50 protein-coding genes and 2 pseudogenes are annotated in these 49324 nt (G+C 72.5%); 25 read left to right on the top strand and 27 right to left on the bottom strand.

The window, feature by feature from the left end:
- Nucleotides 1-183 precede the first annotated feature (183 nt).
- Complete coding sequence (locus AB0C15_RS12890; protein WP_357351362.1) at nucleotides 184-711, bottom strand: GNAT family protein; 528 nt, start codon at nucleotides 709-711, stop codon at nucleotides 184-186.
- A gap of 173 nt (nucleotides 712-884) precedes the next feature.
- Nucleotides 885-1607: a VOC family protein gene (locus AB0C15_RS12885; protein ID WP_357351361.1), complete on the bottom strand. Its 723-nt coding sequence runs from the start codon at nucleotides 1605-1607 to the stop codon at nucleotides 885-887.
- A 135-nt stretch (nucleotides 1608-1742) separates the two neighbouring features.
- On the opposite strand from AB0C15_RS12885, the gene AB0C15_RS12880 reads away from it, so the two are divergent.
- Entirely contained in the window at nucleotides 1743-2150 is a 408-nt protein-coding gene (locus tag AB0C15_RS12880; protein WP_357351360.1) for a pyridoxamine 5'-phosphate oxidase family protein, read from the top strand.
- Between the two features lie 21 nt (nucleotides 2151-2171).
- On the opposite strand, the gene AB0C15_RS12875 is transcribed toward AB0C15_RS12880, so the two are convergent.
- The 5 genes from AB0C15_RS12875 to AB0C15_RS12855 all read right to left on the bottom strand — a co-directional run bounded on the left by AB0C15_RS12875 (nucleotide 2172) and on the right by AB0C15_RS12855 (nucleotide 5592).
- Entirely contained in the window at nucleotides 2172-2465 is a 294-nt protein-coding gene (locus AB0C15_RS12875) for a DUF6510 family protein (protein WP_357351359.1), read from the bottom strand.
- Nucleotides 2466-2491: 26 nt separating this feature from the next.
- On the bottom strand, nucleotides 2492-3256 hold the full coding sequence (locus tag AB0C15_RS12870) for a ferredoxin reductase (protein ID WP_357351371.1): 765 nt from the start codon (nucleotides 3254-3256) through the stop codon (nucleotides 2492-2494).
- Nucleotides 3257-3263: 7 nt separating this feature from the next.
- Complete coding sequence (locus AB0C15_RS12865; protein WP_357351358.1) at nucleotides 3264-3863, bottom strand: sulfite oxidase-like oxidoreductase; 600 nt, start codon at nucleotides 3861-3863, stop codon at nucleotides 3264-3266.
- A gap of 96 nt (nucleotides 3864-3959) precedes the next feature.
- Nucleotides 3960-4964 carry a TerC/Alx family metal homeostasis membrane protein gene (locus AB0C15_RS12860; protein WP_357351357.1) on the bottom strand — a complete coding sequence of 335 codons (1005 nt, stop codon included), beginning with the start codon at nucleotides 4962-4964 and terminating at the stop codon, nucleotides 3960-3962.
- A 217-nt stretch (nucleotides 4965-5181) separates the two neighbouring features.
- Complete coding sequence (locus AB0C15_RS12855; RefSeq protein ID WP_279516351.1) at nucleotides 5182-5592, bottom strand: DUF2267 domain-containing protein; 411 nt, start codon at nucleotides 5590-5592, stop codon at nucleotides 5182-5184.
- A gap of 158 nt (nucleotides 5593-5750) precedes the next feature.
- On the opposite strand from AB0C15_RS12855, the gene AB0C15_RS12850 reads away from it, so the two are divergent.
- Both AB0C15_RS12850 and AB0C15_RS12845 read left to right on the top strand, forming a co-directional pair.
- A complete protein-coding gene (locus AB0C15_RS12850) occupies nucleotides 5751-6023 on the top strand; it encodes a DUF2795 domain-containing protein (protein ID WP_030332551.1) in 273 nt (90 codons plus the stop codon).
- A gap of 42 nt (nucleotides 6024-6065) precedes the next feature.
- Complete coding sequence (locus AB0C15_RS12845) at nucleotides 6066-6734, top strand: DUF1345 domain-containing protein (protein ID WP_357351356.1); 669 nt, start codon at nucleotides 6066-6068, stop codon at nucleotides 6732-6734.
- A 283-nt stretch (nucleotides 6735-7017) separates the two neighbouring features.
- Here the strand turns inward: AB0C15_RS12845 and AB0C15_RS12840 are convergent, their stop codons facing one another.
- The 3 genes from AB0C15_RS12840 to AB0C15_RS12830 all read right to left on the bottom strand — a co-directional run bounded on the left by AB0C15_RS12840 (nucleotide 7018) and on the right by AB0C15_RS12830 (nucleotide 9304).
- Nucleotides 7018-7992 carry a pirin family protein gene (locus tag AB0C15_RS12840; protein WP_357351355.1) on the bottom strand — a complete coding sequence of 325 codons (975 nt, stop codon included), beginning with the start codon at nucleotides 7990-7992 and terminating at the stop codon, nucleotides 7018-7020.
- A gap of 144 nt (nucleotides 7993-8136) precedes the next feature.
- Complete coding sequence (locus AB0C15_RS12835; RefSeq protein ID WP_357351354.1) at nucleotides 8137-8721, bottom strand: hypothetical protein; 585 nt, start codon at nucleotides 8719-8721, stop codon at nucleotides 8137-8139.
- A 259-nt stretch (nucleotides 8722-8980) separates the two neighbouring features.
- Entirely contained in the window at nucleotides 8981-9304 is a 324-nt protein-coding gene (locus AB0C15_RS12830; RefSeq protein ID WP_357351353.1) for a MazG-like family protein, read from the bottom strand.
- A 188-nt stretch (nucleotides 9305-9492) separates the two neighbouring features.
- Between AB0C15_RS12830 and AB0C15_RS12825 the strand changes: the two genes are divergently transcribed.
- On the top strand, nucleotides 9493-10863 hold the full coding sequence (locus tag AB0C15_RS12825; protein WP_357351352.1) for a DUF6351 family protein: 1371 nt from the start codon (nucleotides 9493-9495) through the stop codon (nucleotides 10861-10863).
- Nucleotides 10864-10923: 60 nt separating this feature from the next.
- Here AB0C15_RS12825 and AB0C15_RS12820 read toward each other — a convergent pair whose 3' ends face one another.
- The 4 genes from AB0C15_RS12820 to AB0C15_RS12805 form a co-directional block, all read right to left on the bottom strand.
- On the bottom strand, nucleotides 10924-11637 hold the full coding sequence (locus AB0C15_RS12820) for a hypothetical protein (protein ID WP_357351351.1): 714 nt from the start codon (nucleotides 11635-11637) through the stop codon (nucleotides 10924-10926).
- 503 nt (nucleotides 11638-12140) lie between these two features.
- Complete coding sequence (locus AB0C15_RS12815; RefSeq protein WP_357351350.1) at nucleotides 12141-12611, bottom strand: VOC family protein; 471 nt, start codon at nucleotides 12609-12611, stop codon at nucleotides 12141-12143.
- A 31-nt stretch (nucleotides 12612-12642) separates the two neighbouring features.
- Nucleotides 12643-13272 (bottom strand): MBL fold metallo-hydrolase, encoded by a 630-nt coding sequence (locus AB0C15_RS12810; RefSeq protein WP_357351349.1) that lies wholly within the window; start codon nucleotides 13270-13272, stop codon nucleotides 12643-12645.
- Nucleotides 13272-14357, bottom strand: coding sequence for an S-(hydroxymethyl)mycothiol dehydrogenase (locus AB0C15_RS12805; RefSeq protein ID WP_357351348.1), 1086 nt, complete (start codon nucleotides 14355-14357; stop codon nucleotides 13272-13274). The genes AB0C15_RS12810 and AB0C15_RS12805 overlap by 1 nt, the downstream gene beginning before the upstream one ends.
- Nucleotides 14358-14492: 135 nt before the next feature.
- On the opposite strand from AB0C15_RS12805, the gene AB0C15_RS12800 reads away from it, so the two are divergent.
- The gene (locus AB0C15_RS12800) at nucleotides 14493-14915 is read left to right on the top strand and encodes a hypothetical protein (protein ID WP_357351347.1); all 423 of its coding nucleotides are present in this window, start codon (nucleotides 14493-14495) and stop codon (nucleotides 14913-14915) included.
- A gap of 20 nt (nucleotides 14916-14935) precedes the next feature.
- The gene (locus AB0C15_RS12795) at nucleotides 14936-16117 is read left to right on the top strand and encodes a low temperature requirement protein A (RefSeq protein ID WP_357351346.1); all 1182 of its coding nucleotides are present in this window, start codon (nucleotides 14936-14938) and stop codon (nucleotides 16115-16117) included.
- A 6-nt stretch (nucleotides 16118-16123) separates the two neighbouring features.
- On the opposite strand, the gene AB0C15_RS12790 is transcribed toward AB0C15_RS12795, so the two are convergent.
- The 3 genes from AB0C15_RS12790 to AB0C15_RS12780 form a co-directional block, all read right to left on the bottom strand.
- On the bottom strand, nucleotides 16124-16969 hold the full coding sequence (locus tag AB0C15_RS12790) for an SDR family NAD(P)-dependent oxidoreductase (protein ID WP_357351345.1): 846 nt from the start codon (nucleotides 16967-16969) through the stop codon (nucleotides 16124-16126).
- Nucleotides 16970-16992: 23 nt separating this feature from the next.
- On the bottom strand, nucleotides 16993-18501 hold the full coding sequence (locus AB0C15_RS12785; RefSeq protein WP_357351344.1) for an NAD(P)/FAD-dependent oxidoreductase: 1509 nt from the start codon (nucleotides 18499-18501) through the stop codon (nucleotides 16993-16995).
- 64 nt (nucleotides 18502-18565) lie between these two features.
- Nucleotides 18566-19021, bottom strand: coding sequence for a hypothetical protein (locus AB0C15_RS12780; RefSeq protein WP_357351343.1), 456 nt, complete (start codon nucleotides 19019-19021; stop codon nucleotides 18566-18568).
- A 79-nt stretch (nucleotides 19022-19100) separates the two neighbouring features.
- Here AB0C15_RS12780 and AB0C15_RS12775 point away from each other — a divergent pair, with 79 nt between their 5' ends.
- The 7 genes from AB0C15_RS12775 to AB0C15_RS12745 all read left to right on the top strand — a co-directional run bounded on the left by AB0C15_RS12775 (nucleotide 19101) and on the right by AB0C15_RS12745 (nucleotide 28301).
- Nucleotides 19101-20078, top strand: a complete 978-nt coding sequence (locus AB0C15_RS12775; RefSeq protein ID WP_357351342.1) for a WYL domain-containing protein — start codon at nucleotides 19101-19103, stop codon at nucleotides 20076-20078.
- Between the two features lie 93 nt (nucleotides 20079-20171).
- Nucleotides 20172-20801 carry an ATP-binding cassette domain-containing protein gene (locus AB0C15_RS12770; protein WP_357351341.1) on the top strand — a complete coding sequence of 210 codons (630 nt, stop codon included), beginning with the start codon at nucleotides 20172-20174 and terminating at the stop codon, nucleotides 20799-20801.
- Nucleotides 20798-22075: an extracellular solute-binding protein gene (locus tag AB0C15_RS12765; RefSeq protein ID WP_357351340.1), complete on the top strand. Its 1278-nt coding sequence runs from the start codon at nucleotides 20798-20800 to the stop codon at nucleotides 22073-22075. Before AB0C15_RS12770 ends, AB0C15_RS12765 begins: the two co-directional genes overlap by 4 nt.
- Nucleotides 22072-23838, top strand: coding sequence for an ABC transporter permease subunit (locus AB0C15_RS12760; protein ID WP_357351339.1), 1767 nt, complete (start codon nucleotides 22072-22074; stop codon nucleotides 23836-23838). The genes AB0C15_RS12765 and AB0C15_RS12760 overlap by 4 nt, the downstream gene beginning before the upstream one ends.
- Nucleotides 23835-26219, top strand: coding sequence for a hypothetical protein (locus AB0C15_RS12755; RefSeq protein ID WP_357351338.1), 2385 nt, complete (start codon nucleotides 23835-23837; stop codon nucleotides 26217-26219). Before AB0C15_RS12760 ends, AB0C15_RS12755 begins: the two co-directional genes overlap by 4 nt.
- A 46-nt stretch (nucleotides 26220-26265) precedes the next feature.
- Entirely contained in the window at nucleotides 26266-26883 is a 618-nt protein-coding gene (locus tag AB0C15_RS12750; protein ID WP_357351337.1) for an ABC transporter ATP-binding protein, read from the top strand.
- Nucleotides 26880-28301, top strand: a complete 1422-nt coding sequence (locus AB0C15_RS12745; protein ID WP_357351336.1) for a DUF6297 family protein — start codon at nucleotides 26880-26882, stop codon at nucleotides 28299-28301. Before AB0C15_RS12750 ends, AB0C15_RS12745 begins: the two co-directional genes overlap by 4 nt.
- Here AB0C15_RS12745 and AB0C15_RS12740 read toward each other — a convergent pair.
- Nucleotides 28198-29799, bottom strand: a complete 1602-nt coding sequence (locus AB0C15_RS12740; protein ID WP_357351335.1) for a PLP-dependent aminotransferase family protein — start codon at nucleotides 29797-29799, stop codon at nucleotides 28198-28200. The two genes, AB0C15_RS12745 and AB0C15_RS12740, sit on opposite strands and share 104 nt — an antisense overlap.
- Before the next feature lie 63 nt (nucleotides 29800-29862).
- On the opposite strand from AB0C15_RS12740, the gene AB0C15_RS12735 reads away from it, so the two are divergent.
- Nucleotides 29863-30474, top strand: coding sequence for a LysE family translocator (locus AB0C15_RS12735; RefSeq protein ID WP_357351334.1), 612 nt, complete (start codon nucleotides 29863-29865; stop codon nucleotides 30472-30474).
- 17 nt (nucleotides 30475-30491) lie between these two features.
- Here AB0C15_RS12735 and AB0C15_RS12730 read toward each other — a convergent pair whose 3' ends face one another.
- Nucleotides 30492-31094 carry an MBL fold metallo-hydrolase gene (locus tag AB0C15_RS12730; RefSeq protein WP_357351333.1) on the bottom strand — a complete coding sequence of 201 codons (603 nt, stop codon included), beginning with the start codon at nucleotides 31092-31094 and terminating at the stop codon, nucleotides 30492-30494.
- Between the two features lie 31 nt (nucleotides 31095-31125).
- Nucleotides 31126-31734: a hypothetical protein gene (locus tag AB0C15_RS12725; RefSeq protein ID WP_357351332.1), complete on the bottom strand. Its 609-nt coding sequence runs from the start codon at nucleotides 31732-31734 to the stop codon at nucleotides 31126-31128.
- 43 nt (nucleotides 31735-31777) lie between these two features.
- Here AB0C15_RS12725 and AB0C15_RS12720 point away from each other — a divergent pair, with 43 nt between their 5' ends.
- The 3 genes from AB0C15_RS12720 to AB0C15_RS12710 all read left to right on the top strand — a co-directional run bounded on the left by AB0C15_RS12720 (nucleotide 31778) and on the right by AB0C15_RS12710 (nucleotide 34174).
- Entirely contained in the window at nucleotides 31778-32905 is a 1128-nt protein-coding gene (locus AB0C15_RS12720) for a DUF5919 domain-containing protein (RefSeq protein ID WP_357351331.1), read from the top strand.
- A 72-nt stretch (nucleotides 32906-32977) separates the two neighbouring features.
- The gene (locus AB0C15_RS12715; protein ID WP_357351330.1) at nucleotides 32978-33865 is read left to right on the top strand and encodes a pentapeptide repeat-containing protein; all 888 of its coding nucleotides are present in this window, start codon (nucleotides 32978-32980) and stop codon (nucleotides 33863-33865) included.
- A gap of 72 nt (nucleotides 33866-33937) precedes the next feature.
- The gene (locus AB0C15_RS12710; protein ID WP_357351329.1) at nucleotides 33938-34174 is read left to right on the top strand and encodes a preprotein translocase YidC; all 237 of its coding nucleotides are present in this window, start codon (nucleotides 33938-33940) and stop codon (nucleotides 34172-34174) included.
- A 90-nt stretch (nucleotides 34175-34264) separates the two neighbouring features.
- Here AB0C15_RS12710 and rnhA read toward each other — a convergent pair whose 3' ends face one another.
- Both rnhA and AB0C15_RS12700 read right to left on the bottom strand, forming a co-directional pair.
- Nucleotides 34265-34738, bottom strand: a complete 474-nt coding sequence (rnhA, locus tag AB0C15_RS12705; RefSeq protein WP_357351370.1) for a ribonuclease HI — start codon at nucleotides 34736-34738, stop codon at nucleotides 34265-34267.
- 10 nt (nucleotides 34739-34748) lie between these two features.
- Entirely contained in the window at nucleotides 34749-36041 is a 1293-nt protein-coding gene (locus AB0C15_RS12700; RefSeq protein WP_357351369.1) for a lycopene cyclase family protein, read from the bottom strand.
- A 388-nt stretch (nucleotides 36042-36429) separates the two neighbouring features.
- On the opposite strand from AB0C15_RS12700, the gene AB0C15_RS12695 reads away from it, so the two are divergent.
- The 6 genes from AB0C15_RS12695 (at nucleotide 36430) to AB0C15_RS12670 (ending at nucleotide 40816) form a co-directional block, all read left to right on the top strand.
- On the top strand, nucleotides 36430-36915 hold the full coding sequence (locus AB0C15_RS12695) for a hypothetical protein (RefSeq protein WP_357351328.1): 486 nt from the start codon (nucleotides 36430-36432) through the stop codon (nucleotides 36913-36915).
- 113 nt (nucleotides 36916-37028) lie between these two features.
- Complete coding sequence (locus AB0C15_RS12690) at nucleotides 37029-37613, top strand: class F sortase (protein WP_357351327.1); 585 nt, start codon at nucleotides 37029-37031, stop codon at nucleotides 37611-37613.
- Nucleotides 37614-37712: 99 nt separating this feature from the next.
- Nucleotides 37713-38813, top strand: a complete 1101-nt coding sequence (locus tag AB0C15_RS12685; RefSeq protein WP_357351326.1) for a magnesium and cobalt transport protein CorA — start codon at nucleotides 37713-37715, stop codon at nucleotides 38811-38813.
- Nucleotides 38814-39024: 211 nt separating this feature from the next.
- Nucleotides 39025-39441 (top strand): YchJ family metal-binding protein, encoded by a 417-nt coding sequence (locus tag AB0C15_RS12680; RefSeq protein WP_357351325.1) that lies wholly within the window; start codon nucleotides 39025-39027, stop codon nucleotides 39439-39441.
- 188 nt (nucleotides 39442-39629) lie between these two features.
- Nucleotides 39630-40433: a hypothetical protein gene (locus AB0C15_RS12675; RefSeq protein WP_357351324.1), complete on the top strand. Its 804-nt coding sequence runs from the start codon at nucleotides 39630-39632 to the stop codon at nucleotides 40431-40433.
- Nucleotides 40430-40816, top strand: coding sequence for a VOC family protein (locus AB0C15_RS12670; RefSeq protein ID WP_357351323.1), 387 nt, complete (start codon nucleotides 40430-40432; stop codon nucleotides 40814-40816). Before AB0C15_RS12675 ends, AB0C15_RS12670 begins: the two co-directional genes overlap by 4 nt.
- A 60-nt stretch (nucleotides 40817-40876) precedes the next feature.
- Here the strand turns inward: AB0C15_RS12670 and AB0C15_RS12665 are convergent, their stop codons facing one another.
- The 5 genes and pseudogenes from AB0C15_RS12665 to AB0C15_RS12645 all read right to left on the bottom strand — a co-directional run bounded on the left by AB0C15_RS12665 (nucleotide 40877) and on the right by AB0C15_RS12645 (nucleotide 46225).
- The gene (locus AB0C15_RS12665; RefSeq protein ID WP_357351368.1) at nucleotides 40877-41302 is read right to left on the bottom strand and encodes an SRPBCC domain-containing protein; all 426 of its coding nucleotides are present in this window, start codon (nucleotides 41300-41302) and stop codon (nucleotides 40877-40879) included.
- 48 nt (nucleotides 41303-41350) lie between these two features.
- Nucleotides 41351-42619, bottom strand: a pseudogene (locus tag AB0C15_RS12660) (MFS transporter); the annotation flags it as partial.
- Between the two features lie 643 nt (nucleotides 42620-43262).
- Nucleotides 43263-44021 (bottom strand): annotated as a pseudogene (locus AB0C15_RS12655) (hypothetical protein); the annotation flags it as partial.
- 249 nt (nucleotides 44022-44270) lie between these two features.
- Entirely contained in the window at nucleotides 44271-45650 is a 1380-nt protein-coding gene (gene tnpB, locus AB0C15_RS12650) for an IS607 family element RNA-guided endonuclease TnpB (RefSeq protein ID WP_357351322.1), read from the bottom strand.
- A complete protein-coding gene (locus AB0C15_RS12645) occupies nucleotides 45647-46225 on the bottom strand; it encodes an IS607 family transposase (protein ID WP_357351321.1) in 579 nt (192 codons plus the stop codon). Before AB0C15_RS12645 ends, tnpB begins: the two co-directional genes overlap by 4 nt.
- 260 nt (nucleotides 46226-46485) lie before the next feature.
- On the opposite strand from AB0C15_RS12645, the gene AB0C15_RS12640 reads away from it, so the two are divergent.
- Nucleotides 46486-47595: an N-acetylmuramoyl-L-alanine amidase gene (locus AB0C15_RS12640; RefSeq protein ID WP_357351320.1), complete on the top strand. Its 1110-nt coding sequence runs from the start codon at nucleotides 46486-46488 to the stop codon at nucleotides 47593-47595.
- Nucleotides 47596-47686: 91 nt separating this feature from the next.
- Complete coding sequence (locus AB0C15_RS12635) at nucleotides 47687-49261, top strand: FMN-binding glutamate synthase family protein (RefSeq protein ID WP_357351319.1); 1575 nt, start codon at nucleotides 47687-47689, stop codon at nucleotides 49259-49261.
- Nucleotides 49262-49324 lie beyond the last annotated feature (63 nt).

Raw genomic sequence — 49324 nt, 5'->3', positions numbered from 1 at the left:
CAACCCGAAGATCACCGATGGTTGACCTGCCCCATCTCCACCACCGCCAGGCCGTCAAGACCCCCTGACCAGCCAACTCAGGATGGAACTACCCCAGGGATCCTGCTGTCTCGACAGTTCGTGAGGCAGCACTTCCCCCCGATCCTGCGCGGATCTTGGGGTTGGACGCCGACGTCCGACGCGTCAGGCGGGGGTTGGCGCGGTGATCGCCCAGCGCTCGTGGTCGCGCCAGGCCCCGTCGATGAACAGGTAGTCCGGCGAGAAACCCTCCAACCGGAAACCGAGCTTGCGGGCCACCCGCCGTGACGGCTCGTTACCCGGCTGGATGTTCGCCTCCAGCCGGTGCAACCCGGCCGAGGTGAACGCGTGGTCGATCACCAGGCCGACGCCCGCCGAGGCGTGCCCGGTCCCGCTGTACGGCAGGAACGCCGCGTACCCGAGGAAGCCACCCCGCAGCGCACCCTGCACGATCCCGCTGATGTTCACGTAGCCGGCGATCTCCCCGCTGGCCCGGTCGCAGATCAGGTAACCGGCGCTGTCGCGGCGACGGATCCGACGCAGGTAGAGGTCGTACTCCTCCGGGGTGGCCGGCGCGGCCAACCAAGGGTGGTGCAGGTCCCGACTGCGCCGCGCGGCGGCGACGAACTCGTCGGAGTCGGTGGGCCGGGGCCGCCGGATCGCGGCGGGACCGCCGGTACGCAGGTATCTCACGGCGAATCACTCTGACCGACGAGCACCGTCGGTGTCCAACCAGACGCCGCGTGCACGGTACGAAGGCGGCGGCGTCACGTTCGTGATCGCGCTCGAACAGTGATGGCGTGGCATCCGGCAGCGCGGGTAACCACTCGATCGGTGATCGAGCGCGATCCGGCGGGTACGGGCCGCTAGCGGGGCGTCCGCAGACTGAACTCCTGACCATCGGGGTCGGCGAGCACCAGTCGGCCCGTCTCGTCCAGGTCGGCGCCGATCCGGGTCGCCCCGAGCGAGAGCAGACGGTCGACCTCGACCTGCCAGTCGACGCCAACCGCCGGGGCGAGGTCGAAACGCACCCGGTCCCTGCCGCCGTTCGACATGTACGGCGGACCACCCCAGCTGATCTTCGTGCCGCCCAGCGGTGACTGGATCGCGGTCTCCTCGTCCTGGTCCCAGACCAGCGGCCACCCGAGCGCCGCGCTCCAGAAGTAGCCGACCGCCTGCGAACCGTCGCAGGCCAGCGCGCCGACGGGGCCGCAGCCGGCAAGGAAGTTGTTGCCCGGCCCGATGACGTCGAACTCGTTGCCCTCGGGGTCGGCGAGCACCACATGGTCGTCGTCCGGGTCCTGCCCGATGTCGATGTGCCGCGCGCCGAGCTCCAACGCCCTGGCCACCTTCTGCTGCTGGTCGCCCAGGGAACTGCTCGTCAGGTCGAAGTGCATCCGGTTCTGCACGACCTTCGGCTTGTCGAACGGCACGAAGCGCACCCGGATCTCGGGGTCTGCCCCCGGCAGGACCAGGACGCCGTCCCGCGGGTCCTCCACCATGCTCCGACCCAGGAACTCGGACCAGAACCGTCCGAGGCGTACGGGTTGTGCGGCGTCGTAACTGATGGCGAACAGGTGAGACGTCATCGCGCGGGTCATCTCCGATCCGACCGGATGCTCTGCGGTCCTCGGGGCGGAAGCCTAGGGACGGGTCGAACCGTTCGCACCCGATTATCCGACGGGCCGCCGTCGGCACGTGCGGGCCTGTGATCAACTGGCCTGATGAACCGATCCACCACGCCCCTTGCCGCCATCGTCGAGGAGCGACTCTCCCGGGAGCTGAACATCTGGCTCTGCACGCTGCGGCGCGACGGGTCTCCACACCTCACGCCGGTCTGGTTCGTCTACCTCTCCGCGACGTTCTGGGTCGGCTGTGGGAGCAGCAGCGTGAAGGCCCGCAACGTCGCGAACGACCCCCGGGTGTCCCTGGCCCTCGAGGGTGGCGACGCGCCGGTGGTGGCGGAGGGCGCCGCCCACGTGCACCGGGGCGACTTTCCGAGTCGCGTCGTTGAGGCGTTCACGCGCAAGTACGACGGCTGGGACGTCGGCCGCCAGGTCGGCCCGGACGGTGAGCGGGTGCTGTTGGAGATCCCCGTGCGGCGGTGGCTGCTCGCGGGCACCGCCCAGTGAGTCGTCGGGGCAAGCGTCGGGTCAGAGCGGCCCGGGGAAGGTCTGCTCCATCGGCATCGGCACCTGCAGGTAGGTGGTGCCGCGCATGTCCAGCCAGGCCCGGTCCGGTCCACGGACCAGGCGCACCATCACCGCCTCACACGACGGGCACCGCGCGACCAACCCCGGGGCGTGCGAGTAGACGTGCAGGCTGGCCATCGAGCCGGTCATCCCGCAGTTCTCGCAGCGGCCCATCGCGCTGCTCAGATCGACGGTGAACAGCTCACGCATCGGGCCGTCGAGCATGTTGCCGTCCACGTACGACATCTCGGTCATCGGAATCTCCTCGACAGGGCGGGTGGTCAGCCGGTGGGGCCGAAGCGTTCGGTCTTGACCTGACGCGACGGGTGACCCAGCCCCACCAGCAGGTCGGCCACGGTCTCCACGAACGCGGTCGGGCCACAGACGTAGGTGAGCGGCTCCAGGTCCGGTGGCCACCCGTGCGTGTTGACGTCCGCCAGCCCGATCCGGTGCGGCTCACCGCGCCAGCCCTCGGGCGCCTCGCGGGTGTAGACGTACGCGACGTCCAGCCCGAAGTCGTCGCGGCCCCGGCGGCGCAGCTCGTCGGCGTAGATCACGTCGCCGGGGGTGCGCACCGAGTAGATCAGCCGGAACGGCGCCTTGCTGCCGACCGCCCGTCGGGCCCGGATCATCGCCATCAGCGGCACGACGCCGGAGCCACCGGCGACGAGCTGCACCGGCGCGGTCTCCTCGGGCCGCCAGATGAACCAGCCACCGAGCGGCCCGCGGACCTCGATCGGGTCGCCCGCCCCGAAGACATCGATGAGGTACGGGGACACCTCCCCGTCGTGCACCCGCTGCACGGTCACTTCGATGCGCGGGCCCCCGGGGCCGTCCACCGCCGGCCCGGCGATCGAGTACGACCGGGCCGCCTGGTAGCCGTCCGACGCGGTGAGCCGCAGGTCCACGTGTTGCCCGGGCAGGTGACCGGGCCAGTCCGGCACCTCCAGCACCAGGGTCTGCGCGGTCGGTGTCTCGACCCGGCGCTCCACCAGCCGGCCGACCTGCCACCGATTGGGCGTCCGGCGCTGGGTGCTGGTCGCCACGGCGCGCTCAGTCACCCTGGTACCGCTGTTCGCGCCACGGGTCGCCGTAGTCGTGGTAACCGGCGGTCTCCCAGAACCCCGGCTCGTCCATCGTCTTGAGCCGGATGCCGCGGACCCACTTGGCGGACTTCCAGAAGTACAGGTGCGGCACCAGCAGTCGCGCCGGCCCGCCGTGCTCGGCCGGGAGCGGGGCGCCGTCGAAGGTGTGCACCACCCAGGCCTGGCCGCCGCGCAGGTCGTCGAGCGGCAGGTTCGTGGTGTACCCGCCGTAGGAGTGCGCGAGCGCGTAGTGCGCCCCGGTGTCGACGTCGGCGAGCAGCGTGTCGAGTGAGACACCCTGCCAGGTGGTGCCGAACTTGGACCAGCGGGTGACGCAGTGGATGTCCACCGTCGGCGTCTCCTGTGGCAGGGCCATCAACTCCTGCCACGACCAGCGGTGGTCGCTGCCGTTCTCGGCGGAGATGACGAACTCCCAGGTGTCCAGTGACACCCGGGGCGTCGGGCCGGCCGAGAGCACCGGAAAGTCCTCGGTCAGATACTGACCGGGCGGCAGGGCCGGCTCCTGCGTTCGGGGCCGACCCTGGAAGCCCGGTGACACGATTCCCATTGCACAGTCGTACCACCCGCGCCGGTGGGGGCGGGAGGTTTCCCGCGTACCCCGTCGTCAGCCGGTGCGGCGCGGTCAGTGCCGGTCCGCGACGACCTAGCGGTCCTCGGGCAGGTCACCGCCGCGGGTGGCGCGCAGGCTGGTCAGGGTGACCACCACGAGCACACCGATGATCACGCCGAGCGAGGCCAGGGTGGGGATCTGCGGCACGCTGTCCCAGATGCCGTGCGCCCAGTGCAGACCCAGCTTGAGACCGATGAACGCCAGGATGATGGCCAGGCCGTAGCTGAGGTGCACCAGCCGGCTCAGCGCCGCGTGCAGGACGAAGTAGAGCGCCCGCAGGCCGAGCAGCGCGAACGCGTTGGTGGCGAAGACCAGGTACGGGTCCTCGGTGATGCCGTAGACCGCAGGCACCGAGTCGACGGCGAAGACGATGTCGGTGGCCAGCACCGCGACCACCACCAGGGCGAACGGCGTGAGTGCCCGCTTCGCGCCCTGCCGCACGGTCATCCTGGTGCCGTGGTAGTCGTCGACCACCGGCATGACCTTGCGCAGCAGCTTCACCGACCGCATCTTGTTGATGTCGACTTCCTGCTGGTGCCCGGACAGGGCGTCGCGCAGCAGCTTCACCGCGGTGGCGATGAGGATGATCGCGAAGAGCAGGAAGGCGAAGTCGAGGGTCTGCAACGCCGCCGCGCCGAGGGCGATGAAGACGGCCCGCAGCACCAGAGCGCCGGCGATGCCGTAGAGCAGCACCCGCTGGGCGAGCACCGCAGGCACCGCGAACGCCGCCAACAGCAGCATGAAGACGAAGAGGTTGTCGACCGAGAGGGACTTCTCCACCAGGTAACCGGTCAGGTACTCCACGCCCTGCTGGGAGCCGAAGCGGGACCAGATCCAGGCGCCGAACGCCAGCGGCAGCGCGATGTAGAACGCCGACCAGCCGACAGCCTCCCGCATGGACACCTCGTGCGGGCGACGGGTGACCAGGAAGTCCAGCACCAACAGCAGGACGACCCCGATGATGGTGACCGCCCACAGCGTGGGTGTGCCCACCGACGACAGGTCACTCGCGGCGGACAGGTACGACACGTGGCTCATGTGGGGTCTCCTCGAACACCGTCATGTTCGAGGTCTCCTTCACCCACCACCTGGTGGGCAACCACCCGAGGCACGCCCGGCGTGCCGTACTGACCGGAATGGTTCGTGGGAAGTACTCCCCTCGCACGACTAGGTTAGGCCAGGCTGAATGGCCACACCAAGCGGGACATTGATGGTTGCCCTGGTAAACCGCTGTGTGGACCCGGGCCAAGCGCCGTCAGCCACGGCGCAGCGTGGCGCCGGGTGCCATCGCCTGCTCGACCAGGCCCCGGTAGTCACGCGGCAGTTGCGTCGCCACGTCGTCGAACTCGCCACCGGTGATCGCCTCGCGAAGCGTGGTGAAGACCGCCCGGATGGCGTCCCGGGCGGCGGGCTCCTGCACACCGGCGCGCAGCGCGACCCGGGCGACGAACTCGGCGGCGCCGAAACGGTCCGCCTGCTCGGTGCTCGGACTCGGCTTCAGCACCAGTTGCAGGGGTTGGGGCAACTGGGCGGCCAGGTCCAGCACCTCGCCGCCGGTCAACCGCTCGGCGAACGTCTCCAGGACCGCCCGGGTCAGCTCCACCGCCCGCTCGGACGAGGTGGCGGTGCGCTGGGAAACCTGGTCGATGAAGGTGTCGTAGTTCATCGCGTACTCCCTTGGGCTCACGGCGGCGCCTGCGGGTACCCGCGGCGGCGGCGGGGAAACGGCGCCGGCTTTCCGCTGCCCGGCGGGCGTGACCGGCCGGCGGACGGGTAACCGCCGCCGGTCCTCACCACATCCGATGCCGCGAGGGAGCCCACGCCATGGCGAGCTACGCCGACGTCCTGCAGTACCTGTCGAGCCTGGACTACCCGGCCGAGAAGGACGACGTGGTCCGCGAGGCCGAACGGGAGGGTGCCCCGCCGGACGTGCTGAAGGCGCTGCGCGCCCTGCCGCCCGTCGACTACGCCAACGGGACCGAGGTGGCCCGGTCGGCGGGTATCGAGGCGGCCCCCGAGGTCGGCCCCGCCCAACGGGCCGAGCAGGCCCGGGACAAGAAGCACAACCGGGTCTCGCAGCACCTGCGCGGCATCTGACCCAGCGGTGACGCCCACAACCCGGCGAAGGGATCGTCACCGATGACCTACACCGGTGGCCCGTCCCGGCCGGTGGATGTGCGCTTCCCAGCCGCGCGGCAGCTCGCCGTGGTGGCTGTCGTCGGGGTCGTCGCCGGCTGCGCCTTCGCGTTCGTGCTACCGCTGCCACTCGCCGCGCTGGCCGGCTGGGACGTGGGCGCGCTGAGCTGGCTCGTGCTGGTCTGGCACAAGATCTGGCCGATGGACGCCGAGCGGACCGCCCAACTGGCCGTCCACGAGGACCCGAACCGGGCGATCCGGGACGCCCTGCTCCTCGTCGCCTGCCTGGCCAGCCTGCTGGCCGTGGGGTTGGTCGTGGCCAGCGCCCAGAGCGCACCACCCGGGCTGACCCGGGAGCTGCACAGCAGCCTGGGCGTGCTCAGCGTGGTGCTCTCCTGGTTCGTGGTGCACACCGTGTTCGCCGCCCGGTACGCCCGGATCTACTACACCGGCCCGGACGGCGGGGTGAACTTCAACCAGCCCGAACCGCCCCGCTACTCCGACTTCGCGTACGTCGCGTTCACCATCGGGACGACGTTCCAGATCTCCGACACCAACCTGACCAGCAACGAGATGCGTCGTACGGTGTTGCGGCACTCGATGGTGTCGTACCTGTTCGGCGCGTTCATCATCGCGGTGACCGTGAACCTGCTGGCGGGCCTGGCCAAGTGAAGCCTGGCGGGGCAACCACGCTGGCCCCGGAGAGCAACACGGGGCGGAGTCGATCGAAGGGCCGGGACAGGCGGGCGCCCTGGTCACGAACCGCGACCCAGGGCGCCACGCAAGCCTGCCCAGGCGGTGAACCGCATCCGAACCGGTCGCGGTCACCAGGCGGTGGAGGCCCGCCCGAACCGAGCGGCCAGCACTGCCGGGACCAACCATACGACAGAACATCCTCCGTTTGGTCAGAAATTGAGGAAATGTGGGCCAGGGCACGTCGGCGAGGTGTGGGGCGTCAGCCGTGCAGGCCGCCGGTGCGGTCGCGGGCCTTCAGTCGGGTGGTCGGCAACGCGGGCGCCGGCAGCGGCGGCGCCGAATCGTCGGCAACCACACCGAAGCGTCCGTCGCCGGCCATCCAGTCCTCCCGGGCGGCGGCGATCTCCTCGTGCGACCGGCCGACGAAGTTCCACCACATCACCAACGGCTCCTCGAACGGCGTACCGCCCAGCAGCAGCAACCGGGCACCCGCCCCGCCCCGCACGGTCAGCTCCCGGCGGCCCGAGCCCAGATACAGCAGCGCCCCCGGCTCGAACCCGACCCCGGCCGCCTCCGCGGACCCGGACATCGCCAGCACGGCGTACTCGAAATCGGGCCGCAACGACATCGTCGCCGGCGCCCCGCCGCCCAACTCCATCTGCACCCCGACCAGTGGGGTGTGCACCACCGCCGGCGACCGCTCCCCGGCGAACTCGCCCACCAGCAGGGTGACGTCCACGTCGCCGTCCCGCCAGCGCGGCAGGTCGGCGTGGTGTGCGAAGTCGGCGGACCCGGCCCGCGCCGGGTCCGGCAGCGCCACCCAGAGCTGCACGCCGTGCATCACCGGCGGGTGGGTGGCCGGCGAACGCTCCGAGTGGGCGATGCCGTTGCCGGAGGTCATCACGTTCAGTTGGCCAGGCACGATCGGCTGCACGTTGCCGAGGCTGTCCCGGTGCAGAATCTCACCGTCGAGCAGCCAGGTCACCGTCTGCAACCCGGTGTGCGGGTGCGGTGGCACCTCCATGCCGGGGCGCTGCGCCACGTCGTCCGGCCCGAAATGGTCCACGAAACACCACGCGCCAACCATCCGGCGGGCCCGCTGCGGAAGCAGCCGCCGCACCGTGGTGTACCGACCCAACGGCACGTCGTGGCCGGGCAACAACACACTGCCGGGATCGACGTCGGCCACGCCAGGCGGTCGGGTCTGCGCCAGCATCGATTCAGTACGCTCCACCGCCCGACTGTACGCGCACACCCACCCGCGACCCCGGCGCTTCCACGCAGCAGAAAGACCGCTGGCCGGCACCCCGGGTAGCGGGTGCCGGCCAGCGGTGGTGATTGTGGTGCGGTGGTGCTCGTCGTGCGGTGCTACGGCGGGTCAGCTGTTCCAGTACTGGCCGACCAGGTCGGCGGCCTGCTGCTCCCACTGGGCGTAGGCGTCCGGGTAAGCCGAGACCTGCACGGTCTGCGCGGCGTCGGTCAACGCCATGTCCTGCCACCCGTCGACCTGCTTGAGACCCTTGAGGAACGCCGTCGTCGAGTACTCCGGGTCGGTGATCTGCTCCGGGGTACCCCAACCACTGGACGGGCGCTGCTGGAACAGGCCCAGCGAGTCGTGGTCGTTCATGTCACCCAGGTGGCCCAGGTTCTCCAGCTTCGACTCCTGCAGGGACGTCGCGATCGAGATGACCGCGGCCCGCTCGGGCAGGCCGGCCTTCTTCGTCGCGGCGATGATCGCCTTGACGTTGCCAGTCTGCTCGTCGTTCAAGGTGATGTGCGACTGGTCGCCCTGGGTACCGTGCGGGATCAGCTTGCTGACGTCGGGCTTGTCGGCCTGCACGGCCACCGCGACGGGCCTGGCGTCGACCGGGTTGGCCACGTGCGCGATCGGACCGGCGAACACACCGCCGACGAACGCGAGACCAGCAACAGACAGCACGCTCTTACGCATGATCGTGTTCATGGGGGTAGCTCCTTCGGGGGTAAGGACACCCGCACACGTACGACGGGTGTGAGCACCTCGTCCGGCGCTGCATGTTCAAGGGGGAAAGTCTTCGGGGTCGGCGATCTCACGGGCGGGGCTCGTGGCGCCGGGACCATGTGTAACGACCCCGGCCCGGCCATCATTCCGGCCCCCGGGTGCGCCCCGACTCATCGCGAATCGCCACAAAGCCGGCATAACGGTCAAGCGGTCCACCCCGACATCGAGGAAACCGTCGCGATCAGGGGCGGTCTCGGGCTGGCAGGCGGGAGCGCACCTTTGCGGCGCAGGCGTCCAGGGCCGCCTGTGCGTCCAGTCCCAGGCTCTCGATGGCCACCAACGCGGTGAAGGCAACGTCGGCCAACTCCGCCGCGACGTCCTCGCGGGTGTGGGTGACGCCTTTGCGCGGGTTCTGCCCGAGCAGACCGATCCAGGCGGCCGAGGCCTCCCCCGCCTCCTCGGTGAGCTTGAGGATGCGGCAGGTCAGTTCCGTCTGCCCGGTGCCGTTCGCCGCGTCCAGCCAGCCGCGCGACGCTCGGGCCGCCTCCCAGATCGACTCGTCCACGGCTGTCAGTCAACCCGATCGGCCCACCGGGCCGAACGTCCGGGTGGTGGTGGACAGCCTGTTGACCGGCTGATCAGCGTACCCATTGACACTCGTCGACGGCAGTTCTAGGTTCAGGACGCTACCGGCCGGTAGGCATCCGTCCCGCTGGTCGCCCCCGGGCGACATCCGTCCGATGGGGAGCATCGATGCTGTCCACACCCGTTCGTGCCCTGCGCCGGCTCCTCGCCGCCACCGTGCCGATGACCCTCGCGCTCGGTCTGCTCGGCGCCGCGCCGGCCACCGCCACCGACCGCGACGCGAGCGGCGGTGAGCCACTACCCGGCTACACCATCGAGAATCCCCCGGTGGCCCCGCTGGTCGTGGGCGGCAGGCCGACGACGGTACGACAGGGCGTGCACCGGCACGCCGGGTACATCATCGAGGTCCCCGCCCGGTGGAACGGCGACCTGGTGTTGTGGGCGCATGGTTACCGCGGCCAGGGCACGGTGCTCTCACCGGAACCGCCAGGGTTCGGGCTTCGCCAGCGCCTCCTGGAGCAGGGGTACGCCTGGGCGTCATCGTCGTACGACCGGAACGGCTTCCACATCCGCTCCGGGGTCTCGGGTACGAAGGATCTCGCCGACCACTTCGCGCGGACGGTCCGCCAGCCGCAGCACACCTACATCGCCGGGGTGTCGATGGGCGGGTACGTCATCGGGCGTTCGCTGGAGCAGTACCCCGGCTTCTACGACGGCGGGTTGCCGATGTGCGGGGTGCTCGGCGATCAGACGCTGTTGGACTTCTACCTGGACTACAACCTGGTGGCGCAGGCGCTCGCCGGGGTGCCGGCCCATCCCACGCCGGCTGACTACCTGACGAACGCGGTGCCCCGCATCCAGGTGGCGCTCGGCCTGGCCGGGCTGACCCCCACCGGGCCGGACACCACCACGGACCGGGGCAGGCAACTGCGGGCGATCACGGTGAACCGTTCCGGCGGGCCTCGCCCGGGTGCGGACGCCGCGTTCGCGCTCTGGAAGGACTTCCTCTTCTCGATAAGCGTGCCCACCGGGACCGGCGACTCCCCCGCGCAGCGACCCGGCCAGCTCTCCACCAACCTGCTCACCCGCTACGCCCCGAACAGCCCGGTCAACGTCAACGCGACGGTGCAGCGGGTCGCCCCGGAGAACGTCTGGCAGCGGCTCCTGCCGACGCTGACCGAGGTGCCGCAGATCGCCGGCCGTCCGAGTGCGCCGGTGCTCAGTCTGCACGGTCTCGGTGACCTGTTCGTACCGTTCAGCATGGAGCAGGCGTACGCCACAGATGTGGCGCGGCACGGTCGCAGCAGGTCGGTGGTGCAGCGGGCGATCAGAACGACGCAGCACTGCGAGTTCACCGCGGCCGAGGCCGGCGCCGCCTGGGACGACCTGGTGTCCTGGGTACGCGCCGGCAGGCGCCCGGCCGGCGACACCGTGACCGACCCGGCGGTGGTGGCCCGACCCGACTACGGCTGCCGGTTCAGCGACCGGGACGCGTACGCGGCCGGGGTCGGCACTCGCCGCCTCTACCCGGCCTGCTGAGAGCACGACGACGCCGGCCGGCCCCGAAGCGGGACCGGCCGGCGCCGGGTCGTGCGGGTGTCACCAGAGCTGCTGGACGATGTCCGCCGCCTGCTCCTCCCACTGCGCGTACGCGTACGGGAAGGCGGAGACCTGCACGGTCTGCGCGGCGGCGGTCAGCGGCAGGTCCTGCCAGCCGCCGACGTTCTTGAGTGCGCTGAAGAACGCCGTGGCGGCGTACTCCGGGTCGGTGATCTGGTCGGGCGTGCCCCAACCGGACGACGGACGCTGTTGGAACAGGCCCTGCGAGTCGTGGTCGTTGTACGCGCCGAGGTGGCCGAGGTTGTACAGCTTCGACTCCTGCAACGAGGTGGCGACGCCGATCACCGCACCCCGGTCCCCGACGCCGGTCTTCTTGGCGGCGTCGACGATGGCCCGGGCGTTGGCCAACTGCGCGTCGTCGAGGGGTACGCGCGACTGGGCGCCCTCGATGCCGTGCGGGATCAGCTGGGCGCGGCTCGGCTTGCCCGCCGGCGGCTTGCCGGTGGCGGAGCCGGTGGTGAGACCCGACTCGACTGGCTGTTCGTCCGGGTTCGCCGAGGTGGCGGCCTTGCCGGTAGCGAGGTCGATGGCGGCGACGGCGCCCTGATGCGGTCCGGAGGTGACCGGGGCGGCGGTTGCGGTCGGCGCGAGCGCCAGACCGCCGAGGGCGGCCACACCCGCCACACTCAGCGCGGTCTTGCGGTACGAGTCCTTAGCGATGGCGGGGAGCCATCGAGTGAAGTCGGCCTTCACGATGGTTGCCCTTTCGATCGTGCGGAGCGCTCCGGGGTGAACGCGCCTCGGGAGGTGACCGCGGAAAGGGTTTGAGCTCCGGCGGTACGGGGGACATAACCGGGTTCACGTGTCGGGCATTCCGGAAATGCCGGAGGGGCGGCCGGGTGCGGTCCCGATCACGGCGCACCTTCGGACATCGCGGCTCTCGGCGGAGCAGACGGTGCGGGCCGTGACGGAGGGTGTTTTCGGCGCGGGGGTCAATCGGCGAGCGACAAGCCTTTGCTCTGCTTACCTATACGCGCCAGGTACGGACCGTGACGATGCGAAGGAACACCCCTGGCCGGCGGAAAGCGCCCATCCGCAGCTCAGGAGACATGGTGCGGATAGGTAAGCAGAGCAAAGGAAACGTGTGAGGTTGATGGGGGTCGGGACGGGGCGGTTTGTCATCACTGTCGGTCAGAGCCCGCAAGAAGCACGGTGCGTGCGGTTACCGCGCCGCGCGCAGCCGCGAAGCTGCCCACTCAGCCGTCGCCGTCACGTCCAGGCTCGGCGACGTGCGTCCCGGCCTGCTCATCGGGCCTGACGAGTTCCTCAAAGATGGTGATGTGCAGGCCGGCGGGAGCGTCGAGGCGGGCGTTGAGCGACTGCCACGGCGTGCGGGTCGGCGGCGCGACCTCGCTCGCCCCGGCAGCCACCAGGCGGGCGGTCGTCGCCTCCGCGTCGTCCACCTCGAAGGCCACCCGCAGGCGCGGCGCGACCTGCCGACCCACCTCGACCTCGTCGATCAGGCGTTTCTGTGCCGGATTGGCGATCTCCAGGGTGGCGCGGCCGGCGTCCAGGATCACCACCTGGGCGTCCCCCTCGCTGGTGAACGCCGCCTCCTGCGGCAGGCCCAGCGCGTCGCGGAAGAACGCTACGGCGGCCTCGTGGTCGGCGGCCTCCACCACGAGACGCAGCTGACGGACGACTGGCCTGGGCGGGTCGGCGGTCATGAGCGCGATCCTAGCGCCGCCGCGGGTCGGGTCAGTGGCCCCGCGCCAGCCACTCCTGCAGGTGCGGGGCCTCCGCGCCGATCGTCGTGTCGTCGCCGTGGCCGGTGTGCACGACCGTCTCCGCCGCAAGGGTCAGCAGGCGGGTACGGATCGACTTGACGATGGTGTCGAAGTCGCTGTACGAGCGGCCCGTCGCGCCCGGCCCACCGGCGAAGAGCGTGTCGCCGGTGAAGACCGCACCCAGCTCCGGTGCGTGGAAACTGCATGCGCCGGGGCTGTGCCCGGGGGTGTGCAGCACCCGCAGCGTGGTGCCTGCCACCTCGATGACCTGCCCGTCGTGCAGCTCACCGTGGGGTGGCAGGTGCGGGTGGACCATGTCCCAGAGAACCCGGTCAGCGGCGTGCAGCAGCACCGGCGCGCCGGTGGCCTCGGCCAACTCGGGGGCCACCCGCACGTGATCGTCGTGGGCGTGGGTGGCCAGGATCGCCCGGACCCGCCGGTCGCCCACCAGGGCGCGGATCGCCGCCACGTCGTGCGGCGCGTCAAGGACGACGCACTCGCGGTCGTCACCGATCACCCAGACGTTGTTGTCCACGTCGAACGTCTGCCCGTCGAGGGAGAACGTGCCCGAGGTGACCGCCCGGTCCACGCGGGCGGTCATCAGAACACCACCACCGAGCGGAGCACGTCGCCGTGGTGCATCCGCTCGAACGCGGTCTCGACCTGGTCGAGCGCGATCTCCTCGGTGACGAACGCGTCGAGGTCGAGCCGCCCCTGCAGGTACAGCTCGGTGAGCATCGGGAAGTCCCGGCTGGGCAGGCAGTCGCCGTACCAACTGGACTTGAGGGCACCGCCGCGACCGAAGACGTCCAACAGCGGCAACTCGATCTGCATCTGCGGGGTCGGTACGCCGACAAGCACCACGGTGCCGGCCAGGTCGCGGGCGTAGAACGCCTGCTTCCACGTCTCCGGGCGGCCCACCGCGTCGATCACCACGTCGGCGCCGAAGCCGCCGGTGGCGGCACGGATCGCCTCGACCGGGTCGGTCTCGGAGGCGTTCACGGTGTGCGTGGCGCCGAACGTGCGGGCCCAGTCGAGCTTACGACCGTCGGTGTCCACCGCGACGATCGTGGTGGCGCCGGCGAGGACCGCACCGGCGATCGCCGCGTCCCCGACGCCGCCGCAGCCGATCACCGCGACCGAGTCGCCCCGGGTGACGTTTCCGGTGTTCATCGCCGCGCCCAGCCCGGCCATCACCCCACAGCCGAGCAGACCCACGGCGGCGGGCCGGGCCGCCGGGTCCACCTTGGTGCACTGCCCGGCGTGCACGAGCGTCTTCTCGGCGAACGCGCCGATGCCCAGCGCCGGGGCGAGTTCGGTGCCGTCGGTGAGGGTCATCCGCTGCTTCGCGTTGTGGGTGTTGAAGCAGTACCAGGGCCGGCCCCGACGACAGGCGCGGCACACCCCGCAGACCGCCCGCCAGTTGAGCACCACGAAATCGCCCGGGGCGACGTCGGTGACGCCCTCACCGACCTGCTCGACGATGCCCGCCGCCTCGTGCCCGAGCAGGAACGGGTACTCGTCGTTGATGCCGCCCTCGCGGTAGTGCAGGTCGGTGTGGCAGACACCGCACGACTGGATCCGGACGATCGCCTCACCGGGCCCGGGATCGGGCACCTCGATGGTGGTGACCTCGACCGGCGCTCCCTTGCTGCGGGAGATGACTCCCCGGACTTCCTGGCTCACTTCGCCTCCTGCTGGTGGTCTGGGCCCCGGGCGAACCTACCGCGACGACCACGGCCAGCCCAGCCGGCCCGGCGGGTTATCGCGGGCGGTCCGGGGTACGCGGGCCGCATTCGACAACGGCCAACGGGAGTGACAATGAAACTCGCGCACCTGCCGCTGCGGCTCAGCATCGGCGCGTACTTCCTGAACTCGGGGCTGGGCAAGCGCAACCTGGAGGGCGTCGCCGCGGAGGGCATGCACGGGATGGCGGTCGCCGCCATGCCGCAGCTGGGCCAGTTCGAGCCGGCGCGTTTCGCGAAGCTGCTGTCGTACTCGGAGATCGCCCTGGGGGCCGCGCTGATCGCGCCGTTCGTCCCGGCGCCGCTGGTCGGGCTCGGCCTGACCGCGTTCGGGACGGGCCTGGTGCAGCTGTACCTGAAGACGCCGGGGATGCGGGAACCCGGCAGCGTCCGGCCGACCCAGAACGGCGCGGGGCTCGCCAAGGACGTCTGGCTGGTCGGCGCGGGGCTGACCCTCGTCCTGGAGGGGCTGACCCACGGGCGTCGGCGACGCGGCTGAGCCCGGCCTGAGGACCTCAGGTGACCGTCTCCCGTTCGGTGCGGCCGTTCTACCGGCCGATGCGACCTCGTCGCCGCGACGAGCCGCACCGTGTGGCCACCCCACTGGAACTCTTCTTCGACCTGTGTTTCGTGGTGGCGGTCGCCCAGGCGGCGAGCAGTCTGCACCACGACGTCGCCGAGGGTCACCTCCGACACGCGGTGGTCAGCTACCTGATGGTGTTCTTCGCGATCTGGTGGTCGTGGGTGAACTTCACCTGGTTCGCCTCCGCGTACGACACCGACGACGACGTCTACCGCATCACCACGTTGGTGCAGATCAGCGGAGCGCTGATCCTCGCGGCCGGGGTGCCGCGGGCGTTCACCGACGGCGACTTCGCCGTCATCACCTACGGGTACGTGGTGATGCGGCTGGCCGCCGTCGTGCAGTGGAGCCGCGCGGCGGCCGGCGATCCCGCACACCGCCCGGCGGCGCGCCGCTACGCGATCGGCGTGAGCGTGGTGCAGCTCGGCTGGCTGCTGCGGCTGCTGCTGCCCGCCGAGTGGGCCCCGGCGGCGTTCCTGCTGTTGGTGCTGGCCGAACTGCTGGTGCCGGCGGTGGCCGAACGTCCCGGGATGACCCCCTGGCATCCCCGACACATCACCGAACGGTACGGGCTGTTCACCCTCATCGTGCTCGGTGAGACGGTCCTGGCCATCTCGATGGCGATCCAGACCGGGCTCGACGCCGGAGAACACCGGCTGTGGTCGCTCGCGGCGGCCGGCGCGGTCATCGTGTTCGCGCTCTGGTGGCTCTACTTCGACCGGCCGATCGAGGCACCCGACCGGCTGCCGTACTCCCTGATCTGGGGTTATGGCCACTATCTGGTGTTCGGGGCGATCGCGGCGGTCGGTGCCGGTCTGGGCGCGACGGTGGACGTCGAACGGCACCTCGCGCACATCTCCGAGGTCACCGCCGGGTACGCGGTGGCCATCCCGATCGCGGTCTTCCTGCTCACGGTGTGGGTGCTGCACGTACGCCCGTGCCAGCACGGCGTGGTGGTCGTCGCCTTTCCGGTCGTCGCGCTGCTGGCGCTGCTCGTGCCACTCGGCCCGACCCCGGTGTACGTGCTCGCGGCGCTGCTCGTCGCTCTGGTGACGGTGACCGTGCTGGTGCGCCGCCGCGACGTCGGACGCCGCGCCGCGGTTACCGGCCCGGCCTGAGCACGGTCACGCCACCTCGCGGGCCACACCCCGGTTCAGGCCGGTGACCAGGAGCCTGTTGTACGAGGCCGGCATGATCCGGGCCAGCAGGTCGGGCAGCTTCGCCGACCAGCCGATCAACACGCGGCCACGACGCCGTTCGACGCCGCGCAGGATCACCTCGGCGGCCCGCTCCGGCGCGATGGTCAGCAGCTTCTCGAACTGCGCCCGCCCGGCCGCGTACTCGTCGTGCGGGACGCCGCTGCCGATCCGGGCGTTCTCGGTGATCCGGGTGCGGATGCCGCCGGGGTGCACCGAGGTGACCCCGATGCCGTCGTCGACCAGCTCGTGGCGCAGCGCTTCGGTGAAGCCGCGCACGGCGAACTTGCTCGCCGCGTAGGCGGTCTGCCCGGCGGGCGCGATCAGCCCGAACAGGCTGGAGATGTTGACCAGGTGCGCCCCCGGCTCGGCGCGGAGGGCGGGCAGCAGCGCGTGGGTCAACTGCACCACCGCGCGGAAGTTGACGTCGATGACCCAGCTGAACTCGTCGAACGTCACCTGGTCGAACCGGCCGCCGAGGCCCACCCCGGCGTTGTTGACGAGCAGGCGGACCCGGGGGTGCCGCTGGCTGATCTCCGCGACCACCTGGGCGGTGGCGGTCTGGTCGGCGAGGTCCACGAGGTACGTGGCGAGCTGGCGGTCCGGGTGGTCGGCGCGGATCGCGGCGGTGACCGCGTCCAACCGCTCGGCGTCGCGGTCGAGCAGGACAAGGTCGCTGCCGCGGCGGGCCAGCGCGTGGGCCAGCGCCGCGCCGATGCCGCTTGCCGCCCCGGTGACGACGGCGGTCGCGCCGGCGAAGTCGAACCTCTGCACGCTCCTGCTCCTCTGCTGACGGGTCACCGACGCTCGGACGCGACGGGACGCGGGGGGCTGTGGGGGGCGGTCACCTCGCCGGCGCGGGAGAACCGCACCCCCTCGTCGGTCAGCCGGCCGTGCCGCATCAGCAACACGTCGCGGGCGTAGTTCTGGTGCAACCGCCAGGGCGCTGTCGCACCCTGCTTCGGCAGCGTGTCGACGGCGCGCAGCACGTAGCCGGCGCGCAGGTCGATCAGCGGCACCCGCTCGGCGTCGGGCGGTGGGAGTGGGGTCACCACCTGCTGGCCGGTGCGGTCCAGGTGCCGCAGCAGTCGGCAGACGTAGCCGGCGACCAGGTCGGCCTTGAGCGTCCACGACGCGTTGGTGTAGCCGAGGGTCATGGCGAAGTTCGGCACGCCGGAGAGCATCATGCCCTTGTAGGCGACGGTGCTCGGCAGGTCCACGTCGACGCCGTCCACATGCAGTGTCAGACCGCCGAGGGCGAGCAGGTTGAGCCCGGTCGCGGTGACCACGATGTCGGCGGGCAGCTCCCCGCCGGAGGCCAACCGGACACCGCGCGCGGTGAACGTGTCGATGGTGTCGGTGACCACCGACGCGGTGCCGTCGCGCACGGCAGTGAACAGGTCGCCGTCGGGGGCCACGCAGAGCCGCTGGTCCCAGGGGTCGTAGCGGGGTGAGAAATGCCTGTCGACGTCGTACCCCATCGGGAGCCGGCGCCGCGCGGCCCGGCGCAGCACCCGCCGCACCAGGCCGGGCGCACGCCGGCTGAGCTGGAAGGTGACGGTGGACAGCAGCACGTTCTTGGCGCGCACCACCGGATACGCGACCTTCGCCGGCAGCCAGCGCCGCGCCGCGTCGGCCAGCCGGTCGCGGGCCGACAGCGCCAGGATGTACGACGGTGAGCGCTGGAGCATGGTCACGTGCGCGGCCCGGCGCGCCATCGCCGGCACCAGGGTCACCGCGGTGGCCCCGCTGCCGAGCACCACGACCCGTTTGCCGGTGTGGTCGAGGTCGTCGGGCCAGTGCTGCGGGTGCACCAACCGCCCGGCGTACGCGTCGATGCCGGGCAGGGGTGGGGTGTGACCCTCGTCGTAGCGGTAGTAACCGGCGCAGGCGAAGAGGAACGAGCAGGTCAGCACCACGGTTTCGGCGGTGTCGGTGCGCTGGGCGTGTACCGTCCAGCGGGCGGTGTCGCTGTCCCACTCGGCGCGCAGCACCCGGTGCCGGAAGCGGATGTGCCGTGGCACGTCGTACTCCCGGGCGGTCTCCCGCACGTACTCCCGGATGGTGCTGCCGTCGGCGATGGCCTTCGGCGCGGTCCACGGCTTGAACGAGTAGCCGAGGGTGAACATGTCCGAGTCGGAGCGGATGCCCGGGTAGCGGAACAGGTCCCAGGTGCCGCCGATGGCGTCGCGTGCCTCCAGCACCGCGTACGTCTTGTCGGGGCAGTCACGACGCAGGTGGCAGGCGGCGCCGATGCCGGACAGGCCGGCGCCGACGATCAGCACGTCGACGTGGTCGGAGGCCATCGGGTTCCTCCATCCGGGGCGGTGGTCGGACCCTAGCACCGCACCCCGGACGGCCGGCAGTGCGCTAGAGCGACCGGGTGAAGGTCATGATCCAGTTGGTCTCCCAGGTCTGCTCGCCGTCGACCGAGAACGCCTGCTCCCAGCGGGCGGTGGTCGCGCTGATGTCGGACCAGATGAACCGGCACCGGACCGCGCGGCCCTCGTGCTGGTCGTCGGCGTAGAAGCGGCCGACCCCGTCGACGAAGCGGCCCACCATCGGCGGCTGCCCCAGCACCCCGTCGACGCTGCTCACCCAGTAGATCGACCACTCCTCGCGGGCCGGGTCGAAGATCCGGACCGTGGCGCCGGCGGAGCCCTTGGTCGGGAACGTGATCTCGTCGAAGTGACCGCCGCCGGCGAAGAAGCCGTGCGCCACCGACACGCCCGGGAACTCCTCCCACTCGTCAGAGCCGACCAGCCGCTTGCGCAGCCGCCGGTTCACGACGTTCCAGGTGCCCACGAAGAAGTCGAAGTCGCCCATCAGCGGCCCACCGGCCCTTCCGCTCGAAATGCCATGCCGGGACGGTACGGGCGGTCCCCTGACAACTAGTGTCAGTGGAGTGCGGGCTTCTCGACTTCTCTCCCTCCTGTTGCTGCTCCAGTCGCACGGGCGGATGACCGCCGCGCAGCTCGCCGAGCGGTTGACCGTCTCCCCCCGCACCATCTACCGGGACGTCGAGTCGCTGCACGCCGCCGGCATCCCGCTCTACGGAGAGGCCGGGCACGCCGGCGGCTACCAGCTCGTCGACGGCTGGCGAACCCGCCTCACCGGGCTGACCGCCGAGGAGGCCGACCGACTGTTCCTCGCCGGGCTGCCCGGCCCCGCCGACGAGTTGGGCTACGGCGACGTGGTGGCGGCCCTGCAACTCAAGCTGCACGCCGCGCTCCCCGCGCCGCTGCGTGACCGGGCGACCCGACTGCAACAACGCTTCCACCTGGACACTGCCGGGTGGTACGCCGACGGCGACGCCTCCCCCGAGCTGGCCAGCACGGCCGAGGCGGTGTGGCGGCAGCACCGCGTCGAGGTGCGTTACCGCGGCTGGAACGGCGAGGTGACCCGCGTTCTGGAGCCGTACGGACTGGTGCTCAAGGGCGGCCGTTGGTATGTGGTGGCCGACCAGCCCGGCCGGGGCGCGCCGGCGACCTACCGGGTCAACCAGATCCTCGCGCTGACCCCGTTGGCGCAGGAGTTCGACCGACCCGCCGACTTCGACCTGCCTTCCTGGTGGCGGTCACACGTGGTGCGGTTCCGGGCGCGGCTGCACCGCGACGAGGCGCACGTCCGGCTCTCCCCCGCCGGGCGGGAGCGGCTGCGCGAGATCGGCGGCGATCCGGTGGTGACCGCGATGGACGCCAGCGCCGGGCCGCCGGACGCACGGGGTTGGGTGACCGCGGTGCTGCCGATCGAGTCGCTCACCCACGCCCACGGTGAGCTGCTGCGCCTCGGCGCCGACGTGGAGGTGCTGGCCCCGACGGCGCTGCGCGAACGGCTGGCCGCCACGGCGGCCGCGCTCGCCGCGCTCTACTCCCCCGCCTGAACAGCCGCCGACCCTCTCCACTGTGGAAGGGTCGGGGGCGTCGGGTGTCGGCACGGTGTGCCACCCTGGGACGGTCATCGATGGTCACCGGAGGTGAGGGTCACGTTACGGCTCCGCGCGCTTGTCGCCGTCCCCGGCACCGGGCCGGTGACCCTGGACGTTCCCGCCGGCACGCTCGCCGCCCTGGTGGCGCCGCCCCGGTTCGGCACCGCGGTCGCCCGGGTGCTGGCCGGGCTGGCCCCGCCGGTGACCGGGCGCGTCTTCGTCGGCGACCGGGACGTCACCGGCCTGCCGCCGCCCCGCCGGCAGATCGGCTACGTGCCGGCCGGTGGCGCGCTGCTGCCGCAGCTCACCGTGCAGCGCAACATCGAGTACGGCCAGCGCAAACGCGAACGGGTGCACGAGGTGGCCAACGAGTGGACGGCCACCGTGGTCGACCGGCTCGAACTGGTCTTCTCCCTCTCCCTGCTGCCGCACCAGATCTCCGCCGCCCAGCGGTTCCGGGTGGCGCTCGCCCGGGCGGCGGCCTGCCTGCCCGAGGTGCTGGTGGTCGACCTGCCGACCGGTTCGGCCGGCAGCCGCCTCGGTGACCTGATGCCCCGGCTCTCGCCACCGGACGCCCCCGGGGTGGCCGTGCTGGTCTGCACCGCCGACCCGGGCACCCTGACCGAGATACCGGTGCGGCACGAGCTGGTCACCGAATCGAGCGAGGCCCCCCGGTGACGCCGCCCGCCCGCGTGCGTCGTCGTACGCTGCTGCGCGCCGCCGCCGCCGGCGCCACCGCGCTGGCCGCCGGCTGCTCCGGCGGGGCCCGGTCGGTGCAGGTCGCGGTGGTCTGGAGCACCAGCGAGCTGGACCGGTTCCGCGAGGTCGTCGCCGGCTACCCCGGCCGCGTGCAGGTGGTCAGCGCCGGCAACGACATCGACGCGTTCCTGCGCGCCCGACACCTCGCCGGCACCAGCCCGGACGTGGCGATCCTGCCGCGCCCCGGCCTGGTCACCGAGTACGCCCAGCGCGGGTGGTTGAGCCCGGTGCGCGGGTCCACCGAGTACGCCGTGCCCGCCGGGCTGAGCGAGTTGCTGACGGTCAAGGGGCGGCGCTTCGGCGTCTGGGTCAAGGCCGCGCACAAGTCGCTGGTCTGGTACCTGCCCTCGATGCTGCCGGTGCCGCCGGCCGACTGGGACGCGCTGGTCCGGCGTACCCAGGAACTCGGCGCGCTCGCCCGGCGCGACGGCGGGCCGGCGCCCCTGGCCATCGGGGCCGCGGACGGCTGGGTGCTCACCGACTGGTTCGAGAACGTCCTGGCCGACGTGGCACCGGAGAGCTACCACACCCTGGCCCGTCCGGGCGCCGACTGGCAGGGCGGCGCGGTGCGCGAGGCACTGGACCGGCTCGCCGGGCTGTGGAGCATCGGCGGGGCGTTCGTCGGCGGTGGCCGTCGCGCCCTGCTCACCCAGTACGAGGAGTCGGTCATCCAGGTGGTGCACACGAAGCGGGCGGTGATGCTCGTCGGCGCCGACTTCACCGCCGACGTCGCCGACCCGTTCCAACGCGGCCCGGAGGCACCTGTCACGTTCCGGTTCCCGGGCACCCGGCCGGGCGGCGGCCCGCTGATCGTCGGTGGGGACGCGGCCGTGGCGTTCGCCGACGCCCGGGGCGGGGTCGAGCTTGTCGAGTGGCTCACCAGGGCCGACTCGTTCCAGCCGTGGCTACGCGCCGGCGGCTACCTGTCGCCGAACACCAACGTCGCGATCGGCAGTTACCGGGACCGCGTCGGCCAGCGTCTCGCCGAGGAGATGCGGGCACCCGGCACCCTTCGTTTCGATCTCTCCGACCAGTTGCCCGGCGCGTTCACCGGCTCGGACGGGGTCGGCATCTGGCGGATCATGCAGGGTTTCTTCGCCGACGTCACCGACGGGGTCCGCGCCAGCGAGGCGATCCGCCGCGCCACCGGTCTGCTCGCCGCGGCGGCCCGCAGCACGGGGGGCGGCCGATGAGTCAGGTACGGGTCCTCGGTGAGCTGGCGGTCCTCGACGACGTCGGGCCGGCCCGACGCGGTCGGGCGTACCCGGCGGCGGGGGCGACGTCGGCCCTGCTGCTGCCGGCGGCGGTGCTCCTCGGCGGGCTGGTGCTGTGGCCGGTGCTGCGGACCATGCACGCGAGCGTCACCACCGACGGCCGCTGGGTCGGCGCGGAACACTTCCGCACCGCGCTCGCCGCCCCGGGCACCGGCGCGGTGGTCGGCCGGACGGTCCTCTGGGCCCTGCTGGTGCCGGCGGTGGTGACGGCGCTCGGTTATCTGCTCGCCGCCGCGTCCCGCCGCTCCCAGGAGGGCGGCCTGGTCCGGTTGATCCTCCTGGTGCCGGTGGCGTTGCCGCTCGTGGTCACGGGGGTCACCTTCCGGCTGATGTACGACCCGGACCCGAGCCGAGGGCTGGCCACCCTGGTCGCGACCCGACTGACCGGCCGCTCGGTGGAGGACGCGCCGCAGATACTCGGCCCGGGGATGGTCACCGTCGCGTTGATGTCGGCGTTCGTCTGGGCGTGGGTCGGGTTGGCGGTGCTGGTGTTCCGCTCCGCGCTGGACGCGGTGCCGCCGAGTCTCGCCGACGCGGTCCGCGCCTACGGCGGTAAGCGTCGCCACGTGCTGTGGGACGCGCAGTGGCGGCCCCTGCTGCTGCGCACCACCGCGGTCGTCTTCGCGTTGGTGGCGGTCGGCACCAGCCGCACGTTCGACCTCATCCTGGTGATGACCCCCGGCTCGGTCCGCGATGAGGCCTCCGTGCTCGCGCTGCGGATCTGGCAGACGTCCGGGGGCACCACCACCGGCGACGGGGCGGCACTCGGCGTGGTGTGGCTGGTCGCGGTGATCGGCGGGATCATGGTGGCCGCGCTCTTCGTCCGGCAGGCCTGGCCTCCGCCGCGCGTCGAGGCGGCACCGGTGCCCACGCCGGTCGCCCCGCCCCGGCGGGTGTTCCGGCTGCTCGCCGCGGGCGCCGCGCTCGCCTGGCTGGTGCCGCTCGTGGTGCTGGTCGCCACGTCGGCGCACGGCAGGGTGGACGCCGCCGCGCGCGGTTGGTGGTCCGCGCCACCACGTGCTGACTCCTACCGCGACCTGGTCACCGGCACCGAGCTGTGGCGCACGCTCGGCTTCACCCTGCTGCTGGCGACCGCGGTGACCGCCACGGTGCTTGTGGTCGCGTTGCTGGCCGCGTACCCGCTGGCGTGGTTGACCGGGCCGGCCGCGCAGGCCACCGGGCTGCTGCTGCTGGCCGGAAGTGTGGTGCCGATCCAGGTCATCGCCGGGCCGGTCAACGAGGTGCTGGGTCTGGTGCTCTCCTCCGGCACAGCGCAGGGCCTGGCCCTGGTACACATCGCGCTGGGGGTGCCGTTCGCGGTGCTGGTGCTGCGCAACGCGTTCGCCGACCTGCCGGTGGAGCAGGTCCGCGACGCCCGGCTGGGCGGCCGTCGATGGTGGCACACCCTGCGCCGGTTGGCCCGGCACAACCTGTCCGCGGTGGTGGCGGTCTCGGTGCTGGAGTTCGTGCAGGTCTGGAACGACCTGGTGGTGGGGCGGCTGTTCAGCGCGTCGGGGTCCTCGCCGCTCGGGCCGTTCCTGGCCGAGCAGACCCGCAGCTTCGTGAGCAACAGCGGCGCGCTGGCCGCCAGCTCGGTGCTCGCCTCGGTGCTGCCGGTCGTCCTCGTGGTCCTCTCCCGGCGGCACCTGGTCGCCGGGCTCGTCTCCGGGGGCGTGCGGTGACCGCGCCGGGTGGCGGGCGTCGCAACCCACGCTGGGCGCTGGTCGGGCTCGGCGGGCTGCTCAGCGCCGTCATCGTCAAGCTGGGCGGCAACCTGGCCGGCAACCTTCTCTCCGAGCTGGCGGCCGATCTACTCGGGCCGGTGACCATCGTCCTGGCCGTCGTCGGTGGCGTCGGCGCCGTCGTCGGCTTCCTGCTGGACCGCCGCCGGGCGAACCAGGAGGTCGGCCCCGAGCCGACGGAGGTGCTCAGCATCCCGGCCACCGGGGCGCCCACCCTGCCGTACACGGCCGAGTTCACCGGGCGCGCCGAGCACGTCGACGCGGTGGTCGGGTTGCTGGCACGCGAGCACGCGGTGGCGGTCCTGGGCCGACGCGCGGTGGGCACCTCGGCGATCGCGGTGCAGGCCGCGAACCGTTGCCGGGAGGACTTCCCGGACGGGCAGTACTACCTGGACCTACGGCGGCGGGGTCGCCCCCGCTCGGCCCGGCAGGTGCTCACCGCGCTGGCCCGGATCCTGGGCACCTCCCCGCCGACCTCCGGCCGTCCGGACGCGCTCGCCGTCGCCGCCGACGCGCTTCGCGGCCACCTCGACGGTCGCAAGATCCTGCTGGTGTTGGACAACGTCGACCGTCCCGACCAGGTCCGGCCCCTGTTGCCGCCGACGGCACGTACCTGCCGCCTGTTGCTGGCCGGTGGTCCGGCTCTCGTCGGCCTGGAGGGCGTGGTCGCGCACTGGGTCGCCGAACCGGGCACGTCCGAGGCGGTGGAGCTGTTCGCGACGGCGGGCGGGGCCGCGCCCGCCGCCCGGGTGCGACGCGCCGACCCGCGTACCGACCCGGCGGTGCGCGACATCGTCGACCTGTGCGGGCGGCAGCCGCGTATCGTCCGTGCGCTCGGTTACCGCAGCGCGCAGCACGGCTCGCGGCACTCGGACGTGCTGGACGTGCTGCGTCGGGCGGTGCAGACGCCACCGCACCAGCGGCTCCCCGTCTCGCCGGCGGTCCGGCTGGTCACCGAACGGGACATCGCCTACCGGGTGTTGCCCCGCCAGGCCCGACGGTTGTACCGGCTGATGTCGCTGGTTCCCGCCCCGGTGGACCGACCCACCATCGCCGCGCTGGCCGGGCGGCACCCCGAGCTGGTGACCGCACTGCTCGACAGGTTGGCCGCCGCGGCGTTCGTGGTGGGCGCGCCAGGCGACCGGTACGAGGTCCGCCCCCTGCTGGCCGGCATTGCCCGACTGCACCTGCGCGACGCCGATCCGGCCCGGGCCCGGGTCGCCGCGCAGGCCCGGCTGACCCGGCACCTGGCCCGCCGGGCCGAACGGCACGCGGCCAACCTCGCGGTGCTCGGCTCCGCGCCCGACCGGGAGTGGTCGCTGCCGCTCGACGACGACCCGTACGGCTGGTTCGACCTGCACCAGGACCTGCTGCTGGCGGTGGTGCGGGTGCCGGCCGGCGCGAACGAGACGCTGCCCCGCCGGGTGCGCCGGTGGTGGTTCCGGCTGGCCGTGGCGCTGTGCGGGTGGCTGGCGTACGCCGAGCGCCTCGACGAGTGGGAGCAGGTCTGCCTGACCGTGCTGGCCACCCCGACCGCCGACGACAGCCCGGAGATCGCCGGGTGGGCGCACAACGAGCTGGGTGTGCTGCGCCGCCGCCGGCACGACCCGCAGGGGGCGGTGATGGCGCTCGCCTCCGCGGTCAACCAGCGGGGCCGGCGGGGCAACGCCCAGGCGCGGATGAACCTCGGCCTGGCCCTGCTCGACCTCGGGCAGCTCGACGACGCGGTGGAGCACCTGGAGATGTCCCGCCGGCACCGCTCGGGTGCCGACCGCGCCGGGCAGGCCCTCACCGACCTCGGCCTGGGTGCGGCGCAGCTGGCCCGGGGCGAACCGGACACCGCGCACCATCACCTGGTGCGGGCGGCAAACACGTTCCGGTCGGTGGGTGACGCGCGCGGGTACGCGGCGGCGCTGACCAACCTGGTGCTCGTACACGCGGCCCTCGGCGAGCACCTGGACGCCGCCCAGGCGTGGCGGGCCGCACTGCGCGAGTACGAGTCGGTGAACGACCCCACCAGCCGGGCGACAGCACTGCTCAACGCCGGTGCGACGCTGCTGAGCAGCAGCCCGGGGCAGGCGCGGACGGCGTACGAGTTGCTCGCCGAGAGCCGCCGGCTGCGTGCGGAGACCCGGCCGACGGCGGGGCTGGCGCGGACCCTGCTCTACCTGGGCGACGCGTGCGCCGCGCTCGGCGACGAGGCCGACGCGCGGCAGCACTGGGCGGACGCGGCGGTGGTGGCCGAGGAGGTCGCCGACGCCCAGGGGTTGGCCGCCGCCGACGCCCGACTCGGGGACGAGGCCGACAGTCGGGTGACGTAGGTCGCTCGGGTTGGTCGGTGGCGGGGCTCTGAGAGACTCTGTGGTCGTGGACGCGCTCGCGGTACGGGGACTCAGTCGCAACTTCGGCAACCTGGTCGTGCTCGACGAGGTGAGCTTCACACTCCCGGCAGGCCGGATCGCGGTGGTGCTGGGCCCCAACGGCAGTGGCAAGACCACCCTGCTGCGCTGCGTCGTCGGCGCGGACCGCCCGGACTCGGGTGAGGTGCTGGTGCAGGGCCGCCGGGCCGACGAGACCAACCCGCAGGTGCGGGCGCTGGTCGCCGCCGCCCTGGATGACATCGACTTCTTCCCCGACCTGTCGGTGGTCGAGCACCTGGAGCTTGTCGCGTACGCCCACGGGGGTGACGCCGAGCCGGTCGAGGAGGTCCTCGCCGAGCTGGGTCTGGAGCCGGCCCGCGACCAGTTGCCGGTGACGTTGTCCAGTGGACAGCGTCGCCGGTTGGCCCTGGCGTCCTGTTTCGTCCGACCTCGCCGGGTGCTGATCCTCGACGAGCCGGAGCAGCGCCTCGACGTGCGCGGGCGGCAGTGGCTCGCCGACCGGCTGCTGCGCGAGCGGGCGGCGGGCACGGCAGTGCTGCTGGCCTCGCACGACCCGGAGTTGATCGACGCGGTGGTCGACGAGCGCATCGAGATCGGCAAGTGAGCGCCCCACCGGCCACCATCGCCGCAGCGCCCACCGGGGTGCCCACCGCCAGGCAACTACGGACGCACCTGCGCCGGGCCCGCAGCCGGCACCACGACCACTCGCTCAGCGACGTGCTCGGCGACGCGTACGTCATCGTGCTGTTCACCGGCATGTACGGCTGGTTCGCGATCAGCGCGAGCCGCGACCTGCTGGACTCCCCCACGGTGGGCCAGGCCGAGCCGGGCGTGCGCTGGTGGCTGGTGGTCGCCGCGCTGCTGGCCGGGGCGGGGCTCGCGTGGCGGGGCCTGCGCGCGCTCGGCCCGCTGCTCGTCACCCCGGCGACGCAGAGCTGGGCGACGAGCGCGCCGATCGACAGGCGGGCCTGGCTGGCACCGCGCTTCGTCCTGTTGCTGCTGGGCTCGGCGGTCGGCACCGCGGCGCTCGCAGTGGCCGTGGCGGCGCTCGGTGGGGTCGGCGACCCGGCCGCCCTCGGCTGGGCGGCGGCAGCCGGAGCGGGGTGGGGTGCGGCCGCGCTGGCGCTCAGCGTCGTCGCCCAGAGCAGTCGGTCGGGGCGACGCTGGCCGACACTTGTCGGGGCGGTGCCGATGGTGGCCGCAGCCGTGATCACCGCCCTGGTGGTGCTCGTCGGCAACCTCGGCGACGGGCTGCCCCGGCCGGCGGCGACGCCGACCGTCGCGTTGTTCTTCCTCGCCGTGCCGCTCGTTGGCCTGGGCACCGTCTTCGCGGTCCGCGCGCTGCCCCGGGTCGACCGGGCCACCCTGACCACCGGCGCGCAGTTCGCGAACGCCGCCGCCACGGCCACCATCCTGCTGGACCCGAGCCTGCTCGCCGGCCTGGTGGAGAGCCGCCGCTGGCGTCGGCTCGGCAAGGTGCGCAGCCGTCGGTTCCGGTCCGGCCCCGGCTGGTGGGCGCTGTTGCAGGCCGACGTGCGGCGGTTGCGCCGACACCCGAGCGCGGTGCTGGTCTGGGCGGTGCTGGTCGGGGTGCAGTACGCTGCCGCGCTCGCCCTGCCCGGGTTGGCCGGGGCCACGCAGGTGGTGTTCGCGTACCTCGCCGCCAACCGGTTGACCGGCGGCCTGCGGGCGGTCAGCCGCTCCCCCGGTCTGCGCCGGGCGTTGGGCGGCAGCGACAACCTGCTGCGCGGGATCCACGTGGTGGTGCCGGCCGTCGGCGCGGGCCTGTGGTGGCTGTCGACCCTGCCGAGCGTGGAGCCGGGGCCGGCCTGGTTGGCGCCGACGCTGGCGCTCGGGGTGGTCGCCGCCGCGTTCCGGGCCGGCACCCGCCCGCCGATCGACTACGGCGGCGCGACGGTCAACACGCCGTTCGGGATGATCCCGGTCGACCTGCTGCGGCAGGGCTCACGCGGGCCGGCGCTGCTCGCCGTGCTGGTCCTCGTCCAACTGTTCCTGGGCTGACCCGGGCCGCTCGGCCGGCCGTGGGTCGGCACTGCCCGAGCGCGGCGGCGACGGCGGCGACGCCGGCCTCGATCTCGGTGGGTGTCCGGGCCGCGTAGCCGAGCACGAGGCCCGGCCGGTAGGGCCGCTGGCAGTGCCAGGACAGCGGCTGCACCTTCACCCCGCGCGCCAGCGTCGCCGCCGCCAGGTCGGTGTCGACCACGGTGTCGTCCAGCGTGATCATCAGGTGCAGGCCGGCGGCGGCGCCGTGCACCGTCGCCGACGGCACCGCGCGGGCGAGCGCGGCGATCATCGCGTCCCGGCGGCGGATGTGTCGCCGGCGCAGCAATCTCAACTGTCGTTCGAAGGCGCCGGAGGTCATCAGCTCCGCCAGCACCAGTTGCGGCAGCACGGCGTTGCCCAGGTCGGCGTTGCGCTTGGCGGCCACCACGGCCTCGCGCAGTCGCGCCGGCACGAGCAGCCAGCCGACCCGCAGGGCTGGGGCGAGCAGTTTGGAGACGCTGCCGGCGTAGCAGACCTGCTCGGGCAGGAGTCCGCGCAGCGCCGGCACCGGGGGCCGGTCGTAGCGGTGCTCGGCGTCGTAGTCGTCCTCGATGACCAGACCGCCGGACCGCGCCCAGGCGACGAGTTGGCGGCGGCGATCGCCGTCGAGCACCACGCCGGTCGGGAACTGGTGGGCGGGGGTGAGCATGACCGCTGGTGCGCCGCTGGCGGTCAGCTCGTCGACCCGCAGCCCGGCGTCGTCGACGGCGATCGGCGGGGTGGCCATCCGCCAGTTGTTGAGGTGCTGCCGCACGCCGAACGAGCCCGGGTCCTCGACCGCGATCCGGTCGACGCCGGCGGCGGTGAGCGCCTGGGCGAGCAGCACGAGCGCCTGGGAGACGCCGGCCACGACGATCACCTCGGCGGGGTCGACGCTGATGCCGCGGTTGCGGGCCAGCCAGGCGGCGACGGCCTGTCGCAGCGTGGGCGTGCCACAGGGGTCTCCGTAGCCGAGGTCGGCCGCGGCGAGGCGGCGCAGCACGGTCCGTTCGGCGCGTAGCCAGTCCGCGCGGGGGAAGGCGGTCAGGTCGGGTAGGCCCGGCGTCAGGTCGATGGTGGCGGGCACGGCGCGTAGCGCCTCGAAGGTGTCGGTGTCCGGTGCCGGCGGAAAGGTCGCGACCGGTGCCGGCGCGGCGACCGGGGCGGGTGTGGGTGCGGCCGGCGCGGCGACGACCACCGTGCCGGCCCGGCCCCGACCGGCGACGTGCCCCTCCTCGGTCAGGCGCTGGTACGCCTCGGTGACCACGCCCCGGGAGACACCGAGGTCGGCGGCGAGCACCCGGGTCGGGGGCAGTCGGTCACCGACCGGCACCCGCCCCTCGGCGATGGCCTGCCGCAGCCGGTCGGTCAGCCAGTCGGCGCGCCCGCCGGGCGCCGCGTCGGTGATGCTCAGGTGCAGGAAGTCGGACCCCGCCGATATGGACCCATCAGATGCCGTCGGTTTGGCTCTGCCCATCGGACCATTGTGGCAGCAGAGTGGGCAGCAGCCCAGACCTGCCGACTCCGCCGGAGGACGATCGTGACCATCCCGTTCCTGATCACCACGCTGATCGTGGTGGTCACCCCCGGCACCGGGGTGCTCTTCACGCTCTCCGCCGGCCTGTCGCGGGGCGCTCGGGCCGGGGTGCTGGCCGCGTTCGCCTGCACGCTCGGCACGTTGCCGCACCTGCTGGCCGCGATGACCGGGCTGGCCGCGCTGATGCAGACAAGCGCCGTGGCGTTCGAGACCGTCCGCTACCTCGGCGTCGGCTACCTGCTCTACCTGGCCTGGTCCATCGCGCGGGATCGCGACGCCTTCGCGGTGACGCCCGACGCCCCACCCCGCCCGGCACTGCGGGTGATCGTCTCCGGGGTGCTCGTCAACCTGCTCAACCCCAAGCCGACGATGTTCTTCGTCGCGTTCCTGCCGCAGTTCGTGGACACCGCCGCACCGGCTGCGACCCGGGCGATGCTCGGCTGCGGTGCGGTGTTCATGCTGCTCACCTTCGTGGTGTTCAGCGGCTACGGCGTCTTCGCGGCCCGGGTGCGCGACCGGGTGCTGACCCGACCCCGGGTCACCGACTGGCTGCGGCGATCCGCCGCCGGCACGTTCGTCGCGCTCGGCGTGACCCTCGCCCTCACCGAACGATAGGACCACCCCGACCGAGGTCAGGCGGTGTCGCCGGGCACCAGGTGACGGTAGCCGGGGATGGTCTCGGCGAACCAGCCCGCCACACTGGCCAGGCCACGGTCGTTGAGCTGCGCGTCGTGGATCGGGTACGTCGCCGACGCTGCCACAGCGGCGGCGAACCGGATCGCCTCGTCGAGGCGCAGCCAGGACCCCTGAGCCGGGACGAGCAGGCTGCGCACCGGCTCGTCGGGCACGTGCAGCGCGTCGCCGGGGTGGTAGAGCCCGTCGCCGATCAGGTACCCGAGGTTGGGGCAGTCCGGCTGACCCCGGTAGATGGCGGCGTGCCGGCCGCCGTGGGCGCTGACCTCGATGCCGGCCGCGGTGAAGCGTTGCCCGGCACGGACCCGGGTCACCGATAGTGGCGCGACATCCGGCAGCTGAGCTCCCTCCGGGGCGTACACGGGGACGCCCCGGAGGGCCAGGCGCGCCACGTCCACGTGGTCGGTGTGTTCATGGGTGACCAGCACGGCGTCCGCGCCGTCCAGGGCGTGCGGTTCACTCCACGTCCCCGGGTCGACGACGAGCACCCCGCCGTCGTGCTCGACGCGTACACACGAATGGGTGAACCGGGTGATCCGCACCGCGCCGACGGTACGCGGTCGGCCGGCGCGGTCAGCTTCGCTGCCCGGCCGACATCCGGACGATGTAGACGAACTGCGCGCCGAACGCGACCACCGCGACCAGCACCCCGGCGAGGATCGTCAGCCCGACGCCGGCCCCGACCGTCGCGGCCGCCAGCGCGACGCCGAGCCCGGTCAGCACCGCGTTCACCGCGCCGACGAGGGCGGCCGTGGTGAGCAGGAACTCCCACCGCCCCGGCCGGGTGCCGACCAGGTTCCAGGCCGTGCTCATGGCATCGTCGTCCACCACCGCGTCGGCGAAGAAGTCGTGCTCGGCGGCGAACTGGTGCTGGTAGTAGGCGCGGATGCGCTGGATCCGCGCCAGGTCCAACGAGTTCTCCACGGTGGTCTCCACCAGCCGCAGGAACGTCAGCACCCCGATGACGACCAGGGTCGGCAGCACCGCGCCCAGATACGGGCGGACCAGCTTCTCGTTGCTGGCGACGAAGCCGAGACCGATGAGCGCCGCCGACAGGACGGACAGAAAAATGGTGGCGCGACCGGTGGCCTCGGCGATGGTGCCCGCGCGGGACGTCTGCAACGCGTAGTGCTCGGTGGTCAGGACGGTGAGAAGCGCCTGCTCACGTTCACCCTCGTCCACCCCGCCACCCTTCGTGGTCGCACGACTCCGTTACCGTCACCCTATGAGCGGTGCAACGGGTCCGGGCGGCGAACTGGCCGGGTGGTCCGGGCGGGGCGGGCGGCAGCGACGGGCCTTCACCATCGGTGGGGCACTGTTCGCGATGGCCGTCGTCATGCTGCTGGCCGCCTGGCGCAGCACCGGCTTCCTCAGCGACCTGCTGCTCAACCTCGGGGCCAGCGTGGTCCTCGCGGCCATCTCGTACGTCATCTTCGACCCGATGTTCGAGGAGGCCCGCAAGGCGCGGGTGCAGGAGCACCTCAGCTTCGACCAGCAGGCGTTCGTGACGCGGCTGAACCGCTCCGGTCGCCGGGTGCGCATCCTCGACACCTGGACGATCCTGCTCGAGCAACGGCACCGCGAGGAGACCCTGAGCGCGGTACGGGCGGCGCTCGCCAACGGCGCCCAGGTGCAGTTGCTCCTGCTCGACCCCGACTGCACCGCCGCCCAGCAACGCTCCGAGGAGCTGGAACGGCAACGGGTGGACGTGCCCCGGCAGATCCGCAGCAACCTGCGCCACCTGGCCGCCTTCGCCGACGCGCTCGACGCGCGGCTGCGCCACCGCCTACAGGTCCGGCTCTACGACGCGTCCCCGTCGATCCAGCTCTACCAGTGGGATGGGCGGGCGCTGATCTCGTTCTTCCCGATCGGCAAGTTGTCGTTCAACGTGCCGCAGCTCGAGGTGGACATGGACAGCCCGTGGGGCGGGTTCGTGCACGCCCGGTTCGAGGAGCTGTGGGAGCACGAGCAGGCCACCGTCGACCTGGAGCGGTACTGGTCGGTCATGGTCACGCTGCGCCACGACGAGTCGGACGTGGTCGAGGTACGCGTGCCGTACGTGACGGTGGACGGGCAGCACTACGTCGACTGCCGCGGCTTCCGGGTCACCGGGCCGCTGACGGTGCGAGCCGTGCTGCCGCCCCGCACACCCGGGGCGACCCCCGGCGTGTTCGCGCTGGCCGAGCCCGCCGACGACGACGGCACCCCGGCCGCCGTCGTGAAACGGCACTTCGACCAGAAGTACGGGCACGGCGACGGCGAGCGGGACGTCCGCCGACTGGTGCCGCCGCCGGGCGACGCCCGCACTCCGGCGCCCCGGCCCGCGACGGCCGGCGACACGCACGCACGGTGACCCCGGCCGGCCCAGTCGGCTCGGCACAGGAAACAATCGTGGTTCACCCTGCTCACCAGGAGGACCGTCGGCGTGTCGCACCGCACCGCACCGCCGTCCGGGGCGGCACAGCTTCGCGCCGACTGCGGACGCTGCTTCGGGCTGTGCTGCGTTGTGCCCGCCTTCGCCGCGTCGGCGGACTTCGCCATCGACAAGCCGGCCGGCACGCCCTGCCCCAACCTGGGCCCCGACCACCGCTGCGGCATCCACACCGAGCTGCGGCAACGCGGGTTCCCCGGCTGCACCGTGTTCGACTGCTTCGGTGCCGGGCAGCAGGTCGCCCAGGTGACCTTCGGCGGGCGGGACTGGCGGGACGCGCCGGAGACGCTGCCGGCGATGGCGGCCGCGTTCACGGTGCTGCGACCGCTGCACGAACTGCTCTGGTACCTCACCGAGGCGGTGGCGCTGAGTCCGCCGGCCGACCTTCGCGCCGCGCTGGAACGGGCCCGCGCCGAGACGCTGACGCTCACCGCGGGTGACCCGGCGCAGCTTCGCGCGGTGGACGTCGCCGGCCAGCGGGACCGGGTGAACCCGCTGCTGTCCCGTGCCAGCGACGCGGCCCGCGCCCCCGGCGGCGCCGACCGCCGGGGCGCGCACCTGCTCGGCGTCGACCTGCGTCGCGTCGACCTGCGCCGGGCCAACCTGCGCGGGGCGTTGCTGATCGGCGCCGACCTGCGCGGGGTCGACCTCGGCCTGGCCGACGTCACCGGTGCCGACCTGCGCGGGGCCGACCTACGCGGCGCGGACCTGCGGCGCACACTCTTCCTGCACCAGACCCAACTGGACGCCGCCCGGGGCGACACGCGCACCGAGCTGCCGCAGACGCTCACCCGTCCGGCGCACTGGACGGCGCTGCCGCTCACCCCGGTCCGCCAGCCGACCCGAGCCGGCGCACCCACCCGCCGGGGCCGCCGCCGCTGACCGCGAGGTTTCGGCCGGGACGACGCCGGGTAGCCAGCGCCGACGCGGACCGGCACCGACGGGAGGCACGGCGTGGGCTACCGAAAGCGCGACGGTGAGCTGCCGGGCGACCCGCAGCACAGCGAGGACGAGGCCGGCCAGGTGCCACTGGTGCAGGTCGAGGCGGACACCGAGGTTCCCGCGCCGGCGGACACCGACGTGCGACCGGACATCGTGACCGAGCCCGACAGCTCGGGCGTCGTCGGCGGTTCGTCGGGCAGCAGCGGCGGCGGGTCGAGCATGCCGGGGCATCCCGACGCGACCCGCTGACCCGGGCTCACCGACTGGCCGGCGCGGCCCGGGTCAGATTCAGCGGCCCGGGTCAGATTCAGCGGCCGCTGGGTGCGGCCCGCGTCAGGATCAACGGCTGCTCAGCGCGGCCCGCGCCTCGGTCATGCCCTTGTTGGCGAGGCCGTCGGCCCGCTCGTTCTCCGGGTGGCCGTTGTGCCCCTTGACCCACAGCCAGGTGACCTCGTGCCGCTCGCAGGCCGCCTCCAGCCGCTGCCACAGGTCGGCGTTCTTCACCGGCTGCTTCGCGGCGGTACGCCAGCCGTTGCGCTTCCACGACGCCAGCCAACTGGTGATGCCGTTGCGTACGTACGTGCTGTCGGTGTGCAGCTCCACGGTGACCGGCCGGTTCAGGCTCTCCAACGCCTGGATGGCCGCCATCAGCTCCATCCGGTTGTTGGTGGTCGGCGTTGCCTCCCCGCCGCACAACTCCCGCTCGTGATCGCCGTAGCGCAGCAGCGCACCCCAACCGCCCGGCCCGGGGTTGCCACTGCACGCCCCGTCGGTCCAGATCTGCACGCCCCTGCCGGCCGCCGCGTCCACCATGACCGGCAACCTACCGGGCACGGACGTCGTCCTCCCCGCTCGGGTCGCCGGCACGCCGGGCCGTCGACGCCGAGCCCCGGGCGTCGCCCACCACGGCGGGCGGGATGGCCGGCGCCGGCCGGGTGGGGCGCAGCCGGTCGCGGACGCGGTGCACCGCGTCACCGGCGGTAGCGGCGATCATCGGCAACAGCCGGGTGGAGTTCATGATCGCGACCTCCTCGGCCGGGGTGGTGCCGCCGTCGAGGAAGCGCAGCACCCGCTCGGCCGGGTTGCGGTCGAAGAGCCGGTCGAAGAAGTCGGGACCGCCCACCCCGCCCCGGTCCAGCGCCCGCAGCGCCACCGCGTCCATCCAGCGGTGCCGCCGCGGGTACGCCGACGCGGGCACCGGCGCGCGACCGGCGGCGAGCGCGCGGGCGACCTGGTCGGCCTGGCGGTACATGGCGGAGAAGGTGAAGCCGGTGGAGGGGCGGGTCGCGCCCCCGGCCGTGCCGAGTCGGACCACCCGGGGTGTGGGTCGGGCCGGGAACAGCGCGTCGGTCATCGGGATCACCCCGTTCTCCACCTCGCGGACCCGCAGCCCGGCCGGATCCAGCCCGAGCAGGTCCCGGTAACCGGCGAGCGCCGCGTCGTACCCGCCGTCGGTGAGCAGGTCCGGCGAGAACTCGGTGTACTCGACCAGGGCGTAGCGGTCGCTGACCGGCAGCACGTACCCGAAGGAGACGCCCCGGGGTGGCTGCGGGGTGCGGAAGTCCATGAGTACGGCACGCGCCGCGTCGAACACCGGCCGGTCGGCCTCCAGCCACCACCCCCGGAAGTGCTGCAACCAGGTGGTTCGCCCCGCTCGCGCCGGCGGGCGGGGGCGGGAGTCGAGGACCCAGCCAGCCCGTACGGTGCGCCCGTCGCCGGTGCGCACCAGCACCCGCGAGCCGTCGTCCCGCACCGAGTCGGCGGGCGCGACGATCCGGGTGGCGTCGAGGCGACGCTCGGCCTCGGCAGCCCGGTCGTAGACCGGGCCGGAGCGGAGCATGGCGTACCGCAGCGGGGTGAGGTCCAGGACGCGGCGGCGCGCCGCGGTGGCCACCTCGACCTGCGACCAGCTCGCGCTGAGCAACGGATCGAGGTCGGTGTCGGGGTGGCCCCAGAACGCCCAGGTGCGGTCCTGCCCGCGCCGGCGCACCGGGTCGACGACGGCGATCCGCAGGCCCCGGACGCCGTGCCGGTCCAGTGCGGCGAGCAGCAGCGACGCCGCGCCGCCGCCACCGAGCAGGGCGAGGTCGACGTCGAGCGGCGCGGAGTCGGTCACCCGCACCACGCTGCCACACCGCTGCGCCCGGTCGCGCACAGCCATCCGCCGCGCTGAGCCTCCGGCCCGGCGGACCTCGGCCGGTCACGATCCGCACAACTTCAGGGTGCATTTCCGCCGTATCCGGCAATACCTCGTTATCGGCCCAGCGACGACAGCCCGACCGGATGGGACATCGATCGGAGCACCGACGCCGGTCGGACCGTCGGGGCCTTTCCGCAGCTCTCCCCGTCTTCGGGTGGACACGTGACGGCAACGAGGATTTCTCATTTTCACCTGATCGAGGACCCAACCCACCTAGTGTTGGGCACACCGGTGCTAGTCACGGAGTTGGCCACCCGAACGACGTCCCACGCAGTCAGCGGACGAAAAGTGAGGGAAGACGCGTATGAAGGTCTCAACAGCACTCTGCTCGGCGGCACTCGGCGTGGGCCTCGGCACGCTCCTGCTGCCAGGCGCCGCACTGGCCGACACCACGGTGTCACCGGCCAGCACCCCGGTCGGTGGGACTGTCGTGCTCACCGCGACGACCTGCAACCCGAAGTCGGGTGACGCCCTCTTCCGGGTCACCGGCCCCAACCGCGACCAGAACGTCCGATCCACCACGGCCGCCGCCGGCGGCGGACTGAGCGCCGAGCTCTTCACCGCCGGCTTCACCCTGGGTACGTACACGGTGGCGGCGACCTGCGGCGACGGCAGCTCGGCCGGCACCGCCACGTTCGCCGTCACCCCGATCGGCGGCGCGCCGGCCGGCTCCGGCGGCGACAACCGTGACACCGGCGCTCTCGCCGCCGGCGGCACGCTGCTCGGCACCGCCCTCGCCGGCGCGGTGATCCTGATCCGCCGGCGCCGTCCGGTGTCCACTGTCGCCTGATCGGCGGCCGTTCCATCCCTGAGACGGGTGCCCGCGCCGGCAACACCGGTGCGGGCACCCCGACGATCCCGTACGGAGGTGCACACGTGTGGTGGCGGCGGACCCTACCGGCCGTGGTCGCCCTGCTCGGCGTGACCGGGCTCGGGCTGATCACCGTCGGCCTCACCGCCGACCCGGCGAAGCCACCACGACCCTCGGCCGACGCGCCGACCCGAACCCACCCCGCGCCGGACCTGGCACCGCTGAACCACGCCGCGCCGGTCCGGGTGCAGATCCCCGCCATCGACGTCCGCGCCGACATCGTCCCGGTCGGCGCGGACGCCGCCGGGGTGCTGGAGGTGCCGCCACTGGACCGGCCCACCCTCGCCGGTTGGTACCGGCACGGGGTCAGCCCCGGCGAGACCGGCAACGCCGTCCTGGTGGGACACGTCGACTCGCCGTCCGGCCCGGCGGTCTTCTTCGACCTCGGCCGGCTCCGCACCGGCCAGCAGATACAGGTCACCCGCGCCGACGCCCGGGTCGCCACGTTCACCGTGGACGACGTCCGCGCGTACCCGAAGGAGCACTTCCCCAGCACCCTCGTCTACGGGCCGGCGGACGCCGCCGGACTGCGGCTGATCACCTGCGGTGGCCGGTTCGACGCCACCACCGGCAACTACGTGGACAACGTCGTCGTCTTCGCCACCCGCACCGCCTGAGCCGGGCCGCCCCGCTGTCGGGAGCCGGACCCCGCTCGGCAGAATGCGGTGGCACCATCCCCTGATCGGGGCGGTGCGCCGGCGACGGGGAGGCACGCGGTGGATCAGCGACCGGTACGGGACCGGGCCGGTCGAGGCGTACGCGCCCTGGCCCGCCGACTGCTCGGACGGGTCGAGGGCGACTCCCCCACCCCGCGCCGGTCCAACCCGGACGCCGTTGTCGACTGCGCCGTCTACGTCAACGGTCACCGGGAGCCCGGCCAGTCGCACTACGCCGACGCGTACGCCCACGCGCGGCGCGTACGCGGCGCCTTCGTGTGGCTGGGACTGCACGACCCCGGCCCGGCGGCGCTCGCCGCGGTGGGCAAGACCTTCGGCCTCGACGAGCTGACCGTCGAACAGGCGCTCGCCGACGGGCACCGACCCACCGTGCAGCGCCACGGGCCGGTCACGCTGCTGGTCCTGCGCACCGCCGGGTACGTGGAACACGACGAACTGACCGACACCTCCGAGGTGATCGACACCGGGGACGTCATGGTGCTGCTCGGGGAGCGCTTCGCCATCACGGTGCGGCACGGTGCCGCCGGGGCGCTGCGCAGCGTCCGCGCCGACATCGAGCGCCGCCCCACGCTGCTGGCCGCCGGACCATGGGCGGTGGCGTACGCGGTCTGTGCCCGCATGGTCGACTCCTACCTCGAAGTGGCCGGGCACGTGGAACGGGACCTGGAACGGGTCGAGGAGGCGGTGTTCGCCCGCGACCGTAGGGCCGACATCCAGCACATCTACCAGCTCAAGCGGGAGGTGGTGGAGTTCAAGCGGGCCGTCCTGCCGTTGCAGGCCCCGATGCGTACGCTGCTCGACCCCGACGGCCCGCCCCGCGCCCTGCACCGCTGGTTCGTCGACGTGGACGGCCGGCTGAGCCGGGCGGTGGACCGGGTCGCCGCGTACGACGACCTGCTCACCTCGATCGTCCAGTCGCGACTGGCGCAGCTCGCCGTCGAGCAGAACAACGACATGCGCAAGATCGCTGCCTGGGCGGCCATCGCGGCCACCCAGACCGGCATCGCCGGCATCTACGGCATGAACTTCGACCACATGCCCGAGCTGGCCTGGCGCTACGGCTACGCCGGCGCCCTCACCCTGATGGCGGTGGCAGCGCTGCTCCTGTACCGCCTGTTCCGCCGCTCCGGATGGCTGTAAGGCCCGCCCCGCCCCGTTCCCCGCTCCCCGCCTCGCTCCCCGCCTCGCTCCCCGCGATCTTGCACTTTGTGTCGCAGATACGCGCCTTTTAATACTTATGTCGCCACAGAAAGTGCAAGATCGCGGGGAGCGGCGCGGGGCGGGGGCGGGGTGTGGGGAGGGGTGGGGCGGGGGTGTGGGAGGGGTGCGGTGCTTGGGGCAGGATGGCGACGTGGGTAAGGGTGCGGGACGGCGGCGGGCGAACGCGACGACGGGACGGGTGTGCCCGTGCGGCTCCGGCCGGGCGTACGCGGGGTGCTGCGCCCCCACGCACGGGGGCGACGCCCCGGCGACGGCCGAGGCGCTGATGCGCTCCCGGTTCAGCGCCTTCGCCCTCGGCGACTCCGGTTACCTGCTGCGCAGCTGGCACTCGTCGACCCGGCCCGCCTCCCTGGAGCTGGACCCGGGGCAGCGGTGGACCCGACTGGAGATCGTGGAGACCGAGCGGGGCGGCCTGCTCGACACCGCCGGCACCGTGACGTTCCATGCCCACTACCGGGACGCGGGCCGGCCCGGCACGTTGACCGAACACAGCCGGTTCGTCCGCGAGGACGGCCGGTGGGTCTACCTCGACGGTGACCAGCCCTGAGGGCTGGTGTGGCGTAGGATGACGTCGGCGTAGTCCTGCGCCGCACCTCCCTCCCGGCGCTCACGCCGCCGGCAACGCGGAGGCAGAGGGGGCCTGGAGCCCTCGGGACGTGGTGCCACATGCCCCACTCCGGCGGGGTCGGCGGGAGCGTGAGTTCCGGTGACCGTGCCGTTGACCGGGAGCATGTGATGACCACCCAGAGATCGTTCAAGGCCCGGGTCCGGACCCGGATGGCAAAGACCGGCGAGAGCTACACCACTGCCCGCCGGCACCTGATCAATCGGGCCGCCGAGCGGGCTTCGGCGTCCACCGCCGCCGCCCCACCGGGGCAGGCCGAACCCACCGCCGCCCCACCGGGGCAGGCCGAACCCACCGTCGCCCCGCCGGGGTCGGCCGAACCTCCCGCCGCGCCCAGTGTCTCGGCCGCCGCGGCGCAGACCGAGCGGATCGCCGACGACCTGATCCGCGCCCGGACCGGCCGCGGTTGGGCCGAGTGGTTCGCGCTGCTCGACGCCGCGTCCGCCACCGGGTGGACGCACACCCGCATCGCCCGCCACCTGGGCACCGAGCACGAGGTGGCGGGTTGGTGGGCGCAGACCATCACCGTCGGGTACGAGCAGGCCCGCGGCCTGCGCGCGCCGGGTCAGCGACGCGGCGGTGGCTTCGAGGCCAGCGCGAGCCGGACGGTGGCCGTGCCGGCGCGGCGACTGTTCGAGGCGTTTGCCGACGAAACGGCGCGTGCCCGCTGGCTGCCCGACGTCGAGGTGCGCGTCCGCACCGCCACGGCGCCGCGCAGCTTCCGGGCCGACTGGGCCGGTGGCCCCACCCGGATCGTTGTCGGCATCGACGCTGTCGGCGAGTCGAAGGCCCGGGTCAACGTCGTGCACGAGAAGCTGACCGGAGCCGAGCAGGCCGCGGAGCTGAAGGCGTACTGGCGGGAACGGCTCGCCGTGCTGAAGGCACTGTTCGAGACGGACGGAGACCACCGATGACCATGACGTTCATCAACCTGCCGGTGCGCGACCTGACCACCGCCACCGAGTTCTACCGGGCGATCGGCTTCACCAGTGACCAGGGCGAGCCGGACGGCGACAGCACGGTGCTCACCATCTCCGACGCCACCCGGCTGGTGCTGCACCTCCGCTCGGGCTTCGAGGCGTACACCGGGGTCGCCACGCCGGACACGGCGACCAGTCGGGAGGTCATCATCGGGCTGTCGGCGTCGAGTCGCAGGCAGGTCGACGAACTTGTCGACCAGGCGGCGGTCGCCGGTGGGGAGTCGCTCGGGCCGGGGATGGCCAACGGGCCGATGTACATGCGCGGCTTCCGGGACCTCGACGGCCACCAGTGGTCGTTCCTGCACCTGGCCGGCTGACAGTGCCGCCCGGCGGCGGCCGGAGAAGGCCGCTGCCGGGCCCTTCGTCGATTCGGGTGACTAGTCCGGCAGGTCGGCAGCCAACTGGGCGAGCCCCGGCAGGATCTTGTCCCGCCAGCCCGGTCCCATCCGCGCGAAGGCGTCTTGGGCTCGGGGGTCGTCGAGGTCGAACCCCGAGTGATCCAGGAACAGTCGGGTGCCGTTGCCCTCGGGAACCAGTCGCCAGGTCAGCGTCCATTTCTCGTTGAACGTGTGGACGAAACGCCGCTCGGGCTCCACTTCGGTGACCTTGCAGTCCACAGCTCCCCAGGCGGGCATCTGGAGGTGGAAGCGGTGACCGACGACGGCGGCGACGTCGCCCGGCACCCACCAGCGGGCGAGCAGCTCCGGCTCGGTGAGGCTGCGCCAGACCTTCGACGGCGGCGCGGCGATGAACTGGTCCACGGCGATGGTAGCGGTATCTGTCACTGTCTCCTCCTGGAGCATGTCGGCAAGGGTGCGGAGGCGCTGGGCCGGTGGCCGCCGGCGGGTCAGCAGCACCAGAGCCACCACGAGGTACGCCCCGGCGGTCAGCGCGAACGCCACCGCGTTGCCGGCCGCCGAGGCGAGCAGGCCGTAGCCGCCGTACGTCACGATGATCAGCACGTCGGTGGCCATCCCGGCCAGGGAGGTGACGGTGGCGCGGCTGGTGCCGGTGATCCGGGCCTGGAGCCGCGCGTCGGCCAGCACGGTGGCCAACTGTGCCGCGCCGAACGCCACCGCGAGCAGCACGAACCCCGCCGGGTGCCGGAGCAGGGCACCGCCGGCCAGCGCCACGCCGACGAGCCCCAGCAGCGCGGCGTACCCTCGGCTGCCCAGCCGCTCCCCCGCCGGGGCGAGCAGCCCGCCGACTGTCACCCCGACCCAGAGCAGCAGGAGCAGCAGGGGTACGGCCTGCGCCCCGACGCCGGTGTCCAGGGCCAGCAGCGGCGTGTACTCGTCCAGGGCACCCCAGTCGGCGGCGACGACGGCCACCAGCAGCACGGCGGCCCGCACCGGCGGACGGGTGCGGACCTGCGACACCCCGTCGCGCAGCGTGTCCCACCACCCCAGGTCACCATCGTCGTCGGGATTCGAGGGTGGGACGGCGTCCGGCCCGTCCGGTCGAAGTGGCGCAGCGCCCACCGACCGAGCGGCCATCGCCGACTCGGGGACCGGGACGGCCACGGCGGCCGGCACGCGGTGCTCCGGAAGCCGGGTGGCGACCAGTGTGGCGAGCAGGCAGGCCAGCACGCTGGCCGCGCCGACCGCCGGGTACCCGCCGGCCGCGAGCACCGGGCCGGCGAGCACTCCGGAGAGCACCACGCCCAGCACACCCGCCGTCCGTGCGCGGCCGAGCACCCGGGCGTACCGGCCGACCGCGCCGAGCCGGTCCAACTCCGTCCAGACCAACGCCTCCAGGGCGCCGGAGACCAGTGCGCCACCGGCGCCCCAGAGCAGGAAACCGAGAGCGAACGCCGGGTACGACGGAACCAGCACCCAGAGCGCGAACCCGGCGGCGGTCACCAGCGGCGCGAGGCACAGCAGCAGCCGGCGGGACAGCACGTCGGCCCAGGCGCCGGAGGGCACCTCGAACAGGATGCCAGCGGCCGACCAGATGACGAACAGTGACGCGATCTGGCCCACCGACAGCCCGGTGTCGGCGAAGAACACCACGTACAGCGGGTAGAGCAGGACGAGGTCACTGAGGAACGCGTACCCGTAGAGGGTCGCCGTCAGCCGACGGACCGCCGGGTCGGGCGTGCGCGAGACGGTGAGGATCATGGGGCCTTCCCGTGGGAGTGGAGACGGACACCTGAGGTGCGGTGCCCGTGGTGGCCCACGGGATCGGCGGACGCTGCTGGATCAATGTCGCCAGGTCATGCCCGCGATGCTAGACAACCGGCGCGGCGGCGGCCAGCGCTTTCGGCATGCCGGGCGAACGAGGCGCAACGCGGCGCGGGGCGGGATCAGCTCGATCCCGCCCCGCGCCGTACCGCTGGTGTCAGCGCCGGTCCACCGGCGGAATGACAGTGGTGGTCTCACCGTCGTCGCTGGTGCGCTGACCGGGCACCGCGCGGTCGGTGCCACCCGAGACCACCTGGGTCGCGTCGGGGTCGACACGCACCGCCTGCGTGACGTCCGAACCGGCCGAGCCGCTGACGACCTGGGTCGTGTCGTCGGTGGCGGAGGGCCGGACCGGCGTCGGCGACGTGTCGTCGTCGAGGGTGCCGCGGTCGCCCACCTGGGTGGCGTCGGAGCTGACCGGGAAGTGGACCACCTGGGTGGCCTCCGGATCGGCGGGCCGGGTCACCACCTGCGTCGCCTCCACGTCGGCCGGCCGGGTCACCACCTGGGTGGCCTCGGCGTCGGCGGGCCGGGTCACCACCTGGGTGGCCTCGGCGTCGGCGGGCCGGGTCACCACGGGGCTGGCCTGCGGCTCGCTGGTGGTGGCCGACCTGCGGGCCAGCTCGGCCTCGGCCTCGCGGCGACCGGCGCGGTACGCCTGGGCGTGCTCGGCGATCAGCGGCGACTCCCGCTCGGCACGGGTCAGCCACGACTCCCAGCGGCTCTGCATCGGACGGATCAGACCACCGCCGACCCCGACGACGAGGATGCCGCCGATCGTGGCCAGCACGGCGATCAGCACCGGAGTGGTGACCGCGGTGGCCACGCCGATCTGGTTCAACGCGGCGATGACACCGAGGCCGAGGATGAACACCGAGGCGATGGTGGCCAGCACCCGACCGTACGACAGGCCGCCGAGCGCGCCGCTGATGATGTCCTTCACCGCGTTGGCGATGGCGGCGGCGACCACGACGATGACGATCGCGACGAACGCCCGGGGCAGCCACGCGATCACCGCGCCGAGCAGGTCGGAGATCGGGTTCGGCCCCCAGATGCCGAAGGCGAGCTGGAGGGTGAACAGCAGCACCGCGTAGTAGGCGAGCTTCGCGACGATGTCGCTGGCGTCGTACCGGGAGCGGCTCAGCGCTCGGCGGATGCCGCCGCGTTCGACGGCGCGGTCGAAGCCCACCCGTTCGAGGACCTTTTCCACGATCTTCAGTACGGCCTTGGCGATCAGCCATCCGGCCACCAGGATCGCCAGGAAGGCGACGGCCTTGGGCAGGAAGAGCATCACCGAGCGGAGAGCGTCGCCCACCGCGTCGCTGACGTTGTCACTCATATGGTTCATTCCTTAAGGGGCTGCCGGAACGGTCAGCCCCGGACCTACCCTCGACCCGACGCGCGGAAACGCCGACCAGGCAGTAGCCCTCCGGACCGGTTCCGGTCAGCGAACGGCCGTGAATGTGGAGTGCCCCGAGCCCGCCCTCGCCGTCGTGGATCTGTACATGGTGATGTGGTGTACGTGGTGCGGTGTCACCTGTCCTTGGTGCTGGGCTGCGTCGTACGTGGGGAGTTGAACCGTTACCTCTCAGTGCGCTTCAGCAAGCACACGGTTGGTAGTCCTGCCTTGCGGCGGAACGGTCCCGGTCTGACCGGCGGATGCCGTGCCGGGTTCACGCTTCGTCGCCACCTGCCCGCGTAGGCGGGTCTTCTGGTCGGCTCCACGTGCTGCCACCGGGCCACTCCCGGCGTTATCGAACTCGGCCGCGAGGGCGGCGAGGTTCAAGGAGGCGTTGCGGTCCCGGTCGATGACCAGACCGCACGCCTGGCAGGTGTATTCGCGCTCGGACAGGGCCAGCTTGGTTTTCACCGTGCCGCAGCCCGAGCAGGTCTTGGAGGACGGATACCAGCGGTCGGCCAGCAGCAGCCGGCCGCCGTTCCACCGGGTCTTGTACGCCAGTTGGCGACGGATCTCCGCGAACCCGGCGTCGGCGACGTGCCGGGCCAGCTTGCGGTTGGCCAGCATCCCGACCACGTTGAGGTCTTCGACCACGATGGTGCCGTGCTCACGCGCGAGCCGGGTGGTGAGCTTGTGCAGCCCGTCGCGGCGTAGATGAGCGATCCGGGCGTGCGCGCGACCGAGCCGAGCAGATGCCCGCTGCCACCGCTTCGACGGCCGTCTTGCGGTACGCCGGTCCGGGCCGGTCTTGCGGGACAGCGCCCGACCCAACGAGCGCATGCGTTGGCGCGCGGCGACTAGGTGGCGCGGGTTGTCGACCAGCTCGCCAGTGGACAGCACCGCAAGGTGCTTGATCCCAACGTCCACGCCGACGACCGACTGCGGCTGGGCAGGGGCGCGTTCGACCCGTTTGACCTTGACGGTGAACGACACGTGCCAGCGTCCGCCGTCGCGCCGCACCGTCGCGGACGTGATCCGAGCGGTGCCGTTGTCCAGGCGGCGGGCGAGTTTGCGGGCCGACTCGTGCAGCTTCAACCGGCCCAGCCGGGGCAGCACCACGTGTGTGCGGTCGGGTTCGACCCGGATCGCCCCGGTGGTGAACCGCACGGATGGTGTGGTGCGGCGGCGGGACTTGAACCGGGGAAACCCGACCAGCCGCCCGGCCCGTGCGCCCTTGCGGGAGTCAGCCCAATTCTTCAAGCCACGCGCGAGGGCGTCCAATCCGGTGTTGAACGCCTCCTTCGACACCTCGCCCCACCACGGCGCAACCGCGGGCTTAGCGGCGTTCCACGCCTTCCGCAACCCAGCGAGGGACCATGACAGCGACGGGGTCAACGCCTCGTCCGGCACGCCGTAGGATCGCTCGGCGCTCCGCTGGTCCATGACCGCCTTGACCTTCGCCAGTGCCCAGTTATGCGCGACCCGGGCCGCCCCGGCATGCGCGAGCACGTCACGTTCCTGGCCCGGGGTGAGGTCGAGGGCGAACCGGTACGCCTGGATCGTCTTCACACCGGAGCCTCGGTGACGGCCTCGACCGCGCGGCGGGCGCGGTTCGCGGCGGCGCGACGACCATAAAGGCGGGCGCACAGCGAGGTCAGGATCTCGGTGACGCCGCGGACCAGGTCGTCATCGACCTCAGCCGGGTCGACCACCAGCAGACGGCGGCCTTGCGCGGCCAGCGCGGCTTCAACGTACTCGGCACCAAAGCTGGCGAACCGGTCGCGGTGCTCGACCCCGATGGTTGACACAGTCGGGTCGCGGAGCAGGGCGAGGAACTTCTTACAGTGCCCGTTCAACGCGGACCCGACCTCGGTGACCACCCGGTCCACGCCGAGCTTCTGGCCGGTGGCCCACACGGTCACCCGGGCGACCTGACGGTCCAGATCCGCCTCCTGATCGGCTGACGACACCCGGGCATACACCACGGTCTGCCCGGCCTCAGCCGCCGTTGCGGTGACCGGATCCCCGACCATGATGAGGCGGCCGATCCGGTAGGTGTGGATAGGCAGTGTTCCAGACTCGTAACGCCGACATGCTGTCGCGTACGAGATCCCGGTGGCCGCTGCCCATTCCTTCAAGTTCAAGACGTCGACTTTAGCCGACTAGTGAGCACTACTGACGACCGCCACGCCAGCAGTTGTCCACCCCCGAGTCAGCGGCCAGCCTAGTGGGCCGTTGATCTTCTCGTCGACCGGTTTCGCTGGTGCCCGTCGGGGTCGGGCGCCCTCTAGCGCGCGGACGAGCTTTGGCAATATTCTCCGGAGTGCGTGCGGCCACTGGAGCTACTTTTCATCCCCCGCCGTCGGCCGCAGGAGGAGATGCAATGCACCTCGACCATTCCGAAGTGGATCGCCGGACGCTGCTGCGGGCCGGCCTCGGTGCCGCCACGGTCGCCGTCGTCGGAAGCGAACTCGCCCTCCCGGGCACGGCCCAGGCCGCTTCGGGCACCGACCTGGACTGGATCATCAGTTGTGACGAGTGGGCCGCGCGCCCGCCGAAGGATCCGCTGTCGGTGAGTGCCATCGCCACCAACAAGATCATCGTGCACCACATGGCGTTCCCGAACGTCACCGACTACTCCCGCGAGCAGGCGGTCAAGCTGGCCCACGACTGCCAGGACCTGCACATGGACGGCAACGGCTGGTCGGACACCGGTCAGCACTTCACCGTCAGCCGCGGCGGGTACGTGCTGGAGGGCCGCCGGGGCAGCCTGGAGCGGCTGGAGGCCGGCGACCGGCAGATGGTCTCGGCGCACTGCCCGGGTGAGAACGGTCGGGCCATCGGCATCGAGAACGAGGGCACCTACGTCACCGAGACGCCGCCGAAGGCGTTGACCGACTCGCTGGTCAAGCTCTGCGTCACGATCTGCCGCCAGTACGGGCTGCACGCGTACGACATCTTCGGCCACTGGGACTTCCGCACCACCGAGTGCCCGGGCGCCGCCTTCTACCGGCAGTTCCCGGAGCTGCGGCGACGGGTGCACGCCGCCCTCGGCACCAAGCTCGGCGACGTACCGGCACGCCGCTGGCCGGACCTGTGGCGCTTCGTCAACTCCCCCTCCGTCCGGGTGGTGCAGCACCTGCTCGCCCACCGGGGCTACCCGGTGGCCGTCAGCGGCACGTTCGACGCCGCGACCGTCGCCGCCGTGCAGGACTGGCAGGCCCGCAACGGCATCCCGGTGGACGTGGACGCCACCCTCACCACCCCGACCTGGGAGACGCTGGCTCCGGAGCTGGACCAGCACGCCGCCGGAGCGCCGGTCACGGCCGTGCAGGAAATCCTCGCCACCAAGGGGTACGCGGTCACCGCCACCGGGGCGTACGACCACGCCACCCGAGGGGCGGTGCAGGATCTCCAGGCGCTGCACGGGCTGCCCCGCAACGGCAAGCTCAGCACGAGCACGTGGTGCGCTGTAGTCGGCGGGTCGGTCCGCGAGTCGTACCGGCACCGCTGAGAGCGTGGTGGCGGTGCGGGTCGTACCCGCACCGCCGCCGGCCCCCGGTCCGTCGGTTTGATCCGCCGCCCCGGCGGAAAGAATCCGGGGCATGACCTGGGCCCGTCGAGCCGTACCCGCTGTCGCCGCCGCCGTCGCGGCACTCGCCGCGCGGGACCTGATCCAGCGCGACCACGCGCTGCTGCGCAACTTCCCGGTCCTCGGCCGTGCCCGCTACCTGCTGGAGAGGATCGGGCCGGAGCTTCGGCAGTACATCGTGGCCGGCAACAACGAGGAGCGGCCGTTCACCCGCGACCAGCGCCGCTGGGTGTACGCGTCAGCCAAGCAGGAGAACAACTACTTCGGTTTCGGCACCGACAACGACATCGAGTACACCCCCGGGTACCCGATCATCAAGCACCGCACGTTCGGCAGGGCCGTGCCGCCGTCGGCACCGACCGCCGGGCACGATGTGCGGCTGCCCTGCGCGAAGGTGCTCGGCGCGGCGCGCGGCCGCCCCCGGGCGTTCCGACCGGAGTCGGTCGTCAACATCTCCGGGATGAGCTTCGGCTCGCTCTCCGGCAACGCCATCACCGCGCTCAACAAGGGGGCGGCGCTCGCCGGCTGCCTGCAGAACACCGGCGAGGGCGGTCTGTCGCCCTACCACCGCAACGGTGGTGAGCTGGTCTTCCAACTCGGCACCGCGTACTTCGGCTGCCGCGACGAGCACGGTCGGTTCAGCCTCGACCGGCTCAAGGACCTGGTCTCCGGCGCGCCGGTGCGGGCGCTGGAGATCAAACTGAGCCAGGGTGCCAAGCCGAGCCTCGGTGGGCTGCTGCCCGGGGCGAAGGTGTCCGCCGAGATCGCCGCCACCCGGGGCATCCCGGCCGGTCAGGACTGCGTCAGCCCGTCCCGGCACGCCGAGTTCTCCGACTGCGACAGCCTGCTCGACTGGGTGGAGTTGCTGGCCGCCGAGACCGGGTTGCCGGTCGGCATCAAGTCGGCGGTCGGTGACCTGGGCTTCTGGCGGGAGCTGGCCACCCTGATGCGCGACACCGGCCGGGGCGTGGACTTCGTGACGATCGACGGCGGCGAAGGCGGCACCGGCGCCGCACCCCTGATCTTCACCGACTCCGTGTCGCTCCCGTTCCAGCAGGGCTTCTCCCGGGTCTACAAGATCTTCGCTGAGCACGACCTGCACGATCAGGTGGTCTTCGTCGGTGGTGGCAAGCTCGGGCTCCCCGACAACGCCATCGTGGCGTTCGCGCTCGGCTGCGACATGCTCAACGTCGGCCGCGAGGCGATGCTGGCGATCGGCTGCATCCAGGCGCAGAAGTGCCACACCGACACCTGCCCCACCGGCGTCGCCACCCAGAACGCGTGGCTCGCCCGGGGCCTGGACCCGACGTTGAAGTCGGTCCGGGCGGCCAACTACCTGCGGACGCTACGCCGCGACCTCACCAAGGTCGCCGAGGCCTGCGGCGTCGAACACCCCGGACTGATCGGGACCGACGCCGTGGAGATCCTGGACGGCCGCACCGGCTCCACCCCACTCCACCAGGTGTACGGCTACCGGCCGGAATGGGGCATGCCCTCGGCCGCCGACCAAGCGGAGATCATCCGGCTGATGGCCCCGGAGGCGCCCCAGGGCGGCAGCGCCCCGCCCTCAGCCACCGCCGTCGGCTGAGATCACGCCCGACCCGCCGGCGAGAGGCTGCAACGCGGACCCGAGAAGCACCAGGCCCGGGAT

This window comes from Micromonospora sp. NPDC048835 (assembly GCF_040649995.1).
Classification (GTDB): domain Bacteria; phylum Actinomycetota; class Actinomycetes; order Mycobacteriales; family Micromonosporaceae; genus Micromonospora.
Note: the sequence above shows the minus strand (reverse complement) of the source record. Positions and strands in the feature narration are given on the sequence as shown.

Bases quoted from the DNA above. Each gene is read 5' to 3' on its own strand.
- AB0C15_RS12885 (WP_357351361.1), bottom strand. From the start codon at position 1,607: ATGACGTCTCACCTGTTCGCCATCAGTTACGACGCCGCACAACCCGTA.
- AB0C15_RS12880 (WP_357351360.1), top strand. From the start codon at position 1,743: ATGAACCGATCCACCACGCCCCTTGCCGCCATCGTCGAGGAGCGACTC.
- AB0C15_RS12875 (WP_357351359.1), bottom strand. From the start codon at position 2,465: ATGACCGAGATGTCGTACGTGGACGGCAACATGCTCGACGGCCCGATG.
- AB0C15_RS12865 (WP_357351358.1), bottom strand. From the start codon at position 3,863: ATGGGAATCGTGTCACCGGGCTTCCAGGGTCGGCCCCGAACGCAGGAG.
- AB0C15_RS12860 (WP_357351357.1), bottom strand. From the start codon at position 4,964: ATGAGCCACGTGTCGTACCTGTCCGCCGCGAGTGACCTGTCGTCGGTG.
- AB0C15_RS12855 (WP_279516351.1), bottom strand. From the start codon at position 5,592: ATGAACTACGACACCTTCATCGACCAGGTTTCCCAGCGCACCGCCACC.
- AB0C15_RS12850 (WP_030332551.1), top strand. From the start codon at position 5,751: ATGGCGAGCTACGCCGACGTCCTGCAGTACCTGTCGAGCCTGGACTAC.
- AB0C15_RS12845 (WP_357351356.1), top strand. From the start codon at position 6,066: ATGACCTACACCGGTGGCCCGTCCCGGCCGGTGGATGTGCGCTTCCCA.
- AB0C15_RS12835 (WP_357351354.1), bottom strand. From the start codon at position 8,721: ATGAACACGATCATGCGTAAGAGCGTGCTGTCTGTTGCTGGTCTCGCG.
- AB0C15_RS12825 (WP_357351352.1), top strand. From the start codon at position 9,493: ATGCTGTCCACACCCGTTCGTGCCCTGCGCCGGCTCCTCGCCGCCACC.
- AB0C15_RS12815 (WP_357351350.1), bottom strand. From the start codon at position 12,611: ATGACCGCCGACCCGCCCAGGCCAGTCGTCCGTCAGCTGCGTCTCGTG.
- AB0C15_RS12810 (WP_357351349.1), bottom strand. From the start codon at position 13,272: ATGACCGCCCGCGTGGACCGGGCGGTCACCTCGGGCACGTTCTCCCTC.
- AB0C15_RS12800 (WP_357351347.1), top strand. From the start codon at position 14,493: ATGAAACTCGCGCACCTGCCGCTGCGGCTCAGCATCGGCGCGTACTTC.
- AB0C15_RS12785 (WP_357351344.1), bottom strand. From the start codon at position 18,501: ATGGCCTCCGACCACGTCGACGTGCTGATCGTCGGCGCCGGCCTGTCC.
- AB0C15_RS12780 (WP_357351343.1), bottom strand. From the start codon at position 19,021: ATGGGCGACTTCGACTTCTTCGTGGGCACCTGGAACGTCGTGAACCGG.
- AB0C15_RS12760 (WP_357351339.1), top strand. From the start codon at position 22,072: ATGAGTCAGGTACGGGTCCTCGGTGAGCTGGCGGTCCTCGACGACGTC.
- AB0C15_RS12740 (WP_357351335.1), bottom strand. From the start codon at position 29,799: ATGGGCAGAGCCAAACCGACGGCATCTGATGGGTCCATATCGGCGGGG.
- AB0C15_RS12720 (WP_357351331.1), top strand. From the start codon at position 31,778: ATGAGCGGTGCAACGGGTCCGGGCGGCGAACTGGCCGGGTGGTCCGGG.
- rnhA (WP_357351370.1), bottom strand. From the start codon at position 34,738: ATGGTGGACGCGGCGGCCGGCAGGGGCGTGCAGATCTGGACCGACGGG.
- AB0C15_RS12695 (WP_357351328.1), top strand. From the start codon at position 36,430: ATGAAGGTCTCAACAGCACTCTGCTCGGCGGCACTCGGCGTGGGCCTC.
- AB0C15_RS12675 (WP_357351324.1), top strand. From the start codon at position 39,630: ATGACCACCCAGAGATCGTTCAAGGCCCGGGTCCGGACCCGGATGGCA.
- AB0C15_RS12670 (WP_357351323.1), top strand. From the start codon at position 40,430: ATGACCATGACGTTCATCAACCTGCCGGTGCGCGACCTGACCACCGCC.
- AB0C15_RS12665 (WP_357351368.1), bottom strand. From the start codon at position 41,302: ATGCTCCAGGAGGAGACAGTGACAGATACCGCTACCATCGCCGTGGAC.
- AB0C15_RS12635 (WP_357351319.1), top strand. From the start codon at position 47,687: ATGACCTGGGCCCGTCGAGCCGTACCCGCTGTCGCCGCCGCCGTCGCG.